The organism is Pseudomonas sp. KnCO4 (genome assembly GCF_045344305.1).
GTDB lineage: Bacteria > Pseudomonadota > Gammaproteobacteria > Pseudomonadales > Pseudomonadaceae > Aquipseudomonas > Aquipseudomonas anuradhapurensis.
The window spans coordinates 3,217,723-3,272,866 of record NZ_CP174199.1 but is presented as its reverse complement, the minus strand read 5'-3'; the positions used below and the strand labels follow the sequence as shown (position 1 = coordinate 3,272,866).

General features: G+C 63.0%; 52 protein-coding genes and 3 pseudogenes (1 of these 55 cut by a window edge). 23 read left to right on the top strand and 32 right to left on the bottom strand.

What is annotated here, in order from left to right; genetic code table 11:
• From ACJA3S_RS15320 to ACJA3S_RS15300, 5 genes and pseudogenes are all read right to left on the bottom strand, one after another.
• Positions 1-83, bottom strand: a pseudogene (locus tag ACJA3S_RS15320) (PAAR domain-containing protein) (its annotated part extends 61 nt beyond the left edge of the window); the annotation flags it as partial.
• On the bottom strand, positions 80-895 hold the full coding sequence (locus ACJA3S_RS15315) for a DUF6708 domain-containing protein (RefSeq protein WP_406819145.1): 816 nt from the start codon (positions 893-895) through the stop codon (positions 80-82). The gene ACJA3S_RS15315 and the pseudogene ACJA3S_RS15320, both read right to left, overlap by 4 nt.
• Entirely contained in the window at positions 892-4,119 is a 3,228-nt protein-coding gene (locus ACJA3S_RS15310; protein WP_406819144.1) for a T6SS effector BTH_I2691 family protein, read from the bottom strand. The genes ACJA3S_RS15315 and ACJA3S_RS15310 overlap by 4 nt, the downstream gene beginning before the upstream one ends.
• Positions 4,120-4,263: 144 nt before the next feature.
• Positions 4,264-5,028 (bottom strand): hypothetical protein, encoded by a 765-nt coding sequence (locus ACJA3S_RS15305; protein ID WP_406819143.1) that lies wholly within the window; start codon positions 5,026-5,028, stop codon positions 4,264-4,266.
• 64 nt (positions 5,029-5,092) lie between these two features.
• On the bottom strand, positions 5,093-6,370 hold the full coding sequence (locus tag ACJA3S_RS15300; protein ID WP_406819142.1) for a bifunctional O-acetylhomoserine aminocarboxypropyltransferase/cysteine synthase: 1,278 nt from the start codon (positions 6,368-6,370) through the stop codon (positions 5,093-5,095).
• A gap of 303 nt (positions 6,371-6,673) precedes the next feature.
• Here ACJA3S_RS15300 and ACJA3S_RS15295 point away from each other — a divergent pair, with 303 nt between their 5' ends.
• Positions 6,674-7,435: an SDR family NAD(P)-dependent oxidoreductase gene (locus tag ACJA3S_RS15295; protein WP_406819141.1), complete on the top strand. Its 762-nt coding sequence runs from the start codon at positions 6,674-6,676 to the stop codon at positions 7,433-7,435.
• Positions 7,436-7,471: 36 nt separating this feature from the next.
• Here ACJA3S_RS15295 and ACJA3S_RS15290 read toward each other — a convergent pair whose 3' ends face one another.
• The 3 genes from ACJA3S_RS15290 to ACJA3S_RS15280 all read right to left on the bottom strand — a co-directional run bounded on the left by ACJA3S_RS15290 (position 7,472) and on the right by ACJA3S_RS15280 (position 10,298).
• On the bottom strand, positions 7,472-8,371 hold the full coding sequence (locus ACJA3S_RS15290) for a helix-turn-helix domain-containing protein (protein ID WP_406819140.1): 900 nt from the start codon (positions 8,369-8,371) through the stop codon (positions 7,472-7,474).
• 123 nt (positions 8,372-8,494) lie between these two features.
• Positions 8,495-9,232 carry an SDR family oxidoreductase gene (locus ACJA3S_RS15285; RefSeq protein ID WP_289132888.1) on the bottom strand — a complete coding sequence of 246 codons (738 nt, stop codon included), beginning with the start codon at positions 9,230-9,232 and terminating at the stop codon, positions 8,495-8,497.
• Between the two features lie 142 nt (positions 9,233-9,374).
• Positions 9,375-10,298, bottom strand: a complete 924-nt coding sequence (locus ACJA3S_RS15280; RefSeq protein ID WP_406819139.1) for a DMT family transporter — start codon at positions 10,296-10,298, stop codon at positions 9,375-9,377.
• A gap of 74 nt (positions 10,299-10,372) precedes the next feature.
• Between ACJA3S_RS15280 and ACJA3S_RS15275 the strand changes: the two genes are divergently transcribed.
• Positions 10,373-11,227 (top strand): LysR family transcriptional regulator, encoded by an 855-nt coding sequence (locus tag ACJA3S_RS15275; protein WP_406819138.1) that lies wholly within the window; start codon positions 10,373-10,375, stop codon positions 11,225-11,227.
• A gap of 97 nt (positions 11,228-11,324) precedes the next feature.
• Here ACJA3S_RS15275 and ACJA3S_RS15270 read toward each other — a convergent pair whose 3' ends face one another.
• Positions 11,325-11,684: a hypothetical protein gene (locus ACJA3S_RS15270; protein WP_406819137.1), complete on the bottom strand. Its 360-nt coding sequence runs from the start codon at positions 11,682-11,684 to the stop codon at positions 11,325-11,327.
• A 203-nt stretch (positions 11,685-11,887) separates the two neighbouring features.
• Positions 11,888-12,415 carry a GNAT family N-acetyltransferase gene (locus tag ACJA3S_RS15265; protein ID WP_406819136.1) on the bottom strand — a complete coding sequence of 176 codons (528 nt, stop codon included), beginning with the start codon at positions 12,413-12,415 and terminating at the stop codon, positions 11,888-11,890.
• Positions 12,416-12,837: 422 nt separating this feature from the next.
• Between ACJA3S_RS15265 and ACJA3S_RS15260 the strand changes: the two genes are divergently transcribed.
• Together ACJA3S_RS15260 and ACJA3S_RS15255 are read left to right on the top strand one after the other, a co-directional pair.
• Positions 12,838-13,038 carry a DUF3606 domain-containing protein gene (locus tag ACJA3S_RS15260; RefSeq protein WP_406819135.1) on the top strand — a complete coding sequence of 67 codons (201 nt, stop codon included), beginning with the start codon at positions 12,838-12,840 and terminating at the stop codon, positions 13,036-13,038.
• A gap of 122 nt (positions 13,039-13,160) precedes the next feature.
• On the top strand, positions 13,161-13,301 hold the full coding sequence (locus ACJA3S_RS15255) for a hypothetical protein (protein WP_406819134.1): 141 nt from the start codon (positions 13,161-13,163) through the stop codon (positions 13,299-13,301).
• 304 nt (positions 13,302-13,605) lie between these two features.
• Here the strand turns inward: ACJA3S_RS15255 and ACJA3S_RS15250 are convergent, their stop codons facing one another.
• The 3 genes and pseudogenes from ACJA3S_RS15250 to ACJA3S_RS15240 all read right to left on the bottom strand — a co-directional run bounded on the left by ACJA3S_RS15250 (position 13,606) and on the right by ACJA3S_RS15240 (position 15,250).
• Positions 13,606-14,052: a GNAT family N-acetyltransferase gene (locus ACJA3S_RS15250; protein ID WP_406819133.1), complete on the bottom strand. Its 447-nt coding sequence runs from the start codon at positions 14,050-14,052 to the stop codon at positions 13,606-13,608.
• Positions 14,053-14,062: 10 nt separating this feature from the next.
• Positions 14,063-14,227: pseudogene (locus tag ACJA3S_RS15245) on the bottom strand (transposase domain-containing protein); the annotation flags it as partial.
• A 114-nt stretch (positions 14,228-14,341) separates the two neighbouring features.
• Positions 14,342-15,250, bottom strand: a complete 909-nt coding sequence (locus ACJA3S_RS15240; protein WP_406819132.1) for a LysR family transcriptional regulator — start codon at positions 15,248-15,250, stop codon at positions 14,342-14,344.
• Positions 15,251-15,528: 278 nt separating this feature from the next.
• Between ACJA3S_RS15240 and ACJA3S_RS15235 the strand changes: the two genes are divergently transcribed.
• From ACJA3S_RS15235 to ACJA3S_RS15225, 3 genes are all read left to right on the top strand, one after another.
• Complete coding sequence (locus tag ACJA3S_RS15235) at positions 15,529-16,515, top strand: aldo/keto reductase (protein ID WP_406819131.1); 987 nt, start codon at positions 15,529-15,531, stop codon at positions 16,513-16,515.
• Between the two features lie 226 nt (positions 16,516-16,741).
• Entirely contained in the window at positions 16,742-17,728 is a 987-nt protein-coding gene (locus ACJA3S_RS15230) for an aldo/keto reductase (RefSeq protein ID WP_406822258.1), read from the top strand.
• Positions 17,729-17,765: 37 nt separating this feature from the next.
• Complete coding sequence (locus ACJA3S_RS15225) at positions 17,766-18,566, top strand: carboxymuconolactone decarboxylase family protein (protein ID WP_406822257.1); 801 nt, start codon at positions 17,766-17,768, stop codon at positions 18,564-18,566.
• Positions 18,567-18,848: 282 nt separating this feature from the next.
• On the opposite strand, the gene ACJA3S_RS15220 is transcribed toward ACJA3S_RS15225, so the two are convergent.
• The 3 genes from ACJA3S_RS15220 to ACJA3S_RS15210 form a co-directional block, all read right to left on the bottom strand.
• Entirely contained in the window at positions 18,849-19,865 is a 1,017-nt protein-coding gene (locus tag ACJA3S_RS15220) for an alpha/beta hydrolase (protein WP_406819130.1), read from the bottom strand.
• A gap of 31 nt (positions 19,866-19,896) precedes the next feature.
• Positions 19,897-20,142 carry a DUF2790 domain-containing protein gene (locus ACJA3S_RS15215; protein ID WP_170030361.1) on the bottom strand — a complete coding sequence of 82 codons (246 nt, stop codon included), beginning with the start codon at positions 20,140-20,142 and terminating at the stop codon, positions 19,897-19,899.
• Between the two features lie 168 nt (positions 20,143-20,310).
• Positions 20,311-20,829, bottom strand: a complete 519-nt coding sequence (locus ACJA3S_RS15210) for a carboxymuconolactone decarboxylase family protein (protein WP_406819129.1) — start codon at positions 20,827-20,829, stop codon at positions 20,311-20,313.
• A gap of 128 nt (positions 20,830-20,957) precedes the next feature.
• Between ACJA3S_RS15210 and ACJA3S_RS15205 the strand changes: the two genes are divergently transcribed.
• The gene (locus ACJA3S_RS15205) at positions 20,958-21,782 is read left to right on the top strand and encodes a cupin domain-containing protein (protein WP_406819128.1); all 825 of its coding nucleotides are present in this window, start codon (positions 20,958-20,960) and stop codon (positions 21,780-21,782) included.
• A gap of 12 nt (positions 21,783-21,794) precedes the next feature.
• Here ACJA3S_RS15205 and ACJA3S_RS15200 read toward each other — a convergent pair.
• A pseudogene (locus ACJA3S_RS15200) lies at positions 21,795-22,100 on the bottom strand (LysR substrate-binding domain-containing protein); the annotation flags it as partial.
• Between the two features lie 81 nt (positions 22,101-22,181).
• Between ACJA3S_RS15200 and ACJA3S_RS15195 the strand changes: the two are divergent.
• A complete protein-coding gene (locus ACJA3S_RS15195; RefSeq protein ID WP_406819127.1) occupies positions 22,182-23,147 on the top strand; it encodes a LysR family transcriptional regulator in 966 nt (321 codons plus the stop codon).
• Between the two features lie 16 nt (positions 23,148-23,163).
• Here ACJA3S_RS15195 and ACJA3S_RS15190 read toward each other — a convergent pair whose 3' ends face one another.
• Complete coding sequence (locus ACJA3S_RS15190; protein ID WP_406819126.1) at positions 23,164-23,631, bottom strand: RidA family protein; 468 nt, start codon at positions 23,629-23,631, stop codon at positions 23,164-23,166.
• Between the two features lie 229 nt (positions 23,632-23,860).
• On the opposite strand from ACJA3S_RS15190, the gene ACJA3S_RS15185 reads away from it, so the two are divergent.
• The 4 genes from ACJA3S_RS15185 (at position 23,861) to ACJA3S_RS15170 (ending at position 28,499) form a co-directional block, all read left to right on the top strand.
• The gene (locus tag ACJA3S_RS15185; protein WP_170030355.1) at positions 23,861-24,547 is read left to right on the top strand and encodes a hydrolase; all 687 of its coding nucleotides are present in this window, start codon (positions 23,861-23,863) and stop codon (positions 24,545-24,547) included.
• Positions 24,548-24,707: 160 nt separating this feature from the next.
• Complete coding sequence (locus tag ACJA3S_RS15180) at positions 24,708-25,025, top strand: helix-turn-helix domain-containing protein (RefSeq protein ID WP_406819125.1); 318 nt, start codon at positions 24,708-24,710, stop codon at positions 25,023-25,025.
• A gap of 216 nt (positions 25,026-25,241) precedes the next feature.
• Positions 25,242-27,953, top strand: a complete 2,712-nt coding sequence (locus ACJA3S_RS15175; RefSeq protein WP_406819124.1) for an AAA domain-containing protein — start codon at positions 25,242-25,244, stop codon at positions 27,951-27,953.
• 153 nt (positions 27,954-28,106) lie between these two features.
• Positions 28,107-28,499, top strand: a complete 393-nt coding sequence (locus ACJA3S_RS15170) for a YkvA family protein (protein WP_406819123.1) — start codon at positions 28,107-28,109, stop codon at positions 28,497-28,499.
• 98 nt (positions 28,500-28,597) lie between these two features.
• Here ACJA3S_RS15170 and ACJA3S_RS15165 read toward each other — a convergent pair whose 3' ends face one another.
• From ACJA3S_RS15165 to ACJA3S_RS15140, 6 genes are all read right to left on the bottom strand, one after another.
• Positions 28,598-29,812 (bottom strand): aldose 1-epimerase family protein, encoded by a 1,215-nt coding sequence (locus tag ACJA3S_RS15165; RefSeq protein ID WP_406819122.1) that lies wholly within the window; start codon positions 29,810-29,812, stop codon positions 28,598-28,600.
• Positions 29,813-29,918: 106 nt separating this feature from the next.
• Positions 29,919-30,299, bottom strand: coding sequence for an NUDIX domain-containing protein (locus ACJA3S_RS15160; protein ID WP_406819121.1), 381 nt, complete (start codon positions 30,297-30,299; stop codon positions 29,919-29,921).
• A gap of 101 nt (positions 30,300-30,400) precedes the next feature.
• Positions 30,401-32,155, bottom strand: a complete 1,755-nt coding sequence (locus ACJA3S_RS15155) for an OPT family oligopeptide transporter (protein ID WP_406819120.1) — start codon at positions 32,153-32,155, stop codon at positions 30,401-30,403.
• Positions 32,156-32,256: 101 nt separating this feature from the next.
• Complete coding sequence (locus tag ACJA3S_RS15150) at positions 32,257-33,027, bottom strand: SDR family NAD(P)-dependent oxidoreductase (protein ID WP_406819119.1); 771 nt, start codon at positions 33,025-33,027, stop codon at positions 32,257-32,259.
• A complete protein-coding gene (locus tag ACJA3S_RS15145; protein WP_406819118.1) occupies positions 33,024-33,989 on the bottom strand; it encodes a 5'-nucleotidase in 966 nt (321 codons plus the stop codon). The genes ACJA3S_RS15150 and ACJA3S_RS15145 overlap by 4 nt, the downstream gene beginning before the upstream one ends.
• Positions 33,990-34,082: 93 nt before the next feature.
• Positions 34,083-35,006, bottom strand: a complete 924-nt coding sequence (locus ACJA3S_RS15140; protein ID WP_406819117.1) for a LysR family transcriptional regulator — start codon at positions 35,004-35,006, stop codon at positions 34,083-34,085.
• A gap of 94 nt (positions 35,007-35,100) precedes the next feature.
• Between ACJA3S_RS15140 and ACJA3S_RS15135 the strand changes: the two genes are divergently transcribed.
• Entirely contained in the window at positions 35,101-36,276 is a 1,176-nt protein-coding gene (locus tag ACJA3S_RS15135; RefSeq protein ID WP_406819116.1) for an MFS transporter, read from the top strand.
• 48 nt (positions 36,277-36,324) lie between these two features.
• Here ACJA3S_RS15135 and ACJA3S_RS15130 read toward each other — a convergent pair whose 3' ends face one another.
• Positions 36,325-36,948 (bottom strand): glutathione S-transferase family protein, encoded by a 624-nt coding sequence (locus ACJA3S_RS15130; RefSeq protein WP_406819115.1) that lies wholly within the window; start codon positions 36,946-36,948, stop codon positions 36,325-36,327.
• Between the two features lie 158 nt (positions 36,949-37,106).
• Between ACJA3S_RS15130 and ACJA3S_RS15125 the strand changes: the two genes are divergently transcribed.
• Positions 37,107-37,844, top strand: a complete 738-nt coding sequence (locus tag ACJA3S_RS15125; protein WP_406819114.1) for a hypothetical protein — start codon at positions 37,107-37,109, stop codon at positions 37,842-37,844.
• A 176-nt stretch (positions 37,845-38,020) separates the two neighbouring features.
• Here ACJA3S_RS15125 and ACJA3S_RS15120 read toward each other — a convergent pair whose 3' ends face one another.
• From ACJA3S_RS15120 to ACJA3S_RS15110, 3 genes are all read right to left on the bottom strand, one after another.
• A complete protein-coding gene (locus ACJA3S_RS15120; RefSeq protein ID WP_406819113.1) occupies positions 38,021-38,563 on the bottom strand; it encodes a WYL domain-containing protein in 543 nt (180 codons plus the stop codon).
• Positions 38,564-38,737: 174 nt separating this feature from the next.
• On the bottom strand, positions 38,738-39,133 hold the full coding sequence (locus ACJA3S_RS15115) for a hypothetical protein (RefSeq protein ID WP_406819112.1): 396 nt from the start codon (positions 39,131-39,133) through the stop codon (positions 38,738-38,740).
• A gap of 396 nt (positions 39,134-39,529) precedes the next feature.
• Positions 39,530-40,954 (bottom strand): PLP-dependent aminotransferase family protein, encoded by a 1,425-nt coding sequence (locus ACJA3S_RS15110; RefSeq protein ID WP_406819111.1) that lies wholly within the window; start codon positions 40,952-40,954, stop codon positions 39,530-39,532.
• Positions 40,955-41,280: 326 nt separating this feature from the next.
• On the opposite strand from ACJA3S_RS15110, the gene ACJA3S_RS15105 reads away from it, so the two are divergent.
• Positions 41,281-42,690, top strand: coding sequence for an amino acid permease (locus ACJA3S_RS15105; RefSeq protein ID WP_406819110.1), 1,410 nt, complete (start codon positions 41,281-41,283; stop codon positions 42,688-42,690).
• A 3-nt stretch (positions 42,691-42,693) separates the two neighbouring features.
• Here ACJA3S_RS15105 and ACJA3S_RS15100 read toward each other — a convergent pair whose 3' ends face one another.
• Positions 42,694-42,867, bottom strand: coding sequence for a hypothetical protein (locus ACJA3S_RS15100; protein ID WP_170029427.1), 174 nt, complete (start codon positions 42,865-42,867; stop codon positions 42,694-42,696).
• A gap of 90 nt (positions 42,868-42,957) precedes the next feature.
• Between ACJA3S_RS15100 and tam the strand changes: the two genes are divergently transcribed.
• The gene (tam, locus tag ACJA3S_RS15095) at positions 42,958-43,734 is read left to right on the top strand and encodes a trans-aconitate 2-methyltransferase (protein ID WP_406819109.1); all 777 of its coding nucleotides are present in this window, start codon (positions 42,958-42,960) and stop codon (positions 43,732-43,734) included.
• On the opposite strand, the gene ACJA3S_RS15090 is transcribed toward tam, so the two are convergent.
• Together ACJA3S_RS15090 and ACJA3S_RS15085 are read right to left on the bottom strand one after the other, a co-directional pair.
• Complete coding sequence (locus ACJA3S_RS15090) at positions 43,724-44,095, bottom strand: DUF2784 domain-containing protein (protein ID WP_406819108.1); 372 nt, start codon at positions 44,093-44,095, stop codon at positions 43,724-43,726. The two genes, tam and ACJA3S_RS15090, sit on opposite strands and share 11 nt — an antisense overlap.
• A gap of 94 nt (positions 44,096-44,189) precedes the next feature.
• The gene (locus ACJA3S_RS15085; protein ID WP_406819107.1) at positions 44,190-45,059 is read right to left on the bottom strand and encodes a LysR substrate-binding domain-containing protein; all 870 of its coding nucleotides are present in this window, start codon (positions 45,057-45,059) and stop codon (positions 44,190-44,192) included.
• Between the two features lie 245 nt (positions 45,060-45,304).
• Here ACJA3S_RS15085 and ACJA3S_RS15080 point away from each other — a divergent pair, with 245 nt between their 5' ends.
• From ACJA3S_RS15080 to ACJA3S_RS15060, 5 genes are all read left to right on the top strand, one after another.
• Positions 45,305-46,621: an MFS transporter gene (locus ACJA3S_RS15080; protein ID WP_406819106.1), complete on the top strand. Its 1,317-nt coding sequence runs from the start codon at positions 45,305-45,307 to the stop codon at positions 46,619-46,621.
• A 15-nt stretch (positions 46,622-46,636) separates the two neighbouring features.
• The gene (locus tag ACJA3S_RS15075) at positions 46,637-48,028 is read left to right on the top strand and encodes an FAD-dependent oxidoreductase (RefSeq protein ID WP_406819105.1); all 1,392 of its coding nucleotides are present in this window, start codon (positions 46,637-46,639) and stop codon (positions 48,026-48,028) included.
• 97 nt (positions 48,029-48,125) lie between these two features.
• Positions 48,126-48,836, top strand: coding sequence for a YebC/PmpR family DNA-binding transcriptional regulator (locus ACJA3S_RS15070; RefSeq protein ID WP_170029433.1), 711 nt, complete (start codon positions 48,126-48,128; stop codon positions 48,834-48,836).
• A 153-nt stretch (positions 48,837-48,989) separates the two neighbouring features.
• Positions 48,990-49,934 carry a LysR family transcriptional regulator gene (locus tag ACJA3S_RS15065; RefSeq protein ID WP_406819104.1) on the top strand — a complete coding sequence of 315 codons (945 nt, stop codon included), beginning with the start codon at positions 48,990-48,992 and terminating at the stop codon, positions 49,932-49,934.
• A 138-nt stretch (positions 49,935-50,072) separates the two neighbouring features.
• Positions 50,073-51,485: a DOPA decarboxylase gene (locus ACJA3S_RS15060; protein ID WP_406819103.1), complete on the top strand. Its 1,413-nt coding sequence runs from the start codon at positions 50,073-50,075 to the stop codon at positions 51,483-51,485.
• Positions 51,486-51,520: 35 nt separating this feature from the next.
• Here ACJA3S_RS15060 and ACJA3S_RS15055 read toward each other — a convergent pair whose 3' ends face one another.
• Positions 51,521-52,894, bottom strand: a complete 1,374-nt coding sequence (locus ACJA3S_RS15055) for an MFS transporter (RefSeq protein WP_406819102.1) — start codon at positions 52,892-52,894, stop codon at positions 51,521-51,523.
• A 288-nt stretch (positions 52,895-53,182) separates the two neighbouring features.
• Between ACJA3S_RS15055 and quiC the strand changes: the two genes are divergently transcribed.
• A complete protein-coding gene (quiC, locus tag ACJA3S_RS15050; RefSeq protein ID WP_406819101.1) occupies positions 53,183-55,090 on the top strand; it encodes a 3-dehydroshikimate dehydratase QuiC in 1,908 nt (635 codons plus the stop codon).
• The last annotated feature ends 54 nt before the right edge of the window (positions 55,091-55,144 follow it).

The following is a 55,144-nucleotide window of genomic DNA, read 5'->3' as shown; positions in this document are numbered from 1 at the left end:
TACACGGAACTGCCGCTTTCTACCGGGTTGGTGCCATGCAGCGGGCAGACATGCCGACGGCCTACGAGTATCACGGGTTTCATCGGGCCTCACCTTCAGACGGGGCAGTACGGGATTCACGGTCAATGGCTTCCGGCCAAAGTACCTTTGGCGCTAGACAGTGCATGTGGCTCAAGCCATCGTCGTCATTCCAGTCGCGGGGGGGGTGGACGAACTTCGGCAGGGCTTCAGGCCCCTGCTGCATGAACAGCCGGGCGATGGCCCAGTAGGCTTCGCCGCGGCGGAGGTCGTGGGTGAAGAACACGCGGTCGATGACTTCGTTGGTTTCCGGATTGCGGACTGACAGCATGACGTTTTCGATCAGGCCTCCGTGGCCGGGGGCGTAGACTCGGTAGACTTCGGCGGTTACGTCGTCCCAGTTGTAGGCGACCGGTTTTACGCCCCAGTGTTTGCGGCTGAACAGATAGATGTAGTGGAATCTGAATTGATAGAGATAGATTTTGCGTCGTAAGCGGTTGAAGCGGATGGGTTCGTCCCGCGGGAGCAAGAGATCCATCTTTACATATGTCGCAATGGCCCACATGCCTACCGGAGGCATTAGAATCGCAATAAGACCAACATCCCAGTCGAGCGACCAGCTAAAATCAAGCATTAGTGAATATAAATAGACCAGGCCGCCTGAAGAAAAGAGCAAAAATGGAATGCCCAGCAAAGTTGCGACACCACGCAAGCTGACAGTAGAGCGCGAAAGCTCAAGGTAGACTTCGTCAAAATAGTTTGGTGACGGGTCGATGTCTTCAAAGCTTAACTGAGGAGTTGTCTGCGAACTGACATCAGGCAGGTCATAGCTCCAACCTAAAGCGCGTTCGCAAAGGATCCTGGATTTAGGTTTCAATCATTGCTCTCCTTGACGCAGACCTCAATATAAGCGCTGGGCATGCTCCTATCTGGCCAGTACATCACCAATAGCGTCGCTGCACGAATAGTATGCGACCCAATAGCTGTCATTAGTTCTACTGTTCCAGTGATCTCCAGCCAGCTTGTTGCGAGGTCACCTGAACCTGACGTCTGTCGATTCCTACTCAACGAAAACTCACCTCTATAATCAGGCAGGCTTGGCTTAGAAAAATCAGAGAATTCTGACGATGGAGCGAGCGCTTCAACCGAGACGGCTTGATGTTCATCTACCAACAGGGTCTCTCCACCGATAAAATCGGGGAAGGTTCCGTCACCTTGACGATGCACTATTACAACCCAACGAAAAGCCGAGTGCTCGTGACTATATTTAGGCAATACAATTTGGAGTTTAAGTTTGTGTTCTAACTCCACATTGACTAGGCCGCCTATCCTAGAGCCCGCTGGGTCGTTCGAGCGTTTGGATTCAAAATGGATCCCTGCACGTACACCGAGCGTAGCCGCATTGAGCTCTGCAAATGCAATATCTGCATATTCAGGAGAAGCCCAATGGATAGTAGGCTTCTCGTCAGCTTTTCCAAAATAGCAGCGACGCGCCCACCGTTCGAGGGCAGTAGATTCGTTTCCACTAGCCCGCTTTGTAAGTGCGTAGGCACCGAGCGCAAACAGCATAGCCAAACCCAGGGGCCCTAGGAGGAAGGACTTAAAAACGCCGTAGACAAATAACCCAGTTGAAATTCCATACAAGAAACCCGCGCCAACATAAAGCATGCTAGCCACGTCATTCCCTGCTGCTCGTGCGCGCTTAGCAGCAGAAAAAGCTTGCACGGTGTCGAAAACCCCGGCTATTGCACTTATCATGGCACCGAATTTTATCAGCGACACTCCAGTACCTGACGCACTTTTAGCCCACGGTTTGCCAATGTGCTGGGTACTTGACCTCAAAATGAGCCCCACCAGCTCAATCTGCCCACCCAACACGCCCAACTGAGATCCTTGCAACGCCAACTTGGCCTCCTGCGCCTTGGGCCCAATTTCCTCTTCCGCCTTCTCCTGATTCCGGCCCAGGCTGTCCTGCTGCAGATACAACCCACCTATCGCCAACAGCACTTCCCAACTCCCAGCCACCCCGCGCAACCCGGAAAACCCGGTCCTTACCAATCGCGCCGCCTGCTGCGAGGTGATCTTCATCCCGTGCAACAACCTGCGCGCATCGCTTTCCAACATCCCCGCCGCCACCGAGATATCCACCAGGGCAAGCTGCGCCAAGCTGCTCGCCTGGTTCACGCCCATGCTGGCTTCCTTGAACAACCGCCCATGCACCTCCTCGGCCGTGCCCTCGACCCACACTGTCACGCTGATCATCGTGTGGGTGAAGCGCGGGTCGAGCACGGCCAGGCTCATCAGCCCGTGCTGGATGATCGGCCGCACCTTGCGCATCGACTTCATCGAGCCAAACTCGAAATCGTCTATGTTGCGCTGCATCCGGTCCCGCGCCGCGGCGATGGAGGCATTGGCCTTGTGCTGCATTTCCCGTAGGTGCTGGCTCTGCAGGGCGTAGTACTCGCCCAGCTTCATCTTCACTTCCAGCTCGATCAGCTGCACGCCGTTGTAGAGATACTGCGTGACGCTGTTCAGGTGCCGCACGGCTTTCTGGATGCCAGGCGACAGGCAGGGCGCCAGCCGCTGACTGGCTGCGTTGAGCGCGCTTTGCGTTTCGGCGATGGCCTGCTTGAGGGTATTGCGCAGGCGCAAGCCGGCATCGTCGCTGGCAATGATCTTGCTCAACATCGCGTAGAGTTTGTCGCTGTCATTCCAGTTGATGCCGTCACCCGCGGCGAAGCTCGGCAGCAGCCCAGCCAGCAACGCCCGGTCGCGCATCAGCAAGGCGCGGTAGGGTGGGCTGTCAGGGTCCTGCAGCCATTTCAGCCAGAGGGCCTCGCTGGTTCCGGCTGCAGGAATACGTGGTTCGGTGGCCGGCACCATGGCTTCGGTAACGCCTCCGCCCAGGCACAGCGCCAGGGTCTTGGCATACGCCACGCCGGACTCACGGTCGTTACCGTCGTAGTCGTATGCCTCGATCACCTGGAACATCGGCGTATCGAACAAGGCAACGTACGCCTGCGCGTCCTGGTCGATGTAACGCTGAAACTCGCTTTCCTGCTGGTCGTAAGCCGCCTGGAACGCGGCGCGCTGCGGTTCGTGGTAGCGTTGTTCAAGCCGCTCGTCACTCTCCTGCTGCGCACGCTCGACCAGCGGTTGTCGCTGAATCGCCGGGTCGGTGAACACCGGCGGGGCATCACCGGTCAGCGGTTCCAGCGACGGTACTTTCTGCGCGGCCCGTTCCCTGTTGGTGGCACGAATGATCTGCAGGATCTGCGAGGTCTGCAGCTGGTAGGCTCGCATCGGCTCTTCACGCCAGGCCTGGCGCTTCACGACCCAGTTCAGGCGTTGGTGGTTGTATTCCTGGATCAGCCCGACGGTGTCGTCGAGCACCACGGCCAGCACGCCGTTTTCCAGTTGGTGGCGGTTCATCGCATTGATCAGATAGCCACGCAGGGCGAACCGGCGCAGCCAGCGGCTATGGAAACCGTGCGCACTGTCGAACGGTGAACATGCCTGCTGGGCGTACTCGAACACCTGCTTGTCGACCTGCAAGTTGTCCGGCGTCATGGCGATGCCCAGCAGTTCGGGATGCTTACGCGCCTGGGTCAGGTCCAGCCCTTCGAAGCGCTGCGCCGGAGCCTGGCCCCGCTTGTAGGCGTTCAGCACACTGACCGGCCAGGCATCACTGGAAAAGGCCAGCCAGGCGCTGCTGTATCGCTCGGTGTCGAGGTTGAGAAAGGCCGAGGGAATGTCGTGGTCTTCATGCACGCACTTTTCCGGCAGTGGCCTTGGCGGGCCATCCGGTGGCTCGTACGGGTTGAAGCGGCGCAGGTGGCCCTGGGCGCTGACGGCGTAGGCCTGCCAGACCTGCTGGTCGAGCAGCACGTACAGGTAGCCCATGCGCAAGGTGCGCAAGCCGATCCTGGTCGAGATATGCAGGTTATCCGCCACGGTGACGACACACTCGGGGCGGGTGTCTGGCACCAGCGCGCGGCGCAGCGGCAGGATCGGCAGGCCCTGGCGCTCACAGGACATGCACTGGTCGTGCGGCAGGCCGGCTTCGGCTGCGGCGATGGCGATGCGTTGACTGATGCTCATGGGCGATCCTCGTGTTGGCCAGGGCCTTGTCGACCTCTGAACACTAACGGGGAATCGCTTTCCAGAGAGGCTTTGGCCTTCCTAAAAGCTTGTAGGAAACTTCTCTGAGTGATGGATGCCGCTCGGGCAGGCGCGGCGGATGGCTCAGTGCCGTCGCAACGCAGCCGCCAACCCGATGGTCAGCCCCACGGCACAAACCATGGCCAGGCTGATGGCAATGGCAACCCCCCAGGCCTCCAACAGCCCCGCGATCACCAGATAAAACGCAATCACGCCCACCGCACCAATCGCATTGCCGCGTACCATCGCCGCCATCCCGGCACGGCCATGCTGCACATGGGCGAACACTACCAATGGCCAGGCAATGACCGGGATCGGCGCCAGCATCCCGCTGGTCGCCGGCCCCAGCCAGCTGGCCAGGCGGGTGGTGAGCATCAGCAGCGCGGTTGCCGACACCATGCGCAGGGGGATCTCCCAGTAGCGATGTCGGGGGCGGGCCAGGGTGTCCGGTTTCGGCTCGCGGCCGCTGACGCGTATCAATACGCCGATCAGCAGCAGCGCCACGCCAATCGACAAGTACAGGCTGCCCCAGTGGGTAAACGCGTAGGCAGCCAGGCCGTAGAACAGGATCGCCAGCGACACGGCCGCGGCTATGCCGAGCCGGCGCGTGGCGAACAGGTAGAACGTGTAGGTGGCCTGCACCGCGGCCAGGCCGCCCAGCGCGCCGGGCACCGCGCCCAGGGCAAAGGCCGTGCCTTGTTCCAGGCACAGGAAGGTTATCACCAGCGCCGAGGTCACCGGCAGGCCGGATAGCAACCCGCCCAGCAGGCCACCCCAGCGCCGCGAGGCGAGGGAAATGGCCCACATCAGCAGCGGGGTAACCATCAGTTTCAGGTAGAACAGGGTCATTGCAGGGGAATCCGCTTTTGCACGAGGTGCGCCCGCCGTCGGTATTGGGTGGGGCGCGGAAAGGTCAACCGCGGCTGGCCTCCAGGGCCTGGGCCAGGTCGGCGATGATATCGTCGCTGTGCTCGATGCCGATCGACAGGCGCACCATGTCGCGCGGCACGCCGGCCTTTTCCAGCTCTTCGTCGTTGAGCTGGCGGTGGGTGGTGGAGGCGGGGTGGCAGGCCAGTGACTTGGCATCGCCAATGTTCACCAGGCGCACCACCAGTTGCAGCGCATCGATGAAGCGCGCCCCGGCCGCCTGGCCGCCCTTGATGCCGAACGACAGGATCGATGCCGGCTTGCCGCCGGTGTAGCGCTGCGCCAAGGCGTGCTCGGGGTGGTCGGGCAGGCCGGCGTACTTCACCCAGGCGACCTGCTCGTGGGCCTGCAGGTAGCGGGCGACCTTGAGCGCGTTCTCGGTGTGGCGCTCCATGCGCAGGGCCAGGGTTTCCAGGCCTTGCAGGATCAGGAAGGCGTTGAACGGCGACAGCGCGGCGCCGGTGTTGCGCAGCGGCACCACGCGGCAGCGGCCAATGAACGCGGCCGGGCCGAAGGCTTCGGTGTAGGTGACGCCGTGGTAGGACGGGTCGGGGGTGTTGAGCAGGGCGAAGCGCGCCTTGTGTTCGGCCCAGGGGAACTTGCCCGAGTCGATGACGATACCGCCGATGCTGGTGCCGTGGCCGCCGATGTACTTGGTCAGCGAGTGCACGACAATGTCCGCCCCATGCTCGAACGGCCGGCACAGTACCGGGGTGGCCACGGTGTTGTCGACGATCAGCGGCACGCCATGGCGGTGGGCGGCTTCGGCCAGCGCGGCGATGTCGACGATGTTGCCGGCGGGGTTGCCGATGGACTCGCAGAACACCGCCTTGGTGCGCTCATCGATCAGCGCTTCCAGGGCGGCGATGTCGTCATGCGCGGCAAAGCGGGTGTGGATGCCCATGCGTGGCAGGGTGTGCGCCAGCAGGTTGTAGGTGCCGCCGTACAGCTTGGCCACCGAGACGATATTGTCGCCCGCCTCGGCGACGGTCTGGATGGCGTAGGTGATGGCTGCCATGCCCGAGGCCACCGCCAGCGCACCGACCCCGCCCTCAAGCGCCGCCATGCGCTGTTCGAGCACGTCGTTGGTAGGGTTCATGATGCGCGAGTAGATGTTGCCGGCGACCTTCAGGTCGAACAGGTCGGCGCCGTGCTGGGTGTCGTCGAAGGCGAACGAGGTGGTCTGGTAGATCGGCACGGCCACGGCCCGGGTGGCCGGGTCGTGGCTGAAGCCTGCGTGGAGGGCGAGGGTTTCCAGCTTCATGCAATCGTTCCTTGAGCGTGGGTGGAGTGGCCGAGCATGTGGCGCCGGGAGGGTATGGGTCAAGGGTGAGAAGGTAGTTGCCGCGGCGCTGGGCCCAGGCAGTCGCCGATGACGCAGCAGCCTCCCAGTGGGGCTTCTACTATCGCGACCCACACGCCGCCTGGCCGGCGGGGCGACTGTTCATCAATCGAAACAAGCAAAACTCCGACAGCCAGAGCAAGGTCGCCAGGGCGGCCTACGTCGAAAAGGGAGAAATTGGCTCCGTCGAAAGCGACAACCCATTCCTGACTTGGAGACGAGAAAATGACCGACTTCACCCCAACCCCAAACGAAGTGGCCGGCAAAGTCGTGCTGGTCACCGGCGCGGCCAGCGGCATCGGCAAGGCCACCGCCGAACTCCTTCACGCTCGCGGTGCGAAGGTGATCGCCGAGGACATCGACCCCGCAGTCAACGCACTTGAGCGTGCTGGCCTTGTTCCGTTTGTTGCTGACATCACGGTCGACGGTGCAGCCGAGCAGGCAGTGGCGCTGGCGGTCGAGCACTTTGGCAAGCTGGACGTGCTGGTCAACAACGCCGGTCGCATTCTGTACAAGCCGCTGCTCGAGATGACCCGCGAAGACTGGGAATGGCAGATGCAAACCAACGTGACGGGGGCGTTCCTGCATTCCCGGGAAGCGATGAAGGAAATGATCAAGCACAAGAGCGGGGCGATCGTGAATATTGCCTCCTACGCCTCCTATTTTGCCTTCCCCGGTATCGCGGCCTACACCGCGTCCAAGGGCGCACTGGCGCAATTGACCCGTACCCAGGCGCTGGAGGCGATCGAACATGGCATCCGGGTCAACGCCATTGGCGTCGGTGACGTGGTGACCAACCTCTTGAACCATTTCATGGAGGATGGTCGCGGCTTCTTGCAGGAGCACGGCAAGTCTGCGCCTATCGGCCGGGCGGCAGCACCGCAGGAAATCGCCGAAATCGTCGCCTTCCTGGCATCGGAGCGCGCCAGCTTCATTGTCGGTTCGGTGGTGATGGCCGACGGCGGCATGAGCGTCGCGGTGGGGTGATGTGCGCCGGAACCCGTGAATGGCGTTGCCCACTCGCTACTTGCGGTATTGAGTGGGCGTAACGCCAACTTCACGTTTGAACACCTGGGAAAAATGGCTGGGGCTGCTGTAGCCAACCTCAAGCCCTATATCAATGACGCTCCGCTCCGTTTCCACAAGCAGTTGCCGCGCCCTTGCCATTCTCAGCCGGATAAAGAACTGTGACGGCGAGTAGCCCGCGGCCTTCTTGAACAGCCGGCTGAAGTGGTACTCGCTCATTCCGGCTATCTCGGCCAGTTGCCCGAGCTGGAATTCCCCGGCCAGGTTGGCTTCCATCGCCGACAACACGCGGCGTAGCTTGTAAGCGGGCAGGGCATTGCGGCGCACGATATCGTCTGCTGCGCTGTCCAGGTAGTTGCGCGCAAGGTGAACGGCGATGCACTGGGCCAACCCTTGCAGATAAAGCGGGCTGGGCCGTTGCCCGGTCAGTTCCCGCTGCACTTGTTGCAGCAGAACGGACAAGCCTTCATCGCGCCCGCCCGAGACTTCACGCAGGCGAAGCGCTTGCACAACGCCGCCCAACACCTCGTGTATGGCTTTCTCCAGCAGCGGGATGCCGAGGTAGATGTGCATCACTTCGAAGGGGTCTGCGCCGTCCACTTTCCAGCGCATTTCGTAAGGTTGTGCCGAGGTCGTCAGGAAGAAATCCCCCCTGGCCACCCGGCTGCTTTGCCACTCGCCGCCAAGCTCGCGTTCCTCCACGGTAGCGTCTCCAGAGATGATCCATACCAGCAGGGGCTCGGCAACTGCGGGGACGATGAAGCTACTTTGTTCGCGCTCACGGTTGAAGATCTGCACCAGCATGTCGCGATCGGCCAGGACATCCGAGGCGGCAAGCCGCTGCCCACGGATATAGGCCTCCAGACCATGGGCAGAAGTCCGCTCGATGACGTTCATGGGTAGCATCGCCTCTCTTGCTGGCCGCCTGGAAAAACCATTCCAGGGACATCGACCGCAAAAAAGCCGGAATGTCTCCATTCCGGCCTGCTTCATCTGCTTTCCTCATTGTCGTCCAGTCACTCAGAATGGACTCGCGGTCGGGCGCACGATCAGTTCGCTGACATCGACATCCGCAGGCTGTTCCACGGCGTAGGCGATCGCCCGGGCAATCGCCGAGGCTGGAATCGCGATCTTGCGGAACTCGCGCATCTCGGCACGCCCGCCTTCATCGGAAATGCTGTCGGCCAGTTCGGACTCGGTGACGCCCGGGGCAATCACGGTGACCCGGATGTCACCGCCCACCTCCTGGCGCAAGCCTTCGGAAATAGCCCGTACGGCATATTTGGTGGCGCAGTACACCGCAGCGGTAGGGCTCACGGCGTAGGCACCAATGGAGGCAATGTTGATGATCTGCCCGGCACGCTGTTGTTGCATGAGCGGCAGCGTTGCGGCAATGCCGTGCAGGACGCCGCGAATGTTGACGTCGATCATCCGGTTCCACTCATCGACCTTGAGCGCTTCGAGCTTGGAAAGCGGCATGACGCCGGCGTTGTTGATCAGCACATCGACGCGGCCATGCAGTTCGACGGCGAAGTCGATGAACGACTGCATGTCATCCAGGCGGGTGACATCCAGCGCCAGGGCATCAGCAATACCGCCTGCTGAACGAATCTCCCTGGCCAGTGCTTCCAGGCGATCGGTGCGGCGGGCGCCTAGCACCACACGTGCGCCTTGGCTGGCGAGCAAGCGCGCGGTTGCTTCGCCGATCCCGCTACTGGCGCCGGTGATCACGATGACTTTTTGTTCAATGCCGTGCATTTTTCTCACTCCTGTTCGTGGCTGAAGAAGCCCCTGTCGATAAGCAGGTGGTGACGCAAGAGTAAAAAGCCTGGGCTGGGTCAGGTTATGCCAATCCTGCGAATGGCCTGCACGATCCTGCATGGGTTGCCCAACCGGGATCTCATCTGCGGGCCTCGGCGCGTACCACCAGGCAGATGCCGACCGCCGATAGCGCCATCCCCGCTGCCATCGGCCAGGACAACGGCTCATCGAACATCGCCCAGGCCCAGAGCAGGGTGATCGGCGGGCTGAGGTACAGCACGCTGGCGACACGGGTGGCCGAGGACCTGCGCAGGCAGGCCCAGTACAACCCATAGCCGCCCAGCGTCGACAGGACTGCGGTCCACGACACGCTCAATGCAAAGCCTGCGCTGGCAACCGGTGCCAGGCTGCGTTGGCTGCCTTCGATGGCGGCGAAGGCGAAACTGGAGACGAAACACTGCAGCCAGAGGTTGGGCAACAAGCCCATGGCCTGCACCGTGCTGCGTTTTTGCCACAAGGTGGCGACCGCCAGCGAGCACATGCCGGCCACGGGCAGGCCATAGGCCCACAGCGGTGCAGTGCCCAGCATCAGCGCATCGTGGGTCACCCACAGCACCCCCAGCAGCCCGACGATCAGGCCGACCCACACCTGCAGCGGCAGGCGCTCGCCCAGTACCAGCGCTGCGAGCAGCGCCATGCCCAGCGGCAACAGGTCGGCGCATAACGCGGCGAGGCCGGCGGGCACACCCAGGGCAATGCCCTGCGTCACGCCGGTCAGGTAGCCCGCCATGGCCAGCAGGCCGATGCCCGCGTGGCTCAGCAACACGGCAAACGGCGTCTGGCGCAGGACGCGCCAGACGAACGGGAACAACAGCAGGCTCACCACGAGGCAGCGCCAGAACACCACCAGCAGGGCGGGGGCATGATCGATGGAGAAGCGTGCACCGATGAACCCGGAACTCCAGGTCAGCAGCAGCCCGGCTTCAAGCAAGGGTAGCGGCAAGGCCCGCTGCCAGGGGCGACGGGTCGGCGTGGGGGGCGGGGTCGGCAGGTGCTGGTTCATACCCCGACACTACGAAATCGGGCTAATCTGATAAATCAAAAATATGTGCAGCAGTTCTTTACGGATATTGAATCATGGCGACCACGCTCGATATCGACCTCCTGCGTACCTTCCATGCCGTGGTGCGCATCGGCAAGTTCAGCGCTGCGGCCGAGCAGCTGCATAAAAGCCCGGCGGCGGTCAGCGTTCACATTCAACGCCTGGAGACCGTCGCCGGCGGCAGGTTGCTCAATCGCGACAACCAGTCCATATCGTTGACGGCCCTGGGCCGGCGGCTACTGAATTCGACCGCCGAGCTGTTACGCACCCACGATCAGGTGCTGGCAGAGCTGCACGGGCCGGATCTGGCCGGGCGTATCACGCTCGGTGTCCCTGACGAATACGCGGCCCATGTGATTGGCGATATCTTGCCGATGTTCAGCGCTGCCTGGCCGAATGTGGTGCTCGAACTCAGGACCGGGCCGAGCCATGCCCTGAGGGAGCTGGTCCGGCGCGGCAAATTGCAGGCAGCGGTCATCGCCCAGGCCGAAGGCACGCTCGGGCCCGATGCCGAGCGACTGCTGTCGACCACGCCGGTCTGGGTCGGGCCGATGAACGCGGCAGCGGTACTTCACGACCCGCTGCCGCTGGCTGCCCATGCCTTGCAATGCCCCTATCGTGAGGCCATGGTCGAATCACTCAAGGCCTCGGGACGCCGCTCGCGCATCATCCTTGAAAGCCACTCCAACCAGGCCGTCAAAGCCTGTGTGGAGGCCGGCTTGGCCATCAGTGTGATCGACCGGGCCAAGGTCACCGAGCGCATGCAGATCCTCGAGGGGCTGCCGGCCATTCCCGACCACGACATCCTGTTCGTGCGCAGCCCGGCATCGGGCGGGGACGCCGCCGTGGCTTTGCTGGCGCGGGCGATGCGGCAATCGTTTCGGTTGTAGGCAAGGGGCGCGTGTTCAACCCCCTGGCTTTCCCACGGGTGTTCAATCGCCTTACAGGGGGCGCGCGAGCAAGGCCGATGGGCTGACCGATCGATCCTCAGGACGCACTGGGTTTTTTCTCGAATGCGGCCTCCAGTGCCTGCTCGATCTCGGCAAGCCTGTGTTCGACGGCTGCCCCCACGGCCGCAGTCTGATTGGCGCAATTCACCAAGAGCTCCAGTGTCGCCGGGAGGTGATCGCCCGGAAATTTCCGGAGCATGAAATGAACCGTCGCATCACTGCGCCAGGTGGCTTGATCCATGGACCAATGCGGGTTGGTGAATGCAAAAATGACCGCCTGGGTGTGCGTATCAAAGAGGGAGGGCACATACACCCATTGGCTGTTGCGCGCTTCCCAGGCGGCGACCCTGACTTCGAATCTGCCGCCTGGAGCGACGATTTTTTCCATTTCTTCCATTTACCACAGCTCCTGGGGCGGATGTTCAGCAATCTGGAGGTAGGCTGCAGCAATTAGTCGGCAATGGATAGCGAAGCCGTAAAATCGCTGGCCGTTTCTTTGCGACTGGCCGCTTTCGACCCTAAGCGGCCGTTCATGAAAGTTTGGTGGCAATTCCAAGCCTAGGCTCCGAATTCCGTTTAATCTTAGAATCACAATATCGTTCAATTATTTAATTTTAGTTCGAGAATGTCATCTCCAGAGTCATCTCTTTCCCCTGTTGGGCTCCATCCCAGATGTCGGTAAAAACCATAAGACCTGACATCCGGATTGCTGGAGCAAGCCAAGAACACGCGAGGAAGCCCTCGATTTTTAAGTTGTTCCACCATCATCGCAAGCAGCGATTTTCCGATTCCCAGGCCCTCGTAAGATGGAAGAAGGGCTAGAACAACAATCTCGCCGGTATCCCGATCTCCAAAGCAGTAGCCAATCATCTGGCCATCTTCACACGCTACGAAACCTGGGCAACTGCCGTCCCGGATGCCTGTGCTCCAAGATTCGGTGGTAATGCCAAGCGCATGCAGTTCCTCTGATGAGAATGCATTTTCTCGCGTCAACCCTCGGATTTTGATACACAGGGAGGCGTCATCCGGATGGGCAGGCCGATATGTTATGTTAGTCATGAATTTATCACTGTATTGACGAACTTCTAGTTCAAGGAATATAAAATACCTGCATTGGCTGATATCCAATCAAACACAACATTCGATCAACCGTCTCGTTATGTCAAACGAATCGATGTTTTAAAATGTAATTACGCTCAGATACTCCCAATGTCCGTTTTGGATCGAAAGCGGCTGTTCGCAGAGGCCAATCGAGCCGCCCAACAGGTGCAGCCCAGGCGTAGGTTCTGCTCAACGGTTTTCAAGACCGTGGTACGAGCGCCATATTCATGCCGCCCGCAACGCAAAATCGATTCCAAAACAACGGTGAAACGGCACGGCTACAGGCCGCATATTGCAAGGGTCGCCATTTTCAGTTTTGGAATCGTTTTTCGCTCGCCTCAGGCTTTCTGCCGACCAATTACCCTCAAAAAAAATAAACCTGCCCCTCTACCCTAGGTCCAGATGTTCAGCGGCCTGGTTTGACCAAGTCTCCTCAAAGGAGCCTAGAAATGGCTGATAATCTTTTGAACCGCGGCACACATGATCGGGCTCGCATCAATCTCAGCGAAGACTGGAAGGTCCATTACGGGTCACAAAAATTCGGCGTCACCGAGCAACAGCTCCGGGAAGCTGTGAAGGCCGTAGGCAATAGCACAGAAAACGTTCGGAAGAGCTTGGTAAATAACATGTCCAGGAGGCACCGTGTATGAGGTTGCGGTGGACGGTGAAGCCAGCGTGTTGCAGTGTAACTGATCTGGTGGAGGAGCAGCTTCGGCCTGGCGCCTGATCGAGCGATTGGGACGCTCAAGGCTACCGGGAGCTGGAGTTTCGCGTGCTATCCGGCCAGTGGCTGGATCCAGACGGTGGCCCACATGACTTGGGCCGGAATGGCTGCGCCGAGATGGCCGACCGTTATGCCGAGTTCATCGAAGAGGAACTATGGCACCAGATCGACGCCGAGCGGGCCGCCTGAATGGTCATGCTCGTGCGCCCATAACCAGACTGCCTCCGCCAGTATCAGCATGTCCACCAGATCACCTTCGTCGATTTCCCGCCGTCGGCGCGCGGCATAGCCCAGCTCGCTCAGGCTGCTGCGCACCCATCAGGATCAGCCACTAGGGCAACCTGGTTGTTCAGCTCAGAGAAACAGACTCATGTGGCGAGAACATCATCCTATCTGCACCGTCCGCTTTCGACGCATTGCGGACTGTAAGCGACCGGCCCATCCCCCTCATGCAGAAGCATCATCTGGGCCGGCCTGTAGAGGCCGCGTCCGGTTATGTAAGGTCTTTTTCGAAGTAAACGCGATCGAAGCCATCCTCCGTGCGCTCCGCTACTTTTACATAACCAAGCCTGGAATATACCGAAAGGTTGTCTGTCATCTTTGCATTGGTATACAGACGAACGGCGCTCACACCATGATGTCGGGCGGCATTTTCACAGAAACTAATTAGCTTCTTTCCAACCCCGCATCCGGCTGCGCTCGGGAGGACTGCTACATTTTCCAACAGGAAATATCCATCCTTGTCATAAAACACAATAAAGCCCTGAAACCCGGTTTGGCCGTCCGTCGCAACATAGACCACTCCTGCCGCTATCTGCGCGACGTAATCGGCGATCATCGGGGCTGGCTTGCGCCCAATCACTGGCACATAACGAGCATAGGCTTGTTCAGCGCAGTTTCTAACATCGGGCTCATCACTTACGTCGGCTAGCCGGATCACATTGCTTTCCTCAACGACTTCTATACTGCCAAGCTGCCGCCCACTGATGCGGCAGCAGCTGCTCAACTTCACTGGCCCGCTGAGTCGGCAGCCGCATCAGCACGACCTTGAAATAGGCATAAGGATCATGCCCGTTCATGCGGGCCGACTGGATCAAACTAATGATAGCCGCACCGGCCGGTTGCGCATGACCGCTTTCGACCCAAAGCAGACGTTGCTGGACGACTGCTCTCGGCCACAAGCGGACGTCTATCCCTGTACAACGGAAATGACGCGTGCAGACGCGCGTTTAGTAACCAAGTGGTTTGATTTCTCGGATGTACTCAATCAGAAGCTTCAGCCCCGTCGGCAGTTGCCGGCGACTTGAGTAATAGATGTGGAATCCTTCTTCTAGCGGGGCCCATTCATTCAGCACCAGGCGAAGCCGCCCAGCGTTCACATAAGGCGCAACCAGAGGCTCCGGGAAATACATCAAGCCTGCCCCTCCCAGCACGGCGACCAAACCGGTCTCCGCGTGATCGACCGTCACGGAGGTCGGCACGGCAATCTGCAGCGCCTCTCCATCGCGTTCCAACTCCCATCGATAGACCCGGTCGTCGCCCAGACGGTTGCTGATGCAGCGATGGTTAAGCAGGTCGTCCGGGTGTTCAGGGGTGCCATTGCGCTCCAGATATTCAGGAGACGCCGCAATCACCCAACGGATATCGGCCGACAGCCGCCGCGCTACCATATCCTCAGGCACCGTGCCGCCATAACGAATGCCGGCATCAAAACCCGCGTCGGTCACGTCAACCAGGCGATTGCTGGCCACGATATCGAGTTCGACGTCGGGATAGCGGTCCATGAAGCCGGGCAGGACCGGCGCAAGGAGCAGATTGGCCGCCTCGACAGCTGCATTGACTCGAATCCGTCCGCTAGGGGTGTCGCGAAACCGGTTGAGCGTTTCCAACGCCTCATCGATAGCTTCGAGCGGCTGACCGATCGCTTCGATGAGCGCCTCCCCTGCCGTTGTCAGCGTAACGCTCTTGGTCGTCCGGTTGAGCAGTCGGACCCCAAGCCTGCTTTCCAGCCCCTTCAGCGCGTGGCTCAGTGCCGATGCGCTAACGCCAATCTCGGTAGCCGCGCGGCTGAAGCTGCGATGGCGGGCAATGGCCCGAAAGTAGATCAGATCGGCAACATCAGCACGATGGCTTTGCATAAAGGCCTTCCAAATCGAGGGGGCTAGCTTGGCGCTCCAATCAGGATATCGCTGTGACAATTTCCCGGAGACCGACGCGATAGCGGTCCAGCAAGCCAAAGCCCGTGAATCGGTGAACTATTAAACCGCCTCATTTCAACTTCTGCTCATGAGAATTCCTCACAAGTCCATGAAAGGACAACCCGCTAATTCAGTCCCCTGACGCGCGCTATCGTTGCTCACCTGCGCCGACCGGAGCAATCCGCCCGACAGGCGCCATCACGTCACGGAGCATGTGCATGGACTACACGCATCTCGGCCGAACAGGTCTCAAGGTCAGCCGCCTGTGCCTGGGCACCATGAATTTCGGCGACGTCTCCAACGAGACGACGAGTCATCGCATCCTCGACGAAGCGGTCGAGGCAGGCATCAACTTCATTGATACGGCCGACGTCTATGGGACGGAACAATCACCGAACATCCCGCAAGGCTCTGGCCTGTCCGAGAAAATCATCGGCCGGTGGCTTGAACAGGGAGGCCGCCGTGATCGCATCGTCCTGGCCACCAAGCTCTATCAACCCATGGGACCGGGTCCGAACGATCGGCGGTTGTCGGCCTACCACATCCGCAAAGCATGTGAGGACAGCCTGCGTCGGCTGAAGACGGACCACATCGATGTTTACCAGATGCACCACATCGACCGTCACACGCCCTGGGAGGAGATCTGGCAAGCCATGGAAATTCTCGTCCAGCAGGGCAAGGTCCTCTATATCGGCAGCAGCAATTTTGCTGGCTGGGATATTGCTACAGCGCAGTCGATGGCCAGTGCCCGCAACTTCCTTGGGCTGGTGGCAGAGCAAAGCCTTTACAACCTGGCAGCCCGGACGGTGGAGCTGGAGGTGATTCCCGCCTGCAGACATTTCGGGCTCGGTCTCATTCCATGGAGTCCTCTAGCCGGCGGCCTGCTGGGCGGTGTTCTGAAAAAGGCCACCAGCGGCCGGCGCGCAAGACCCGCGTTCACGAGCCTCATCGAACAACATCGGGAGCAGTTGGAAGCATTCGAAAGCCTCTGTGAGGACCTGGGCGAGGCTCCCGCGGATATCGCGCTGGCCTGGCTGCTGCGCAACCCCGTCGTCACCGCCCCGCTGATTGGCCCCCGCACTGTGGAGCAACTCCAGGACGCGCTGCGTGCGACGACGATCACGCTGTCAGAAGACACCGTGCGTTGCCTGGAAGAAATTTGGCCGGGCCCCGGCGGAGAAGCGCCTCAGGCCTACGCCTGGTAGCCCTTCTTCCATACCACATGCCACGGGGACCCTTCAGCTTATGAGTAAGAACATTTCCGGCACGTACTCCTCTGACGATTCGGTGTCCATGGATCGTCGCCATTTCATCGTTACTGGATCCAGCTTGCTGCTGGCGGCAAGCGCGCTCTGGAGGCCTGAAAATGCCTTGGCACAAACGATAAGTACCGGGAGCGGCAGCGCTGGAGTTCCCGTTGAGGGGCAGATCATGGGCATGCGTAGACTCGGCTCGCTGGAAGTCTCCTGCATGGGGCTTGGATGCTTGCCGATGGTGGGCTATTACGGCGGAGGTCCGCGCGACCGCAAAGCTATGGTTTCGCTCATCCGCGCCGCTTTCGAACAGGGAGTCACGTTCTTCGATACCGCCGAGGTCTACGGCCCCTACTTCAGTGAAGAGTTCGTCGGCGAAGCCTTGGGCCCCATCCGCGACCAGGTGGTGATCGCTAGCAAGTTCGGCTTCGGCGTCGAGGAAGGCCGACCCACAGCGCTCAATAGCCGCCCTGACCATATCCGCCGGGCCGTAGACGGTTCGTTGAAACGCCTGAAGACGGACCGAATCGATCTTCTATACCAGCATCGCCCCGATCCCAGCGTGCCGATCGAGGAGGTAGCGGGTACGGTGAAGGAGCTGATCCAGGCGGGCAAGGTTACGCACTGGGGTCTTTCAGAGGCCAGTGCGACTACCATCCGCCGAGCCCACGCAGTGCTCCCTGTCACTGCCGTTCAGAGCGAATACGCCATGTGGTGGCGGGAGCCGGAAAGCCGGATATTTCCGACGCTGGAGGAGCTGGGAATTGGCTTTGTTCCCTACTGCCCAACTGCTCGGAGCTTTCTTGCCGGTGCAGTCAACCCAAGCCAGCGTTTCGACAAGACCGATCGCCGCCATAACCTGCCGCGTTTCCAGCCCGAAGCCCTGGCAGCCAACATGCCGCTTCTAGATTTCGCACGGGACTGGGCTCGGCGCAAGAACACTACTTCCGCTCAGTTCGCCCTCGCCTGGGTCATGGCGCAGCGACCGTGGATCGTACCGATCCCTGGCACCACGCAATATCCGCACCTGGTCGAAAACGTCGGGGCAGCAAGTGTCCAACTGACCGCCGACGAGTTGCAGGAGATCGATGCGGGTCTGTCTCGGATCGCCCTGCATGGCGGCCGCGCCGACCCGTTCACCGAAAGCCAGTTTGATCGCAGCTAGGCGTTGAAAGAATCTGGAACGGATGGAGAAGGTCACGATGAGCAGTAATACGACGCTGAGCAGGCTGACTAATCTGCGCGGGACTGTCCGCATTCTTGGGATTGCTCTGGGCCTGACTGCCGCTCTGGACGCCACGACACCGACATTAGCAGTACAGGAGAACCATTACATGGCTGAACACGACCAACCAACCCTCCCTGGCGAGACGCTCGACAATCGCCAGCAAAGCATTGTCCCCATAGCAGCCCTCGCGGCAGCGGGCGATATCCCAAGTCTGAACGGTGCGATTAATCGGGGACTGGATGCCGGACTGACCATCAGCGAAGCACGCGAGGTACTGGTGCAGTTGTACGCCTACGCGGGTTTCCCCCGCAGTCTGAATGCCCTGGGCGAGTTGATGAAGGTGGTGCAGGCTCGCAAACAACAAGGAATCGTGGACCAACCGGGGCGCGAACCCAGCAAATCGATTCCCAAAGGGGATGAGTTGCTGGCGGCGGGCATTGCAAACCAAACCAGATTGTCCGGTGGACCTGTCGAAGGTGCGTTATTCGACTTTGCTCCGGTTGCCAATGAATACCTGCGCGCTCACCTCTTTGGCGACATATTCGAACGCGACAATCTGGATTGGCAAAGCCGGGAAATCGCCACCGTCGCGATGCTTTCTGCGCTGGAAGGCGTGACGCCGCAACTGCAGGCTCATATACGCATCGCGATGAACATGGGGGTTACGCCTCAGCAACTTCGCCAACTGAGCCAACTGCTGGGCGAACACGTCAGCGCCGACGTTTCGCGGCGTGCAAGCGATGCACTGGAGCTGCATATGGCAGCAGGGCAATAGCTGCGCCCACGTCGTACCAAGCCGAGAAGATGAGTGGAGTCTTCGCTCCGTTCACTTCTGACCTGGGGCTGTCGTCTGCGACGGGCCGCTATGGGTCGATAGCTGCCGCTCGTGGAATAACCGCTTTCCACCCCAAGCAGACACTTCCAAACCAGCGCCGCTTCGCGGCCCATCGCCGGTAAGCGCGACTCCGACACGAATACCACCAGCCTTCAGACCTCGGTTGTACTTGTGGCAGCCGCGCGACCGGCCCGAGAAGATGTCAGCAAGCCGCAACCACGATCACTGCAGGTGCTGCCTGATCGCCTGGGCCGCCTGGTCCATCGCACTGCGGGTAGCGGGCACCTGGCCGAGCACGTTGAGCAGGCCGAAGTCGTGGATCATGCCGTTGTAGCGCACGGCGGTCACCGGGACACCGGCAGCACCCAGCTTGCGCGCATAGGCTTCGCCTTCGTCGCGCAGCACATCCATCTCGGCGGTCTGTACCAACGCGGGTGGCAGGCCTTTCAACTGCTCCAGGCTGGCGCGCAGCGGCGAGGCATGGATGTCGTCACGCTGCCTGGGGTCGCTGGTATAGCTGTCCCAGAACCACTGCATCATGTTGCGGGTCAGAAAATGGCCCTCGGCGAACTGGTTGTACGAGCCGTTGTTGAAGTTGGCGTCGGTCACCGGCCACAGCAGGGCCTGGAAGCGCAGCTTCGGCGTGCCGGCCTCCTTGGCCTTGAGCGCGACAACCGCTGCCATGTTGCCACCAACGCTGTTGCCTACCACCGCCAGACGGCTGCCATCGACGCCAATCTGCTTGCCGTTTTCGGCAACCCAACGGGTGGCGGCGTAGGCCTGGTTGATGGCGGTGGGGAACTTAGCTTCCGGCGACGGGGTGTAGTCGACGTACACCGCCGCCGCACCGGAGCCGAGCACCAGGTCGTGGATCAGGCGTTCATGGGTCGGATAGTCACCCAGCACCCAGCCACCGCCATGGAAGAACATGAACACCGGCAACTCGCCTTGCGCCCCCTGTGGGCGTACCACGCGGATCTCCAGGGCCTGGCCGTCGACCGCAATAGTGCGGCGCTCGACCTGGGTGCCGGCAACGTCGACCTTCACGCTGGCCTGGGCGCCAGTGAGCACGGCACGCGCGTCTTTCGGCGCCAGGGTTTCCAGCGGTTTGCCGCCACCAGCTTCAAGGGCCTGAAGGAAAGCCTGGGTAGTGCTTTCCACACCGGGGCTACCGGCGGCGAAGGCACTGTTGACGGCGAGCGCAAGCAGGCCGGCGGCGAGGGGGCGGGAGAGTTTCATGGTCAAGCTCCTGGGGCGCTAGTTAGGGTGTTCAGTTCTGGTTGGCGGAAGTGGTCGGGCGCAGGTAGCTGACCTTCTGCACCTTGCCGTCGCTGTCGCGGTAGGTCAGGGTGGCGGTGCTGGTGTGCCCGCTGGCGTTGGCCGGGGCATCTATGGCGATGACTTGAGCGATGTCCAGGTGCGTGCCGTACTGGTACGGCGAGGCGGTCTGGGCGAAGGCACCGAAGCTGGCGCCGAAGGTCAAGGTGGCGATGGCGATTGCTTTGCTGAAGTTCATGGTCATGCTCCGTTAGCTGGGATAGTGGGATCAGCATGTGCTTGCTGGTTGACTGGTATGTTGCGCGATAATAGTTAGCGTACAAAATATATTTGCGTAATGGTGCTGATTGAGGCGGTGCATCAGCCCCGGCCATCGCCGCTGAGCGGCGATGGCCGGATGGTTTGGCTAGCGTGCTGCCGGCGGGAAGTCGATATCGGTAATGGCGATGTTGTTCAGGTAGTTGGTCAGGGTTAACAGCGTCACCTGCGCCACCACCTCGACGATCTTGCCATCGTCGATACCCGACTCACGGGCTGCTGCAATCTGCTGGTCGCTCAGCTGACCGCGGCTTTCGGTGACCTGGCGCGCCAGTGCGGCAACGGCGCTGAGCGTGCCACTGCGGGCCTGGCTGATTGCCTCTTCGCTCAGGCCCGCTTTGCCTGCGAAGAAAGCGTGCGCGGCCAGGCAGTAGTCGCAACCGTTCACCTGCGAAGCGGCGAGGGCGACCACTTCACGTTCAGCGGCGCTCAGCGAGGTTTTGCCCAGGGCTTGGGCAAGGCCCATGTAACCGTTCAATACAGCAGGGGAGTGGGCCAGGGTGCGGAAGGCGTTGGGGATGAAGCCGAGGCCTTTCTGGATACCTTCCAGCGCGGTGCGCGAGCCAGCAGGTGCCTGGTCCAGCGAGAGGGCAGCGATACGAGTCATGGTCATTCTCCAAGGGTTGATTAACGGGCTTGTCGATCAAGCTTGGAGTCAATGTTAGGTAGCCGGGCTTTCCTTTCGGCTGCAGATCATCGAAATTATGCAACAGATCGTCTAAACCCGAGTGTGCCATGGACCGATTGTCGACGTTGCTCAAACACTTCAACCTGCATGCCGCCACCTTTCACCAGGGCGGCTTCTGCGGCACTACCGACCTTGATGGGCAACAGCGGGTGGGGTACGCGCACCTGCTGCGTTCCGGCCGCCTGGCCTTCAGGGACAAGCACGGGCAGCTGTTGGAATTGAACGAACCGAGCCTGATCCTGGCGGTGCGCCCGCAGGCACACCGGTTGGTGGCGACCCAAGCCGATGAGGCGGAGCTGGTCTGCGCCACCTTGCAGTTCGAGGGCGGTGCCAACAACCCGCTGACCTTGGCCTTGCCGGATTTCATCATCAAGCCACTGCGCGAACTGCCAATGCTGACCGGTACCCTCGACTGGCTGTTTGCCGAAGCCTCCGGCGACGAATGTGGCCGCGATGTCATGCTCAATCGCCTGTTCGAGCTGATGGTAGTCCAGCTGCTTCGCCATCTCATCGCCAACCGCAGCATTACCTCGGGGATGATGGCCGGGCTGGCCGACGCCCAGCTCTCGCGCGCACTGGTCGCCATCCACAGCGAACCACAGCACAACTGGTCGGTGGCGCAGATGGCTGATCGTTCAGGCATGTCGCGGGCCAGCTTTGCCGCGCATTTTCGCCACACCGTGGGCATGACCCCGGCCGACTACCTGGCCAACTGGCGCATCAGCCTGGCCCAGAAGCGTCTGCGCGAGGGGCGCCCGATTGCGCTGATTGCCGATGAGGTCGGCTATGAAAGCCCGTCGGCCTTGGCCCGGACTTTCCGGCGCAAGGTTGGCGCTAGCCCGAAGGCCTGGCTGAAGCAGGGTTCGGCATAGCGCCCGGGGCGCCTACAGGTGCGCCCGGAGAAAATCGATGAACGCCTTCGTACGGGCGGAGCGCCGTCGCTCGGGGCTGAACACGGCGCTGACAGGCAGTGCGGTGGCCTGGTAATCGTCAAGTACGCTACGCACGCGGCCGTGCGCGACATCGGCTGCGAACAGCCATTCGGGCGACAGGGAAAGGCCCAGGCTGCCGAGCACCATTTCGCGGATGGCCTCGCTGCTGTTGCTGGTGACATTGCCTTTGATGGCAACCTCGAGCGCTTGCTCGCCGTGGGTGAACTGCCAGTTGTCATAGTGCGTCAGCAGGGTGAAACCACCGCGACACGGCAGACGACTTGGTTCAACCCGGTCGCTTCTCGTATCATCGGCGCATTCGCCTGTGGATCGGAACCTGTGCAATCACTCACTGGAAAACTTCAGCCTGCTTCGGCAACCCCTGCGAAGTGGGACGCAGGCGAGGCTGTCAGCCAGCTGTCGTGGGACGACCTGCGCATCATCAAGACCCTCAGTGAGTGTGGCAATCGTGCCGCCACGGCCAAGAAGCTCGGGGTGAACGTGTCCACCGTTTCGCGGCGCATTGCCCAGGTCGAGCGCACCCTGGGCATCGCCCTGTTCGACCATCGCAAGTCGGGCTACCTGCTCACGGCCGAAGGTGCCGAGCTGCGCGCGCTGGCCGAGCGCGTGGAGCTGGACATCGTCAGCGTCACGCGGCGTGTTTCCCGTGCTGGCCAGGGCCCCCTCGGCAAGCTGCGGATCACCACCAGCGACTCGCTGCTGCTGTACTTCCTCACCCCGATCATCGCCGAGTTCAAGGCGCTGAATGAGGGCATCACCCTGGAAGTACTGGTCGGCAACCAGACCTTGAGCCTGGCCCGGGACGAGTCGGATATCGCCATCCGGGCGACGCGCAAACCTGCCGACAGCCTGGTCGGCCGCAAACTGGCCAACATCGCCTGGGCGCCGTACTGCTGTGCCGGCCAGGCAGGCGCTGCCGCCCTTTTCGAAGGGGAGCAGCCATGGGTCTCGTATGCTGGCGCGCTGTGCGGTTTGCGGGCGACAAGTTACGTCGAGAACCGGGTCGCCCCCGAGCGCATCGTGTACCGCACCGATTCCGTCGCCGCTGCGAGCGCGGCCATCGCGGCAGGGCTCGGGTTTGGTTTTCTCCCGTGCATGCTGGGCGACATCACCCCGGGGTTGGTGCGTGCCGGCCCGGTGGTGCCCGAGCTGCAGGATGAACTGTGGCTATTGACCCACCAGGACATTCGCAAGTCGTGGCGAGTCAAAGCCTTCATGACCTTCTGTGCCGCCGCCGTGGCCGAGCAGAAGCCCTTGGTCGAAGGGCACCTCCCAGCCAGCTGAGGCCAGCCCCGGCCAGCTAGCGCCCGGATGCGCCGGCGCCAATCACGGCCTTGCAGGCGATCTCGATCAACTGCGGGCGCTGGGCCAGCCTGGAGACACCAATGATGTTGCTTGCGCACTGAGGCCGCTCAGTGCCGTATGCCGCCTTGCGCACCTTGCCGACGACGGCGAAGGCCGCGTCCATGTCCAGCACGTAGAGCGTCTCCTCGACCACATCCTGCAGGGTTGCGCCATACAGCGCGAGCAGCTTGGCAATGTTGGCGTAGGCGACCCGCATCTGCTCGCCCATCGAGGAAAAGTCACTGGGCTTGCCGTCGGCATCCAGCGGCGCCGGGGCGACCAGGTTGCCATCCTCGTCATGGTTGAACTGGCCCGACACATGGATCTCGTTGCCGACCCGGCGTGCCTGCGGATAGCCATAGGCATCCTCCCAGGGAACGCCCCAGTAGGCGGTGTCTTTGTTGAGTGGTTGTGAAGCTGCCATGTGCATTCCCCTGCAGATGAGCGGGCCGGATTGACCCGCATGGACAGGCGAATGCTAGCAGCGCATCGCCACGCCTGATGGCGCAAAAAAGAGCTTCTGTGAGCGCAAAAGTGCGCCACCGATGCCTGCCGGGTTTCGCTATCTTGTGTTCCACCTCAAGCGGCGACGACGCCGAGGCATGCACCACGAACGGTGCGACTGACCATCATCCAGCGGAGAGGAAGCAACCATGCGCAACCCTAAAACCGAAGTTCTGACCCCCCTCAACAGTCAGCTGATCTTCATCGACCAGCAGCCGCAGATGGCCTTCGGTGTGCAGAGCATCGACCGCCAGACGCTGAAGAACAACACCGTGGCCCTGGCCAAGGCGGCGAAGATCTTCGACGTGCCCACCACCATCACCACGGTCGAGACCGAAAGCTTCTCGGGGCACACCTACCCGGAGCTGCTCGCGGTGTTCCCGGACGCTCCGCTGCTGGAGCGCACCTCGATGAACTCCTGGGATGACCAGAAGGTGCGTGACGCGCTCAAGCACAACGGCCGCAACAAGGTGATCGTTTCCGGCCTGTGGACCGAAGTGTGCAACACCACCTTCGCCCTGTCGGCCATGCACGACGCCGGTTATGAGATCTACATGGTGGCGGACGCCTCCGGCGGCACCAGCAAGGAAGCCCACGACTACGCCATGCAGCGCATGATCCAGGCCGGCGTGGTGCCGGTGACCTGGCAACAGGTGCTGCTGGAATGGCAGCGCGACTGGAAGAACCGGGCCACCTACGACGCCGTGATGGCGCTGGTGAAAGAACATTCCGGCGCCTACGGCATGGGCGTCGATTACGCCTACACCATGGTGCACAAGGCGCCTGAGCGTGTTCAGCATGGCCCGACCCTGGCACCGGTGGCGGCAGCTGTCTGAACGTCACCCGTAGCCCCTGAACGGGGCTGGTGATTGATTGCAAGGGTGCGCTGCAGGCCGAGCCACCTGGGCCTGGTCTTCCCCTGGGAAGCCTGGTGCCTGGCTTGTGACCGCGGGCAGGCGCGCACCCGGTTACCTGGATGTGTGAACGGGTGAGAACATGGAACAATTCACCGTGCCGGCGTCAGTGCCGGCGGCAACGGCGCCGCTCGGTGCCTGGCAGATAGAAGCCGCCAAACAACTCATGCTGGAAAAGCTGGACAGCGGCATTTCGGTTGCCGAAGTCGCTCAAGCGTGCGCATTGTCACGCAGCCACTTCTCGCGCATGTTCAAGCAGAGTACCCGTATGCCCCCGCAGCAATGGCTGCGCGAACAGCGGGTGCTGAAGAGCAAAACGCTGCTGGAAACTTCCACCATGCTGCTTGTGGACATCGCACTGACGTGCGGTTTCTACGATCAATCCCACTTTCAGGACTGAAGGCATGACCCCGCAGAGGTGGCAGCAGCAGGTGTTCGGCGGTCATCGTCGGCGAGCACGGCGCGTGCAGTGATAACGAAAGCAGTGGCATCTTGATACAGGGAGAGGCGCAACCAGCTATCGACCCTGCGCACAATAGTGGCACTATGGCGTTTCACAGTAAGGGAAACATCCGGTACGGATATCCGGGTGTCATGCGCACAGGACCAAGGGAACATGGTTTCGATTCAGGTGGATGGTGAGGACAAGACCGCAAACATAAGCGACTGGTCTATTCGTTGGAGCGACAAGTTCGAAGCCCTGGCACTGACCTGTCATTTTCCATCTGGAAAAAAATACATTCGCCCGCTCAGTAACTGCAGGGTGTCACCCTCTCGCGAACTGAGCAATGTGCTGCTGATCAGACCCGGCAGCACGATCGTCAAGCCCATCGAAAAAGCGGTCATCTACGGCGAGCGATACGCCGTGGTGCATTATCCGGGTACCGACAAGCCCTATATTCACAAGATGGACGGCATTGTCTTCAGCGCGCCTACCGCGATCAGCGATACGCCGGTCTTCGCTTATTTCAAGGCTGTTGCCAGTGCTCGCCAGGCTCAAGCGCAGTCAGAGTCCGATCGTAAGATAGCCAGCAATGTCGTGGCTCAACTGGGGAACCTGCCTGCCAGCGCCAGCACGGCCTTGCAGGCCTATTGCACCGGGCGCAACGGCACGCTGGCGCCAGGCCTGGGGCTCATCTATCCGTTCGGGCTGAACGAAAGCCAGTACCAGGCCGTCGAGCGGGCGTTCAGCGCGCAGATCAGCGTGATCGAAGGCCCACCGGGCACCGGCAAGACCCAGACTATCCTCAACATCCTCGCCAATATCCTGTTGCGCGGGCAGACGGTGGCGGTGCTGTCCAACAACAATGCGGCTGTGGCAAACGTCTACGAGAAGTTGGAAAAGTGCGGCCTGGGCTACCTGGTAGCCAAGCTTGGTAAAAAGGAAAACCGCGAGGCCTTTTTTGCCAACCTGCCGGCGTGGCCCTCCAGCGCGCCCGGGCCGGCACCGTCCCTGGAAGAAATACAGGCCTTGCTGGCGCGCTTGAAGCAGCACCTGCAAGACCACAACCGGGCGGCACAACTGCAAATCGAACTGGACGAGCTGGTTATCGAGCGGCGCTACCTGCAGCAGTGGCAGGCAGAAAACGGTGTGCAGGCTACGGGCTCGTTGGACAAATACGGGCTGACCCCGCGCAAGACGGCCGACCTCATGGCCTACCTGGCGCACCTTGGCGAGCAGCGCGTGCAGCTCAAGGACCGCATCGAGCTGCTGTTCAAATTCAGAATCTTTCGCACCACACCGTTCGCCGCGGGCGAGGCGCGCATGGCCGCGTTCCATGCCCTGCAGATGCATTACTACGACAAGTCGCAACAGGCCAAGGAAGCCGAGCTGCGGGCGTGCCGTGAGTCGTTGGCGCGGGCCAACTTCACGGCGCTGCTGGAAGCGCTGACAACAGCATCGATGCAGCATCTGAAGCAGCATCTGCAAAGCCGTGCAGCGCCGCGAGGCAGCTTCGATGGCAAAACCTACCGCAGCGATTTCGATGCCTTCGTGCAGCGTTTCCCTATTCTAGGCAGCGGCACGCATTCCATCGTCAACTCGATCGCGGCGGGGGCGATCCTCGACTACGTGATCATCGACGAAGCGTCTTTGCAGGATATCGTGCCGGGCATCCTGCCACTGGGCTGCGCCAACAACCTGATCGTTGTCGGTGATAACCGCCAGTTGCCCTACATCCCGGTGAAACTGGGGCTTCAAGCGCCGGCCGAGGCCTACGATTGCGAGCGCTACAGCCTGCTGGATTCGTGCATTGCCGTGTTCCGGGAGGCACTGCCAAGGACATTGCTGAAGGAGCATTACCGATGCCACCCGAGGATCATCCAGTTCTGCAACCAGCAGTTCTACGACAATGCGCTGGTGCCCATGACCGTGGATAACGGCGAACAGCCCCTGCGCCTGGTGGTCACCGCCAAGGGCAACCACGCACGCAAGAACACCAACCTGCGCGAGCTGGAGTCGTTGCTGAAGGTGCTCGAGGACGAAGGGCCGCCTGTCGTCGTGGACGCTGGAGGCCGAGGTTGTATCGCCCCGTTCCGGGCCCAGGTCAGTCTTTCCGACAAGCACCTGCCGCCGGACTTCGTCAATGACACTGTGCACAAGTTCCAGGGCCGCGAGTGCGACGAAATCGTCTTCTCGACCGTGCTGGACAAGAAGCGCTACAACCAGGCGCAAGGACGCCTGGACTTCGTCGACGACCCTTGCATGATCAACGTGGCAGTGTCGCGGGCCAAGCATCGCTTCACCCTGGTGACCGGTGATGATGTATTCACCAGCAATAATGGCCACCTCGCCGCCTTGATCCGCTACATCAGCTATTACGCGCAGGATGAGCAGATCGTCCGTGCGCCGGTGGTGTCGGCATTCGACTTGTTGTACCGCGAGTACGACCAGTCCCTGGCACGCCTGAACGCTCGTCTGCGGCCGGAGGATTCACGCTACAAGTCCGAGCAGATCGTGGCACAGTTGCTCCGCGAGGCGCTGTTGGCCCCGGCGTGCCAGGCGCTGAAGTACCACACGCAGATCCGCCTGGATAAGCTCGCATCGCCGAGTAATCCCGCCTGGACGGCAGCCCAGCGGGCGTTCATGAGGCGCGCCAGTTGCGATTTCGTGATCTATTACAAAGTGGGCAAGACACCGGTAGGGGTGATCGAGGTCGATGGCGGCTACCACGACCACCCCGTGCAGGCGGCGCGGGATGCCATGAAGAACGAAATCCTGGCTGCAAGTGGTATTCCCATTTTACGGCTGCGGACGGTTGAGAGTGATCTCGAGCGCAGAGTAGGCGAATTCCTTGGGCAATGGGCCAGGCCGGTTGCGGACGCCTGAGCAGCTGGGGCTGAGGCCGGCACTGAACAAATGCCACGCGTTTATCCGCCCAGAAGCATGGATAATGCGCTGGATTGACCATCGCCGAGCAGCGTTTGCCAGGCGGTTGGCTGAGAAAGGCACCTATCAACCAATTGCGAGGACTTTGGCTACATGAAAGCTTTGCTGGACCGTGCACGCCAATGGGCCAAGTCGCTCAAGCGGCAGACCATGGTGCTCTGGTTCTGTTACCAGCACCCCGATACGCCGTGGCTGCCCAAATGGATAGCGGTATTCGTGGTGGCCTACGCGCTGAGCCCGATCGATCTCATTCCCGACTTCATACCCGTGCTGGGCTATCTGGACGATGTGATCATCTTGCCCCTTGGCATCCTGTTGGCAATTCGCCTGATGCCGCCGGCCGTGCTCGCGCAGTGCCAGGACAAAGCCCTGGCGTGGGAACAGAGCCAGGTGAAGCGACCGGTCAGCGTTACCGCAGCGGTGTTCATCGTACTGATCTGGATAGCCGTGCTAACGGGGGCGTTACTGGCATTCGCGCATTACTGAGCGCTTGCCCGAGCCTTGCGAATACCTCCGCCTGATGGCAACTCACCTGCGCACAAATGGGTTGAGGCCAGCCATCGGCTGGCTGGCCTCAACCGACGTCAGCCCTTGCTCAAATCAACCAATGGCGTCTGCCGCACCTCGGTTTTGCGCCCGCCCTGGATCTCGTCCACCTGCTGCAAGGCCTTGTCCACCGCTGCCTTGTCCGCCAACAAGCTGTAGCGGATATGGAACTGCCGGTGTTCCTTGGGGCCGATGGTCGGCACCAGGTTCAGTGGCCGCTGGTAACGGCGGTTGTAGGAAAAACTCGTCCCCGGCTCCAGACCCGTGACATAGCCCTGGCCTTGGGTGTCGGTATTCTTCCACAGCGAGAACACCGGCAGCGTGCCGGTATTGAAACCGACCGCAACGCCCAGGTTGCCAGCCTTGTTGTGCAGCACGGTCAAGGTATCGCCCTTGGCATCGGCATACGGCACCACGTTGTAGACCGTCTCGTCATAGTCCCGGGTCGGCGCACGGTAGGTCTGCCAGTCGGGCAGGTCGCCCTTGGCCTTGTCGTTGAACGGCGACACCTGTTTCACCGGCGCGGCGAAGCGCGCGCCTTGCTCGAGGAATGGCGTGCTGAAGTTGCTGTGGTACAACGCCTGGTACTCCTTCGCATAGTCGCCATTGTTGGTCAGCGTGTCGTTGACGGTGAACGCCACGCTGCCGGGTTCGGTGACCAGTTCGGTGGCGACGGCGAAGTCGACCTTCTTGAACGCCTGTTCTTTCAGTTCGCCACGCAAGCTGATGGCGTACGGTGGTTTCTCGTCGATGTGCAGGGTGACTCTGCTTGCAGGAATGTTGGCGGCGCGGCCATGCAGGGTCAGCAGCTCGCCATTGTCGATGCCGGGGTGGCCGACCCATTCGTAACCGCAGCGGGTGACCAGCTCGTTGAAGCCTTCCAGCCAGCCCAGGCCATTGCGCCCGTTGAGTTCGATGAAGGACGGGTTGACCACCTCCTTGACCGGTGAATCCCAGCCCAGCCGCACCGTGCCGACCGAGGCCTGCAGAATGTTCATGCCGCGTGTCGGCACGACCGACAGTTTCATCGTGCCGTTATCGATGTCGATGATGCTGACACCTTCCTGCCGGCCCCCGTGCAAGGTGCGCAGGCTCACGCTGAACGGCTTGTCGGTGTTCAGGCCCAGTTGCTGGCTGGTGATCTGCCAGTCCTGGGCGGCCTTGTCGGTGTCGAGCAGGACGTAATCCCAGGCCATGGCGTGGGAGGTCGCGCACAGGGCGCTAAGCGCAACGAAGCGTTTGAGGCGAAACATGGGCAACATGCCTTTCTTGGAATTGTGCCCAATTTATAGACCTGAAAAAACGTTTCAGCAAGCGCGCCAGACGGCATTTTCGGCGAAGCGCTCGGCCTGAGTGCCTTCACGCTCTGCTACCGACGCAGCCCTCGCGCCTGAGCAATTCGAGGTCCTTCGGCTTCACTGTCACCTGGTTGAGCTCATCGCCGCTGAACCAGCGGCATTCCACGATCTCGTGTGCGGGAGAAGGCGTCATCCCGGGTGGCACGGCCATTCGATAGAGCCAGTGTTCCTCGGCATCGAATACGTGATGGCCGAGGAACTGGGCGTCGCGCATTTCCAGGCTTGTCTCTTCGTGCAATTCCCGCCGCGCCGCTTCGAGCTGGGTTTCCCCGGGGTCGATCTTGCCCCCAGGCAATGACCATGCGCCGGTCGCCTTGCGCACCAGCAGCACCTTGCCAGCTTGCAGGCAAATGAGGGTCGAGTGTCGTTCCTTGCTGGTCATGTGCAGTACCTCCTGCAGAGGAGGCCGCAAATGCGCGGGCAAAGTTCAAACGCAACGCCAGAAGGGCACAGGGGCGCAGCATGGCCGCAGCATGCCAACCGCTACAGCGCCCGTACCATCTCCCAGAACGATGCGCCTACCCCGGTGATGCTTTCCCCGGCAATCAGCCCGGCTGCGGCGGTGATCGCAAACCGCTCGGTAACGCTCGGCCACCGGCAACCGACCAGCCAGGTGAGCAGCGCGCCGAGCCCCATCATCATGCTGATCGACGCCGGCAGTATGAACGCCAGCCCCAGCGCGGCGGTACTCGGCAGCCAGCGCGCCGCCCGGTGCGGCAGCAGGCTGTCGAGGGCACCCAGCAGCACGCCCGCCGCGCTACCCGCGACGATCGCCCAACGCAGCGCCGGCGACAGCGCGCCCAGCCCCTGCGTCAAGGTCTGGGCCACGGCCTTCCAGGTTGCCACGGCGGGTGCAGGCCATTGCTCGCTGAGCAGTTGCGCCTGCGGGTCGGGAATCAGCATCCGATACACCAGCACGGCCACCACGCTGCCGATAAAGATGCCGATGCATTGTGCAATCAGCTGCCGATGCGGCGTTGCACCGATCGCCTGGCCAACCTTGAAATCGTTCATCAGGTCGGTGGATTGCCCGGCCGCGCCACCGGCCGTATTCGCGCTCATCAGGTTGATCGCCACCTGGCCCGGGGCGACCAGGCCGAAGCCGAGCTGCGACAGCTTGCCGATGGCACCGATCGGCGCAATGCCAGTGGCACCGACCACGCGCGCGGCGACCACGGCAAGACACACTGCCAGGGGGATGCTCAGCAGCGCCATCCACCAGTCGATGCCAAACAGCAACGCTTGTAGCGCTACCACCAGGACAATGGACAACAGCAGCCCGGCAGCCGGCGTCAGGGGAAACCCCGTTTGCGTGCGCGATGCCCGGGCCAGCCGGTCGGCGGGCCTTTGCCGGGGCATTTGCAACAGGCGAACCGCCAACGATGTCAGGGTCGCGCACACCATCAGGCTGACCCCCGGCCACAGCAGCCATTCCACCAGCGCCGCGAACTGCGGGCCGCTGGCGTTCGGCGCCAGCACCACCAGCGCATGCTCGATCAGCCACGGTGCCAGCCCGCCCCAGGCCAGTGCGGCACCGAGCAGCAGCGTCAGGCCCACGCGGATGCCGATGATGCCACCGAAACCGACCAGCATCAGCGAAGGGTCGAGGGTGAAGGTCAGGCGCTCGAGCACTGGCGTGGGGGCCCAGCGCGGTATCGTCCAGACGAAGCCGTCGATCCACTTCACCAGCCCCGACAGCAACGCGGCACTGCAGAGTACCTTGATCCGCAGCATGGCTTCGTGGCCTTGCTGGTAGATCTGTTGCAGGGTCTCCAACGTCGCCATGCCCTCCGGGAATTTCAGGCCATGGTCAGCGAGCAGGGTGGGGCGCAGGTACCAGGCGATCCAGATGCCGAGGAAACTTACCGAGAACACCCAGGCCATCATCGGCAGTGGGTCCAACTGGTGACCGGTGAGCAGGGTATAGGCAGGGATCGGCGCCACCAGCCCGCCGGAAACGATGGATGCGGCGGCCGAGGCCACGGTCTGGTTGATGTTGCTTTCGTGCAGCGTCCACGCCGGCCGGCCCTTGCCGCGCCCTGGCAGGCTCTGCCACACGGCGAAGCCGACCAGCAAGGCGATGATCGACATGTTGAATGACCAGCCGATCCGCAGGCCCGCGTACACATTCGAGGGTGTGAGCAGGATGCCCAGCGCGATGCCGGTGAGTACCGCGCGCAGGCTCAGTTCACGCTCGACGCGCGCCAGGGGCAGGGCAGTGGAGGGGGCATGGCCCATGGCAATCCTTTGTCGGTGAGGCGAGCGCGCTTTGCACAACTGAGCCGCGCTTGCCGCAAAGGTTCACTGGCGCTTGCGGTTGCCCCAGCGCCAGCCTTCGCTCACCACTCGATGCGCTGGCCATCCCAGCCCCAGAAACTACCACTCTCGGCCGGCCCCAGCCGCCCCACCAGCGCGATCAGGCACTGTGCGGCAAACGCCGGGGTAAACAGTTTGCCCGCCGGCACGTTGCCTTGAAACGGCCGCGACAGCCGGGTATCGGTGGTGCCCGGATGCACGGCCAGTACGGTAGCGGCCGGGTTCAGGCGTTTCAGCTCGATGCTGGCCGTGTGCAGCAGCTGGTTCAATGCCGCCTTGCTGGCGCGGTAGCTGTACCAGCCGCCCAGGCGGTTGTCGCTGATCGAGCCGACCCGGGCCGACAGTGCCGCGAACGTGGCGGGCTGCCGGCGCAGCAGCGGCAGCAGGTGCTTGAGCAGCAGCACCGGCGCGAACGCGTTGGTGGCGAAGCTGGCCTGCAGGCCGGCCAGGTCCAGTTGCGCCAGCGACTTTTCTGCCTTGCTGCCTTCCTGATGGAGAATGCCCAGGGTACTGATCACCAGGTGCAGGTGCTCGCAGCCGTGGCCCACCTGGCGTGCCAGGGCCGCAAGCGCCTGCTCGTCGCGGGCATCGCAATCCACCAGCGCCACTCGCCCAGCATGCTGCCTGGCCAGGGCCAGCAGCGCATCATTGCTGCTGGCCTGACGCGACACGGCCCAGACCTGGCGCACATCGTCGCGCGCCAGCAACGCCGTGCACAGGGCCAGGCCGATGCCTTGGCTAGCGCCGCACAGCAGTACATTGGCCTGGCCCGCCAGCCCGGGGATAAGCTTCATGCAACACCTTCCGGCGGCGCGACCGGCGCGGAAAGTATCTTGTTCGCCACGCCGAACGGCACATGCACCATCGGCAGGTTGCCTGCCGACGACTGCAAATGGCTGCGCTGGTCATCGAAGAACACATGCGGCTTGAGGATCGACAACACCCGGGGTTTCTCCATTCCGCCGAGGAAGAAGCATTCATCCGGCGATACGCCCCAGTTCTTCAAGGTGGTCACCACCCGCTCATGCGAAGGTGCGTTGCGTGCCGTGACGATGGCAATGCGCAAGATCCGTTTGTAGCTTGGGTCTTCGGCCAGTTTCCGTTCCTCCAGCATGCGTATCAGCGAAAGCTTGCGGTACAGGTCGGCCAGCGGCCCCGGCGCGTGCGGGGTGGCCATGTGCATGCGCTCATGCTGCTGGAAGTCGTCCAGGCTGTTGTCGCGCTTGTATACGCTCTCCGCTTCATCGTCGGCGATCACCCCGTCGAAGTCGAAGGCCACCCGCAACTCGGTGTCGATCTCGTCATCGTAGATGCGCGTCGGCAGCACCCGCCCGGCGGGGTAGTTGGCGTCGATCGCCTTCTGCACGTCTTCCTCGTTGGCGCTGAGAAACAGTGAGGCATTGAACGCCGGAATGTATTCGTAAGGCGAGCGGCCAGACATGAACGCCGCGCGGGTGATGTCCAGCTGGTAGTGGTCGATCGAGCGAAACACCCGCAGGCCGGTTTCCGGTGAATTGCGCGACAGCAGCACCACTTCCACCGGCAACTGCTCGGGGAACGCCTGGTTGATGCTGAGGAAGCGGCGGATGAACGGGAACGCCACGCCCTTGGGCAAGGGCTCGTCCAGGTTCTGCTGCTGGTGCTGGCGGTAAGCCTCGACGCCCTGGGCCTGGTAGATGTCGTCCGAGACGCTGAGGTCGAACAGCGCACTCGAAGCCACGCCGATGACCAGCTTCTGTTCGATGGGGTAGGGCATGAAGCGACTCCTGAGCCTGTGCTGAAGGCAAGTGTACCCTGTGGGCGCGGATTCACCCGCCAAGGATCCTTTTGCGAGGTGCGCGCGAGGCTGCTAGCCAAGCCTGGCGATGTCGGCAGGCCCAGTGTCGTGAAGCTGTTCGACCAGAAAGTCGACGAACACCCGCACCCGCGCCGGCATTGCCGGGCCACCGACGAATACGGCATGGATCGGCTCGCGGTCACCCGGATTGTAGGCTTCCAGCAACGGTACCAGGCGCCCGCTGGCGAGGTCGTCGGCGACGGTGAAGGTACCGATGCGGGCAACCCCGGCGCCGAGCGTGGCCAATTGCGCCAGGGCTTCGCCACTGCTGCATTCGAGGTTGCCGCTGACCTTCAGTGCAAAGACCTGGCCGTCGCGCTGGAACGGCCAGTCCGGCGCGGCACGGCGGAAGTTGAAGCGCAGGCAGTTGTGCCGGGCCAGGTCCTCCGGCACCAGGGGCGTGCCACAGCGTTGCAGGTAGTCAGGGGAGGCCACGATGACCTGGCCGGTTTCGCCGATGGCACGGGCGCTCAACGAGCTGTCCGGCAGCGCGCCGAAGCGTAGCGCCACGTCGGCTTGGCCGCCGGAAATGTCGGCGATTTCGTCGCTGAGGGTAAGGTCGACCAGCACCTGCGGGTAGCGCGCGCTGAACGCCGCCAGCAGCGGCACCACGGTCAGCCGGCCATGGCCCAGCGCTGCACTGACCCGCAAGCGCCCGCGTGGCACGCCCTGGTCGGTAATGGCTTGTTCCACTTCGTCCAGGTCGGCCAGCACCCGCCGTGCGCCACGCAGGTACGCCTCGCCTTCAGGGGTAAGGGTGATCGCCCGGGTGGTGCGCAGCAGCAGGCGGGTGCCCAGGCGCTGTTCGGTACGGGCCAGGATACGGCTCACCGCCGAAGGCGTCAGGCCCAGCGCCCGCGCTGCGGCGGACAGGCTGCCCGCTTGCGCCACCTTGGCGAATATTTCCATCTCTCCGGATCGCCCGCTGAAATCCATTTGTGCCTCGTCAGCAAAGGTGGTTCGCAAAAATGCAGTCTAGTGCAGCCAGCTGGTGGATCGTAGCATTTGCGGCACAGATAAGGAGTTTGCCATGCGTATCAATCCCCCGCTTGTCGCACTCGCCATCGGTGCCTTTGGCATTGGTGTCACCGAGTTCGCCCCCATGGGCATGTTGCCCAGTATCGCCACCGACCTTGGCGTCTCGATCCCGGCTGCGGGGTTGCTGGTCAGCGCCTACGCCATCGGTGTACTGGTCGGCGCACCGCTGATGACCCTGGCCACGGTGAAAGTCCAGCGGCGTTACCTGCTGATCGGGCTGATGGCCATTTTCACCCTCGGCAACCTGCTGTCAGCCCTGGCCGACGACTACGCCAGCCTGCTGGTCGCGCGCGTGGTGACCTCGCTCAACCACGGCGCCTTCTTTGGCATCGGCTCGATCGTCGCGGCCAGCGTGGTGCCGCCCGACAAGCGCGCCGGGGCGGTGGCGGCAATGTTCATGGGCCTGACCCTGGCCACCATCGGTGGCGTGCCGCTGGCGACCTGGTTCGGTGAACTGCTTGGCTGGCGCACCGCATTCTGGGGCATCGCCGGGCTCGGCCTGGTTGCCATGACCAGCCTCTGGTACGCACTGCCCAATGTGCCCTCGCCCAAGGGGGACGGGGCCATGGCCGAGCTGCGCGTACTCGCGCGCCGGCCGGTGCTGGCGGCGTTGCTGCTGACCGTGGTGGGCTCCAGTGCGATGTTCACGGTATTCACCTACATCGCGCCGATCCTGCAGCGCGAGGCGGCCGCGTCCACCACGTTCGTGACCGCCATGCTGGTGCTGTTCGGCGTCGGCCTGACCTTGGGCAACGTGTGGGGCGGCAAGGCGGCGGACCGTTCGGTCGATCGCACCTTGATCGTGTCACTGGCCACCCTGATCGCGGTACTGCTGGTGTTTCCGCTGCTGCTGGGCTGGTCGCTGCCGACGGCATTGGCGATCCTGGTCTGGGGCGCTGCCAGCTTCGCCCTGGTGCCCCCGCTGCAGATGCGCGTGATGGAAGCGGCCAAGGATGCGCCTAACCTGGCCTCGGCGGTGAACATTGGTGCGTTCAACCTGGGCAATGCGATTGGCGCGGCGCTGGGTGGCGCGGTCATCAATGCCGGGCTGGGTTATCCGGCGATTGCCTTGGCGGGGGCTGCGACGGCAGCGCTTGGGTTGTTGATGGTGCTGATGTTTGCCTGGCGTGGGCGTGGCCAGGCGCTGACGGGGCGGGCAGCTGCGTAAGGCATCGGGGCCGCTTGGCGGCCCGTCGCGGGTATCAATCGGTGTTTGTCACGGCGTACCGTTGCGGCCATGCAGGTGATAGGCCGGGCGCTCGCTCAGGCGCTCGTAGTAATCGCGCACGGCCGGTAGCTGCGGGTGCTCCAGTGGCGTTTCGAACCAGCGGTTCACCGACAGGCCGATGGGGATGTCGGCCAGCGTGAACTGGCTGCCGGCCACATAGGCACCGGTGCTTGCCAGCTGGCCCTCGAGGATGCGCATGTAGCGCGCCCAGTCCGCGCAACCGGCGGCCAGGGCCTGCGAGTCCTGGTGGGCCGGCGAGTGCCTGACCAGCGACATGAACGCGTAGCTCCAGGACCGGTTGAGGTCCGAGGCCTGCCAGTCGATCCACTGGTCGATCCTGGCTCGGGCCTGCGCCTCGCTGGGGTAGAACGCCGTAGCGCCGTAGCGGGTGGCCAGGTAGCGGATGATGCTGTTCGATTCCCACAGGGTGAAGTCGCCATCCTGGATCACCGGGACCATGGCGTTGGGGTTCAGCGCGAGGAACTCGGCGCTGTCCGTGGGCTGGAAGCCGGTGCCCCAGTCTTCGCGCTCGTACGCCACCTCGAACTCGGCGCACGCCCACAGGACTTTTCGTACATTGATCGATGAGGCTCTGCCCAATATCCGCAACATGCTTTTCGTCCTTGTGTGGGGGAAGTTGATCGTCCGCCACTGCCGTGGCCTGGTCAAGCGGCAGCTGCAGGCTACCGGGTCAGGCTTGCCTGAGGGGCGCGAACTTGGCACCCTTGGCCGGTTTGCATCGTTGGCATCACCACAGAAGGAAGTATGCATTGAGCTGGGACAAGGTGGGGAAGCTCCTCGTGGCCGTGCTGATCGGCCTGATGGTCCTGTTGGCCGCTTATGGGTTGCTCCGCGGCAGCCCGCGCCTGGAGGCCTCGCTGAGCTACGCCTACCTGACTTATCCCAGCCAGTTCAGCGAGCGCATCAGCAAGGCCAGCGAGCAGCTCAAGTACGAACAATTGCAGGGCCGTATCAACACCATCAGCGAAGGCGGGCTGAGCCACGACCAGGTCGAGCGGCTGATCGAGATGGCCCAGGCACCCTATACCCAGCTGTTCGCCAAACCGTTCGAGGCCGGGCTGGTCGACCACCGTACCGGCTTGCTCATCGAGCTGCGCAACAGCGGTGACGCGCCGGTGCGCCAGGTGAAAATTCGTCTGCCGGCCAAGGGCCTGGTGCAGGTGCGCGACGCGGCTGGCAACGACACCATCGTCGAGGCCGCTACCGCACAGGTGGAAATCCCGGCCATAGAGCCTGCTGGCGCGTGCAAGGTATGGGTGTATTTCGATGCGGACTACACGCAGATCCGCCAGGGCGGGATCAGCATCAGCCATGCCGACGGCGAGGCTGACGTGCAGGTCTATCGTGAAGTCATCGGCTTCCCGGCCTGGGTGGCGCGCTACAGCCGCGAACTGATGGCGCTGCTGGGCGTATTGGTTTGCAGTGTGCTGGGCCTGGGGTATGCCTGCCTGGCGCGTCGAAACCTGCGCCAGGCACAGCCTCTCTAGGCTCTGTATGAAAAGTCTTGAGACGCAGGTCAGGCAAGGCGAAAACAGCCGAGGAAGCGGAGTGTACTGAAGTACATGAGCATTCCGAGGTTGTTTTCAACGCAGCATGAACAAGTATCAAGGCTTTTCGTACAGAGCCTAGGCCCTGGTGGTGGGCTGATGGCGCTTGCTCGCCGTCAGCAACCGCCGTCGTGCAGCACCAGGCTTTGCCGCAACTGTTCGAGCATGGCCTGGCGCAGAGCCTGCGGCGCCTGTACGCGGATCGAGCCCGCCTGGGACAGCAGCCAGCCCATCAGCACACGGTTGTCGTCGACCGTGGCCACCAGCGTAGCGCCGCCGTCCGCGAGCGCGGTCAATTGCATGTCCGTGGCCAGTGGCTGTGCTTGCAGGCGCCGGGCCAGCCCGTCGTCGACCCAGGCATGCAGTTCGATCTGTTCCGGGGGCGCCAGCACGTCAGGTTGCAGTTGCTGTGCTTCGCCCAGGCTCAGGCCGGGTTGCCAATACCAGCCGTACGGCATGCCTTTGCTGTTGCAGCGCAGCGGGAACAGCGCCGCAAGCTCGACCAGGTCGCGCTCGACGGTGCGTTTGCTGGTGCTATAGCCCAGGGTCTTCAAGGCGGCCTGCAACTGGGTGGAACTCATCCCTGGGTGGCGGCCGGGTAGCAGCTTGAGCAGCTGCCACTGGCGGGCGATGGTGTGGCGGGTAGGGTGGCTGGGCAAAAGGTTCGTCCTTGAAAGCAGATTTGCAGCTTGCCAGGGTGGTGGCGTTTAGCTATCGCCAGCATACCTTTTAAGAGGATGGGATCCAAGTTTTCGCGCGTCAGGCGGTGGTAGGTCATCACCTGGGGGCCTTGCATGCGCGCGCCAAGCGGCGGTTGATTTGCGCGTCCGTTGCTAATCCACCAAGAGCAACGCGTTGGCGTATTTTTCCAGATCCGGTGTAAAGGTGGTCAGCATTCCGGTATGACGGCAGGTGAGGGTCATCTCGGTTCGCGTATCGATGTAAAGGTCTTCGCCACGAAGGCCCTGCCATTGCGCCAGGTATTTGAAAGAGCCATATTTCATCGGCTTTTTCAGCACCCGATCATGCCCACCTTTCCAGCCAAGCACCGGCAGTGCGCCATCGGCACAGCGCCGGGCAAGCTCTGGCTGATTCACAGCCCGCTCACGGCCAATTTCCCAACAGCGGATCAAGCCTTCGTCGGGGCCTTTCCAGGCTTCTTCCCAGGTAATCGAAGGGCGGATGGGATGGTCTATCGGGCGCTGAATGACGCCGGTGGTGCAATCCATGGCATGAGGTGTCCGTGATGTCCATTTGGTCTGGATGCTACTAATTGGCCATTATTGTGTCCAGTGCCAGCCCACCCTGCTGCAGCGCGGCCGTCGCTTTTTGTCATGACTTGATTTTTGCGGTGACGGTGAGATCGAGCGCCGTCCGCGCGGCGCATCGCGAGCTCCTACGTTGTTTCGGGCCAATTATTCCAGGGGGATTTGCACCCGAATGCCTTGGCGCATGACGGGATATCGCGTCGTACCAACCCGGCGGTCGCGCGCGTCTGTTACAGGCGTTACTGGCCTGAAACAAACGTAGGAGCGAGCGCAGCTCGCGATGCGTCGCGCGGGCGGCGCTCGATCTGACAGGCGCTGCAAATGTGCCGGCAACCCCCGTCAACAACGTCTCGTCCCCTACATCCCACCCCGCCGCACATGCTTCACCAACACCTTCTCCAGCAACTCCCACATCGCGGGCTCGGTACTGAACGCCACGTTGAAGCGCATCCACCCGGTGGCCTTGGCATCGACCATGAACAGCTGCCCGGGCCCGAGCATGATGCCTTTCTCCAGCGCGTCATCGAGCAACGCCGCACTGTCCGGAATCGCCGGGTGCCGGGTCCAGATGTACATGCCCTCGTCCGATTCGATGAACAACTCGAAGCCCAACCGGTGCAGATGCCGGCCAACTTCCTGGTGCGCCTCGGCCAGGCGCTGGCGCAGGCGCTTGAGGTGCTTGCGCCAGCGGCCATCGATGATCGCGGCGTACACCACGCGCTCCATCACCTGCGAGGTGGTCAGGCCCGAGCGCATCTTCAGGTGCAGCAGCTTCTGCATCAGTTCGGGGTTGGCCAGCAGGTAGCCGACCCGCACATTCGGCGAAATGCTCTTCGAGTAGCTGCCCACGTACACCACTTGCTGCAGGTGATCGAGGCTGGCCAGGCACGGCTGCGGTTCGGCGATCATGTCGGCGTACAGGTTGTTTTCCACCAGGCGGAAGCCATGCTGGCTGGCCAGTTGCAGCAGGCGGTGCAGCTGCGGCAGCGGGGTGCGTGAGCAGGTTGGGCTGTGCAGGTGTGGCTGGGTGAAGAAGGCCGTCGGGCGGTGGTGGGTGAGCAACTGCTCCAGCTGGTTCAGGTCGTAGCCGGCCGGGGTGCGGGGCACGCCGATCAGGGTCGCACCCTGGGTGCGCAGGATACTCATCAGGTTGGGGTAGCCAGGGTCGTCCACCAGCACCACATCGCCCGGGCGCACCAGCGTGCGCGCTGCCAGGTCCAGGGCCTGGCTGGCGCCGTGGGTGAGCATCAGTTGCGCCGGGTTGGCGACGATCGACAGTTCCTGCTGCAGGTTCTGCGCGGTCAGTGCGCGCAGTTCCAGCAGGCCCATGGGGTCGCCATAGCCCGACAGCTCCAGCGGGCTGCCGGCCACCTGGCGCAGGCCGCGGCGCAGGCCGTCTTCGTACATCCAGTCGTTGGGCAACCAGCCGCACCCCGGCTTGTACGGCAACTGGCGGATTTCGAAGATCTGCTGCAGGTACCACTCGGAGTTGAACGTTGGTCGACTGGTGTCGGCCTCGGCGTTGTGCGGGTCCAGCAGCTCGCCCGCCGCGCGGTTGACGAAAAACCCGGCATTGCCCCGGCTCACCAGCAGGCCCTGGGCGACCAGGCGGTCGTAGGCTTCGACCACGGTGAAGGTGCTGACCGAGTAGGTCGCGGCAAAGGCGCGAATGGACGGGACCTTGGCGCCTGGCTTGAGGGTCTGGTTGTCGATCAACTCGCGCAGCCCGTCGATGATCTGGTTGACCAGCGGCGTGGAGGAGTCTGGATGTAATTGCAGCATTCGGGACCTTCAGGGTGTGAAACGCCAGGCGCTTGCGCGGTGTACTGCATTGGCGGCCTGTACAGTGCAGTGCGAGTTTCATGCCACTGTGCATGGTTCTCTGCGCCGGACATTTTTACATTAGGTGTCAGATATCGCCACATAAAGCATGTTCAGTTCGCCCCAGGCGCCAGCCCTGGGGCGCGTCAGCAGGCCGCCATGGAAGGCCTGCGTGTGTTCGTCGCACACCATCCTGCCCGCATTAGCACTGATGTACAGGTGAAACCGCCAGCCATCGGGGTTTCACAGTTTTCCTTGGATAAAAAGAAGCACGGGGTACACAACTGATGGACGCAACATCTACAACCACCACCGCGAAAAGCGGGCACGAGAGCAAACTCAGTGCCTCGCTCAAGTCGCGCCACCTGACGATGATGTCGATCGCCGGGGTTATCGGCGGCGCCTTGTTCGTCGGCTCCGGCAGCGTGATCCACAGCGCCGGCCCAGCCGCTGTCCTGGCCTACCTGGCAGGCGGCATCCTGGTGGTACTGATCATGCGCATGCTGGGTGAAATGGCCACGTCCTCGCCGGACACCGGTTCGTTCTCCACCTACGCCGACCGCGCCATTGGCCGTTGGGCCGGTTTCACCATCGGCTGGCTGTACTGGTGGTACTGGGTCATCCTCATGGCCTGGGAAGCCTATGTGGCGGGCAAGATCCTGCACGGTTTCTTCCCCGACGTCAGCGTCAACGTATTCGTGCTGGCCACGACCCTGTTGCTGATCACCGTCAACTTCTTCAACGTCAAGCACTACGGTGAATTCGAGTTCTGGTTCGCCCTGATCAAGGTGATCGCGATCGTCTGCTTCCTGATCGTGTGTACCGCGGCGGTGCTGAACATCTGGCAGTTCGGTGAAGTGCGCGGCATCAGCCACCTCACTGCCGAAGGCTTCATGCCCAATGGCATCACCACCGTGATCGGTGCCTTGCTCGGGGTGATGTTCGCCTTCCTCGGCGCGGAAATCGTCACCATCGCCGCAGCCGAAGCCAAGGACCCGGCCACGCAGATCGTCAAGGCGACCAACTCGGTGGTCTGGCGGGTGTGCCTGTTCTATGTCGGCTCGATCTTCCTGATCGTCTGCCTGGTACCGTGGAACGACCCGCAGCTGGGCGTTTCCGGTTATGGCGCGTATCGCCGCACCCTGGAACTGCTGGGCGTGCCATATGCCGAGCTGCTGATGAACTTCGTCGTGCTGACCTCGGTGAGCAGCTGCCTGATCTCCGGCCACTACACCGCTTCGCGCATGCTGTTCTCCCTGGCCCAGCGTGGCGACGCACCATCGTTGTTCAAGATCACCCGCGCCGGTACCGGTGTACCGGTGTACGCGATCATGGGTTCGTGCGCGGTGGCCATCGTCTGCGCGCTGATCAACTTCAGCGAGACCCTGCGCCCGAAGGACGTACTGGAAACCCTGATGAACACCACCGGCATGATCGCCCTGCTGGTGTACCTGGTGATCGCCTTCTCGCAGCTGCGCATGCGCCGCAAGCTGATCGCCGAAGGCAAGGAAGTACGCCTGAAGATGTGGCTGTTCCCATGGCTGACCTACCTGGTGATTGCCTTCATCGTCGCCGCCCTGGTGACCATGGCCTTCATGCCTGATTACCAGATCCTGGTCATCTCCACCGGCATCGCTGCGGCGATCGTGGTGGCGATGGGCGTGGTGCACCAGCTTCGTTCTGGCAAACAGCACTAAGCGTCATTCGTTGCGCGAAACGGCCGGCTCCCTTGGGGACCCGGCCGTTTCGCGTTGTTGGGCAGGGTGTTTTTCCGCTGGCATGTGAAAACGCTGGTTCATCCAGGGCGAGCCGAGCAGGGCGGCGGTGGCGATCAGGGCCAGGATGGCAAGGGCCAGATAAGTCTTCATGCGCATGCAAGGAATGACCTGCAAGCGCGCCAGCCAGTTCCGCTCGCCCGCAGATCGCAATATGCTGCCCCTATCACTCGCCAGAAGGAGTTGCCCATGGCCTGGTCTGCCAACCAGTATTCGCTGTTCGAAGACGAGCGCACCCGCGCCGTGCGCGACCTGCTCGGTGCCGTGCCGCCACGCCCGGTGCGCCACGCTACCGACCTGGGCTGCGGCCCTGGCAATTCCACCGAGGTGCTGCTGCAACGTTGCCCGGACGCCCAGGTAACCGCGCTGGACAGCGACCCGGACATGATCGACAAGGCTCGTGAGCGCAAGCGGCTGTGCATCCCCCGGGTGCGCACGCTGGTTGCCGACATCGCCGGCTGGTCCGCCGCCGAACCGCAGGACCTGATCCTGGCCAATGCTTCGCTGCAATGGCTCCCGGACCATGCCTCACTGTACCCGCACCTGGTGCGCCAACTGAGCGAAGGTGCCAGCCTGGCGGTGCAGACCCCGGACAACCTGGACGAACCGGCGCACCGGCAACTGCGCGAGATCGCCAGCCAAGGCCCGTGGGCAGCCAAATTTGCCGATTTCCAGCTGCCGCCGCGGCACAACGCGGCGTTCTACTACGACCTGCTCAGCCCGTTGTGCGCGCGCGTGGATGTGTGGCGCACCACCTATCATCATCCGTTGATGGGCGGCGCCGAAGCGGTGGTGGAATGGTTCAAGGGCTCGGCGCTCAGGCCTTATCTGGCCAAGCTCGATGAACAGGAGCAGGCCGACTTCCTGCAGATGTACTTGCAGGCCATGCAGCGCGACTACCCGCCGGCCAGCGACGGCAAGGTGCTGTTGCCGTTTCCGCGCCTGTTCGTGGTGGCTACCCGCTAGGGCGGCGCCAGCGCCAGGCCACGCAGGCGTAGACGGCGAGGTTGAGCAGCAGCGCGACACTGCCCAGCACCAGCTGGACGGTTGGCGTCAGGCCGGCGGGATAGATCAACGGCCAGAGGTAATGCTCGATGAAGCCGCCCGGATAACCTGCGTCACCGGCGGCATTGCGCAGCTGGTTTTCCCAGGCGGTCAACGGGCAGCCCAGGTGCAGGAATTCCACCGCCAGGCCCCAGGCCAGGGCTGGCAGGTGCAGCAGCAGGGCTGGGCGCCAGCGCAGCACCAGCAGGCCGCCGAACAGCACCAGCAGGATGAAGGCCAGGTGCAGCAGCACCAAGGTGTCGGCGGCGAGGCGCAAGAGCATGGGGTGAGTGCCGGAGGAGGGGGTTATCCCAGCATAGTCGGGTTGCCTGTTGTGGCCTCTTCGCCGGATTACCCGCGCAGAGGCCAGTACAGGTTTACAGCGCTTCCTCGATCATCTGCAGGAAGGTCGCCACCACCCGCCGCGTGCGTTGCTCGCTCAGGCACACCAAGGTCTCGGTCAGGTGCCGCTGGCAATCGACGATCGGCAGCGCGCATACCCGCGCATCCGCGCCAAACTCCGCTGCCGACACCACCCCCACGCCAATCCCCACCACCACCGCTTCACGGGCGGCTTCACGGCCCTCCACCTGGATCGCCGGGCGAATCCGCAAGCCGGCCCGCTGCATCTCTTCTTCCAGTGTCTGCCGCGTCACCGAGCCGGGTTCGCGCAGTACCAGCGGCATATCGTCCAGGTCCGCCAGCCTGATCGAGCCACGGCTGGCCCACGGGTGCTGGTGCGAGACGAACGCCACCATCGGGTCACGGCGCAGCGGCAGGCAATGCAGGCGCTCGTCGTCGACATCCCGGCCCAGCAGGGCCAGGTCGGCCTGGTAGCTGAACAGCCGGGCCAGCGATTCATCGGTGTTGCCGGTCTCGATCTTCACCTGGATGCCCGGGTAGCGCTGGCAGAAGCGGGCGATCTGCGGCAGCACGTGCACTGGCGCATCCACCGCCAGCACCAGGCTGCCGGTGTGCAGGGCGCGTGAGTCGTGCAGCAGTTCATGGGCCTCGGCCTCGCAGGCGAACAGGCGCTGGCTGATGCCCAGCAAGCGCTCACCGAGGTCGGTGAGCTGCACCGAGCGCTTGTTGCGGTGGAACAGCAGTACGCCAAAGCGCTCCTCCAGCTTGCGTACCTGGTCCGATACCGCCGGCTGGGTAAGAAACAACTTGGCTGCCGCGCGGGTGAAGCTGCCGTGAACGGCCACGGCATGGAAGGCCTTGAGTTGGGCGTGGGAAACCGACATGAACACCTCAGTAACAAGTCTGGCTTATGTGTGAAATACGATAAATCGATTTTATTTATCAGTCAGCAGCTGTTTCCATAGCGTTCAGCCCGACGCTGGCACCACAAGTGCCGCCAGGGCCATGGCCCCCCACACGGTGCCATCTGACCCGATGACAGCCCTCGTCATCGCTGTGCGCAACACAACAACAAGACAGGCGTTTCTTCACATTCTGCCGGCACACTTGAGCAAGAGGTCAGACTTAAATGAACCAATCCCTAGCCACGTTGAAACGCTGGCGCATCCAGATCTTCGCCATCACCTGGCTGGCCTACGCCGCCTTCTACTTCACCCGCAAAGCCTTCTCGGTGGCCAAGCTGGGCATCGCCGAAGACCCGAATTTCCTGCTCGACAAGGCCGCCATGGCCAACCTCGACGCGATCTACCTGGGCGCCTATGCCGTGGGCCAGTTCACCTGGGGCATGCTGGCCGACCGCTTCGGCCCGCGCGTGGTGGTACTCGGTGGCCTGCTGATTTCTGCAGGCGCTGCCGTGGTGATGGGCAGTTACGCCACCTTCCCGATCTTTGCCACCTGCATGCTGGTGCAAGGCCTGGCGCAATCCACCGGCTGGGCCGGGTTGTGCAAGAACATCGGCAGTTTCTTCCCCGCGGTGCAGCGCGGGCGGGTGCTGGGCTTGTGGAGTTCCTGCTATGCCTTCGGCGGCCTGGTGGCCTCGCCGTTCGCCGGTTGGTGGGCCTACACCCTGGTCGGCAGCTGGCACGCGGCGTTCTTCTCCAGCGCCGCCGTGGTGGCGCTGGTGGCGCTGCTGTTTTTCTTCCTGCAGCGCAACAAGCCTGAAGACGTCGGCCTGCCGGCGGTCGAACCGGAACCGCAGAGCATGGCCCCGGGCGGCAACCTGTGCAGCCTGTGGGCACCGCTGAAGGAAATCCTGCGCAACCGTACGGTGCTGACCCTGGGGCTGGCCTACTTCCTGTTGAAACCGGCGCGCTACGCCATCCTGCTGTGGGGGCCGGTGATCGTCTTCGAGCAGATGCCCTCGGTGGGCAAGGTGGGCGCGGCGATCATCCCCACGGCCTTCGAGCTGGCCGGGCTGCTCGGGCCGATCCTGATCGGCCTGGCATCGGACAGACTGTTCAGTGCCCGGCGCATGCCGGCCTGCGTGATCAGCCTGGTGCTGCTGACCGTGACCCTGGCGGCGTTCATGGCGGCCATGCACACCGGCAGCGTGGTGCTGGTGGTGGCCCTGCTGTTCGTCATGGGCCTGACCCTGTACGGGCCAGACTCGATGATCAGTGGCGCGGCAGCGATCGACTTCGGCACCGCCAAGGCCGGTGCCACCGCGGCGGGCTTCGTCAACGGCTGTGGTTCGGTGGGGGCGGTGCTGGGCGGGCTGCTACCGGGCTACTTCGACGGCGTCACGGTGTTCATCGTGTTCGCCGGCTGTGCACTGTTCTCGGCACTGGTACTGCTGCCGCACTGGAACAGCCGCCCGGCCAGCGCCGCGCAGAGCGCCGACCTGGCACCGAACACCAGCATGGCAATCAATCCATTGCGTACCTGAAAGGAAAGCGAGCGAATGAGACCCTTCTGGCTGCAACAGGCCCTGGATTCGGCGCAAGAGGCGGTGTGCCCGCCATTGCCTGGCGATGCCCGTTGCGATGTGTGCATCGTTGGTGGCGGCTACACCGGGCTGTGGACTGCGCTGATGCTCAAGGAGGCGCAGCCGGCCCTGGACATCGTGCTGATCGAGGCCGATATCTGCGGTGCCGGCGCCAGTGGGCGCAATGGTGGTTGCGCGTTGTCCTGGTCGGCCAAGTACTTCACCCTGGAGCGCCTGTTCGGCGTGGCCGAGGCGGTGCGCCTGGTGCGCGAGTCGGAGCGCAGCATCGGTGAAATCGGTGCGTTCTGTGCAGCCAATGGCATCGACTGTGACTACCGTCTGGACGGCACGCTGTACACCGCCACCAACGCGGCCCAGGTGGGTGCTACTGACGCAGTGATCGCCGCGCTGCAGCGCCAGGGCATCAACTCGTTCCGCCGCCTGCCGCTGGACCAGGTGCAGCGCCTGGCAGGTTCCGCGCGGCATCTGGAAGGCTGGTTCTCGCCGGCCGCCGCCACGGTGCAACCGGGCAAGCTGGTGCGCGGCCTGCGCCGGGTGGCCTTGCAGCGCGGCGTGCGCATTCATGAAGGCACGGCCATGACCGGCCTGGAGCATGGCGCCCCGGTGCAGGTGCGCACCGCCCATGGCACGCTGCGCGCCGAGCGCGTGGTGCTCGGCCTGAATGCCTGGATGGCGCGGGCCTTCCCGCAGTTCGAGCGCAGCGTGGCGATTGTGTCCAGCGACATGGTCATCACCGAACCGTGCCCCGACCTGCTGCGCCAGGTCGGCCTGGACAGTGGTATCAGCGTGCTCGACTCGCGCATCTTCGTGCATTACTACCACAACACCTCCGATGGCCGGCTGATGCTCGGCAAGGGCGGCAACACCTTTGCCTATGGCGGGCGCATGTTGCCGGTGTTCGACCAGCCGTCGCCATACCGGCCATTGCTGCGCGAAAGCCTGGGCAGGTTTTTCCCGGCACTGGCCGAGGTGCCGCTGGCGGCCAGCTGGAACGGGCCATCGGACCGTTCGGTAACCGGTTTGCCGTTCTTTGGCCGGCTGGACGGGCAGGGCAACGTGTTCTACGGCTTTGGCTACTCGGGCAGCGGGGTCGGCCCGTGCCACATGGGCGGGCAGATCCTCTCGTCGCTGGCCCTGGGGCTGGACAACCCATGGACCCGCTCGCCGCTGGTCAAGGGGCCGCTGGGGTGGTTCCCGCCTGAGCCGATCCGCTACCTGGGATCGCTGCTGGTGCGCAATGCCATCCGCCGCAAGGAGCGCGCCGAAGACCACGGTTTGCGCCCGCGTCGGCTGGACGTACGCCTGGCACGCTTTGCCGCGGCAGCGGGCAAGGCCGATAAAGGCTGACGAGATTTCTTGTCGATCGCATGCCTGAGGGCGTATAAACTGCACCCACTTTTGGCCGGTCGCTTCCTGAACCGGCCGCTGAAACAAGAGAGTCGACATGGGCGCACAGTGGAAAGCCAAACATAAAGAAGCCGCGGCCAACGCCAAAGGCAAGATCATGGGCAAGCTGTCCAAAGAGATCCAGATCGCCGCCAAGTCCGGCGCCGACCCTGACATGAACCCGCGCCTGCGCCTGGCCATCGAGCAGGCCAAGAAGGCCTCGATGACCCGCGAAACCCTGGAACGCGCGATCCGCAAGGGCGCGGGCCTGGACGGCGATGCCGTGCAGTACTCGGCGGTCAGCTACGAAGGCTTCGCCCCGCACCAGGTGCCGCTGATCGTCGAGTGCCTGACCGACAACGTCAACCGCACCGTCGCGCAGATCCGCGTGCTGTTCCGCAAGGGCCAGCTGGGTGCCAGCGGCTCGGTGGCCTGGGACTTCAACCACGTCGGCCTGATCGAAGCCACCGCCAACGGCGACGCCGACCCGGAGATGGCCGCCATCGAAGCCGGTGCCCAGGACTTCGAAGAAGGTGACGAAGAGGGTTCGACCCTGTTCATCACCGACACCACCGACCTGGATGCCGTGCAGAAGGCCCTGCCGGAACATGGCTTCACCGTGACCTCGGCGAAGATCGGCTACACCCCGAAGAACCCGGTGAGTGCCGCCAGCCTGAGTGCCGAGGCGCTGGCCGAGGTGGAAGCGTTCCTCGAGGCGATCGACGAGAACGATGATGTGCAGAACGTGTATGTCGGCTTGACTGACTGATCTGTGTAATCGGGGCCGCTTTGCGGCCCATCGCGACGCAAGGCCGCTCCTACGGGTTTCGCGCATCACTGAATGGCGGTGATCCCTGTAGGAGCGGCCTTGTGTCGCGAAACGAGGGCAAAGCCCTCGCCAGCAGTCTGGAGCCGAACCCCGATGAACCCCACCTTCGCCTCCCTCAGCCTCGCCCACCTGCGTACCCTCGACCACCTGCTGCAGCTGAAGAACCTCAGCCACGCCGCCGAGCGCCTGGGCGTCAGCCAGTCTGCCCTGAGCCGCCAGCTGGCCCACCTGCGCGAAGCCTTCGACGACCCGCTACTGGTGCGCCAGGGCCGGGGTTATGTGCTCAGCGAACACGCCGAAGCGCTGGTCGAACCGCTGCGCCAGGTACTCGAAGAGCTGCATGCCCTGCGCCAACCTGCAGTGTTCGACCCGGCACGTTGCGAGCGGCGTTTCTGCCTGGCCGCTTCGGACTACGTGGCCGAGCACATGCTGCCGCTGCTGGTGGCGGCGCTGGAGCGCGAAGCACCGGGGGTAGCGCTGGAGTATCGCACCTGGCAGGCCGGCCAGTACGCCTTGCTGGCCAGTGGCGAGATCGACCTGGCCACCACCTTGTTCGACGAGTCGCCGCCCAACCTGCATGGCCGCCTGCTGGGTGAGGACCGCGCGGTGTGCCTGATGCGCCACGACCACCCGCTGGCCGCCTACGGCGCACTCAGCCAGGCCGACTACCTGGCGCACAAGCATGTGCGGATTTCCGGCGGCGGCGACAAGGACAGCTTCATCGACCGCCATCTGCGTGCCCAGGGGCTGCAGCGGCGGGTCAGCCTGGAAGTGCCGTTCTTCTCCGCCACCGTGCAGGTGATCGCCAACAGCCAGGCGCTGGCCACTGTGCCCGAGCACATCGCCCGCCAATTGTGCCGCCTGCATCAGCTGGCCTGGCGGCCGTTGGGCTTCATCGACCACAGCCAGCGTTACTGGGTGGTGTGGCACCAGCGCCTGCAGGCTTCGGCCGAGCACCGCTGGTTGCGCAACCGGGTGTTCGAGTTGTGGCGTCAGTCGCAGTTCGGTGTGCAGGGCGGACATGCGGGTTCGCCATAGCAGCTATGCGCAAGGCGGGGTTATTCGCCGTGCAATAGGTGCCTAGACTTGGGGGCATCGTGTTGCCTGTACCGGCCCTTCGCCGGCAGGCCGGCGACAGGGCCGGTACAGGCAGTAGATAAATCACAGGAGCCCCACGTGACCCCCGAACAATTCCGCCAATACGGCCACCAGCTGATCGACCTTATCGCCGACTACCGCCAGAGCGTCGGCGAACGCCCGGTCATGGCCCAGGTCGAGCCCGGCTACCTGAAGGCCGCCTTGCCCGGCAGCGCCCCCCGGCAAGGCGAACCCTTCGCCGCGATCATCGACGACGTCAACCAGTTGGTCATGCCCGGCCTGTCCCACTGGCAACACCCGGATTTCTACGGCTACTTTCCCTCCAACGGCACCCTGTCATCGGTGCTTGGCGACTTCCTCAGCACCGGCCTCGGCGTACTCGGCCTGTCGTGGCAATCCAGCCCGGCGCTGAGCGAGCTGGAGGAAACCACCCTCGATTGGCTGCGCCAGCTGCTCGGTCTGTCCGATCAGTGGAGCGGGGTAATCCAGGACACCGCCTCGACCAGCACCCTGGTGGCGCTGATCTGTGCCCGCGAACGCGCCAGCGACTACGCCCTGGTGCGCGGTGGCCTGCAAGCCCAGGGCAAGCCGTTGATCGTCTACGTCAGCGCCCATGCCCACAGCTCAGTGGACAAGGCGGCGCTGCTGGCCGGTTTCGGCCGCGACAACATCCGCCTGATCCCGACCGACGAACACTACGCCCTGCGCCCGGAGGCGTTGCAGGCCGCCATCAAGCAGGACTTGGCCGCCGGCCATCAGCCCTGCGCCGTGGTCGCCACCACCGGCACCACGGCCACCACGGCGCTCGACCCGCTGCGCCCGATCGGCGAAATCGCCCAGGCCCATGGCCTGTGGCTACATGTGGATTCGGCCATGGCCGGCTCGGCGATGATCCTGCCGGAGTGCCGCTGGATGTGGGACGGCATCGAGCTGGCGGACTCGGTGGTGGTCAATGCGCACAAGTGGTTGGGCGTCGCTTTCGATTGCTCGATCTACTACGTGCGCGACCCGCAGCACCTGATCCGGGTGATGAGCACCAACCCCAGCTACCTGCAGTCGGCGGTGGATGGCGAGGTGAAGAACCTGCGTGACTGGGGCATCCCGCTGGGCCGGCGGTTCCGCGCGTTGAAGCTGTGGTTCATGTTGCGTAGCGAAGGTGTTGATGCGTTGCAGGCGCGCTTGCGGCGTGACCTGGACAATGCCCAGTGGCTGGCCGCGCAGGTCGATGCGGCGGCGGATTGGGAAGTGCTGGCGCCAGTGCCGTTGCAGACCTTGTGTGTTCGCCACCGGCCGGCGGGGCTGGAAGGGGACGCGCTGGATGCACATACCAAGGGTTGGGCCGAGCGGCTGAATGCGTCGGGTGAAGCTTACGTGACGCCGGCGACGCTGGATGGGCGGTGGATGGTGCGGCTGTCGATCGGGGCACTGCCGACCGAGCGTGGGAATGTCGAGCGGTTGTGGCAGCGGTTGCAGGCGGTGGTCAGGGGTTGAGATTACCGGGGGCGCAAGGCGCCCCCGGCCATCCATCAGTGGCTCACTGCCTGCAAGCTGCCTTTGCGGCTGGCTTCATACGCTGCTTTCTCCATCGGCTTGGCCTGCGGGTTACCCAGGTCTTCCATCGCCAGGCGATGGGTTTCCGGGGCAATGTAGGCCGCCAGGGCGCACAGGCAGGTAATGAAGAACGCCAGGCCACCGATCACCAGCGGGATGTTGTCCGAGCCGGGCGGGGCGACCAGGGCGAACAGCGCCGGCAGCATGGCGGTCAGCATGGTGCCGATGTTCTGCGCGATGGCCATGGCCGAGACGCGGTAGCGGGTGTGGAACAGCTCCGGGTAGAAGCTTGGGAACACCGCGTTGTAACCCTGGTAGACCATGCCCCACATGACGATCGAGGTGGCGAACGCCAGCGGTACGTTGTGGATGCTGATCGCATACAGGTAGACGAAGGCCAGCAGGCCCGAACCGAGGCAGCCCGCGATCATGGTCGGGCGGCGGCCGATCTTGTCGGAGAGGTTGCCGACGAACGGAATCACCAGCACCGCGACGATGTTGCCGACCACCGGGATCCACAAATACACGCTCTTGTCGAAGCCGATGCCATAGGCCGGCTGCACCGCGTAGGCGGCACCGAAGATGGTGGCCACCACCGGGATCACGTTCATCAGGGCCATGAACATCACCAGCACCATGTGTTTCCAGCTGTGGCGGAAGGCTTCGCGGATCGGCGACTTGGCGACCTTGTCCTGTTTCTCTTCCTTCACGAACGCCGGGGTTTCGTGCACTTCCTTGCGGATGATGAAGCCGGCCACCAGCACCAACGCGCTCATCAGGAACGGGATGCGCCAGCCCCATTCAGTGAAGGCTTCACTCGGCATGAAGTAGGCCAGTGGCAGGAATACCGCTGCCGCCAGCACCTGGCCGGCCTGTACCCCTTGCAGGGTGAAACTGGCGTAATAGCCTCTTCGCCCGAACGGCGCATGCTCCATGATCATGGAGCTGGCGCCGGAAATTTCGCCGGCCACGGCAAAGCCCTGGATCAGGCGCAGTACCACCAGCAAGGCCGGAGCGAGGTAGCCGATGTCGTGGTAGGTGGGCAGCAGGCCCACGGCCATGGTCGACAGGCCCATCAGGAACATGCACAGCAGCAGGACGTTCTTACGCCCACGGGTGTCACCCCAGTGGCCCAGCACGAAGGCGCCGACCGGGCGCGCCAGGTAGCCCACGCCGTAGGTGGCCAGCGAAGCGATGATGGCCATCTTCGGGTCGGTGTTGGGGAAGAATATCTGCGGGAAAATCAGCGCCGCGGCCTGGGCGTAGATGAAAAAGTCGTAGTACTCGAGTGCCGAGCCTATCCATCCACTGGCGGTCGCTTTCTTGGCTTGCGAGCTGGAGTGAGCCATCGTTGTCTCCGTTGTTATTGTTGTTTGCGCAGGGTCGGCCATCGCTTTCGCAAGGGCAGGGGGGCAGCGGTCGGTGGGCCTGCGTTGTGGTTCATGTTGACCACGGGCCAGCGGTCTAGCAATTCGTCAAAACGGGTTTTGTGCGGTAATCGAACGCAAAACTAACCATTCCGTACAAAGATATTGAAGCGTCGACTTTACCTGCGAATAATCGATCGTGCCAGAAACGGTGACCGGTGTTTGCCTGCGCCTGGTGCCGTCAGCCTCTAACAACAAGGAACTCCCGCCATGCAGCGTTCGATCGCCACTGTGTCCTTGAGCGGTACCCTGCCGGAAAAGCTCGAAGCCATCGCCGCCGCCGGTTTTGACGGCGTCGAGATCTTCGAGAACGACCTGCTTTATTACGCCGGCAGCCCGCGCCAGGTACGCCAGATGTGTGCCGATGCAGGGCTTGCCATCACCCTGTTCCAGCCATTTCGCGACTTTGAAGGCTGCCGCCGCGAACGCCTGCAGAAAAACCTCGATCGCGCCGAGCGCAAGTTCGACCTGATGCAGGAATTGGGCACCGACCTGGTGCTGGTGTGCAGCAACGTCCAGGCCGATGCCCTGGGCGACGAGCAACTGCTGGTCGACGACCTGCGCCTGCTGGCCGAGCATGCCGGCAAACGCGGCCTGCGCATTGGCTACGAAGCCCTGGCCTGGGGCCGCCACGTCAATACCTACCAGCAAGCCTGGAACCTGGTGCGCCAGGCCGACCACCCGGCGCTTGGGGTGATCCTCGACAGCTTCCACACGCTGTCACTGAAAGGCGACCCGCAGGCGATCCGCGAAATTCCCGGCGACAAGATTTTCTTCGTGCAGATGGCCGACGCGCCGATCCTGGCCATGGACGTGCTGGAGTGGAGCCGCCACTTCCGCTGTTTCCCGGGGCAGGGCGAGATGGACATGGCCGGGTTCCTCGCGCCGATCCTTGCCACCGGCTACCGCGGCCCGCTGTCGCTGGAAATATTCAACGACGGCTTCCGTGCCGCTCCGCCGCGGCAGAATGCCGCCGACGGCCTGCGTTCGTTGCTGTACCTTGAAGAACAGACGCGCCTGCGCCTGGAGCAGGAGGGCACGCCGATCGAGCCTGGCGTGCTGTTCACCCCACCGGCGGCCAGCAGCTATGACGGTGTCGAATTCCTCGAATTCGCGGTGGACGAAGCCGTTGGCGCGCGCCTGGGCAGCTGGCTGAAGCGCCTGGGCTTTGCCGAAGCCGGCAAGCACCGCAGCAAGGAGGTGCAACTGCTGCGCCAGGGCGATATCAATATTGTCCTGAACGCCGAACCCTATTCCTTCGGCCATAACTTCTTCGAGGCCCACGGCCCGTCGCTGTGCGCCACTGCGCTGCGGGTCAAGGACCAGCAAGCGGCGCTGAAGCGGGCCACTGCCTTCCGCGGCCAACCGTTCCGTGGCCTGGTCGGCCCCAACGAGTGCGAGGTGCCGGCGGTACGTGCACCGGATGGCAGCCTGCTGTACCTGGTGGAGCAGGGCACGGCCGGGCAAACCCTGTATGACACCGACTTCAGCCTGGACAGGAACGCCACCGCCACCGGTGGCCTGCGCCGCATCGACCACATGGCGCTGGCCCTGCCGGCGGAATCGCTGGACAGCTGGGTGCTGTTCTACAAGACCCTGTTCGACTTCGCCGCCGACGATGAAGTGGTGTTGCCCGACCCTTACGGCCTGGTCAAGAGCCGCGCCCTGCGCAGCCAGTGCGGTACCTTGCGCCTGCCGCTGAACATCTCGGAAAACCGCAATACCGCCATTGCCCATGCGCTGTCCAGCTACCGCGGTTCAGGCGTGCACCACATTGCCTTCGACTGTGACGACATCTTCCGTGAAGTGGCGCGTGCCAAGCTGGCTGGGGTGCCGCTGCTGGAAATTCCGCTGAACTACTACGACGACCTGGCGGCGCGCTTCGATTTCGATGACGAATTCCTCAGCGAACTGGCGTACTACAACGTGCTGTACGACCGTGATGCGCAGGGCGGCGAGTTGTTCCACGTGTACACCGAACCGTTCGAGGAGCGCTTCTTCTTCGAGATCATCCAGCGCAAGGGCGGCTATGCCGGTTACGGTGCGGCCAACGTGGCGGTGCGCCTGGCGGCGATGGCCAAGGCACGGAGTGGCGTAGCGCGCAAGCCGGTGCTCTGAACGCTGTCCATGTTAGGAGCGGCCTTGCGTCGCGATGGGCCGCAAAGCGGCCCC

What these genes read in the sequence shown, in the direction of transcription:
- ACJA3S_RS15310 (WP_406819144.1), bottom strand. Translation starts at nt 4,119, where the DNA reads ATGAGCATCAGTCAACGCATCGCCATCGCCGCAGCCGAAGCCGGCCTG.
- ACJA3S_RS15305 (WP_406819143.1), bottom strand. Translation starts at nt 5,028, where the DNA reads ATGACCCTGTTCTACCTGAAACTGATGGTTACCCCGCTGCTGATGTGG.
- ACJA3S_RS15300 (WP_406819142.1), bottom strand. Translation starts at nt 6,370, where the DNA reads ATGAAGCTGGAAACCCTCGCCCTCCACGCAGGCTTCAGCCACGACCCG.
- ACJA3S_RS15295 (WP_406819141.1), top strand. Translation starts at nt 6,674, where the DNA reads ATGACCGACTTCACCCCAACCCCAAACGAAGTGGCCGGCAAAGTCGTG.
- ACJA3S_RS15290 (WP_406819140.1), bottom strand. Translation starts at nt 8,371, where the DNA reads ATGAACGTCATCGAGCGGACTTCTGCCCATGGTCTGGAGGCCTATATC.
- ACJA3S_RS15285 (WP_289132888.1), bottom strand. Translation starts at nt 9,232, where the DNA reads ATGCACGGCATTGAACAAAAAGTCATCGTGATCACCGGCGCCAGTAGC.
- ACJA3S_RS15280 (WP_406819139.1), bottom strand. Translation starts at nt 10,298, where the DNA reads ATGAACCAGCACCTGCCGACCCCGCCCCCCACGCCGACCCGTCGCCCC.
- ACJA3S_RS15275 (WP_406819138.1), top strand. Translation starts at nt 10,373, where the DNA reads ATGGCGACCACGCTCGATATCGACCTCCTGCGTACCTTCCATGCCGTG.
- ACJA3S_RS15270 (WP_406819137.1), bottom strand. Translation starts at nt 11,684, where the DNA reads ATGGAAGAAATGGAAAAAATCGTCGCTCCAGGCGGCAGATTCGAAGTC.
- ACJA3S_RS15260 (WP_406819135.1), top strand. Translation starts at nt 12,838, where the DNA reads ATGGCTGATAATCTTTTGAACCGCGGCACACATGATCGGGCTCGCATC.
- ACJA3S_RS15240 (WP_406819132.1), bottom strand. Translation starts at nt 15,250, where the DNA reads ATGCAAAGCCATCGTGCTGATGTTGCCGATCTGATCTACTTTCGGGCC.
- ACJA3S_RS15235 (WP_406819131.1), top strand. Translation starts at nt 15,529, where the DNA reads ATGGACTACACGCATCTCGGCCGAACAGGTCTCAAGGTCAGCCGCCTG.
- ACJA3S_RS15230 (WP_406822258.1), top strand. Translation starts at nt 16,742, where the DNA reads ATGGGCATGCGTAGACTCGGCTCGCTGGAAGTCTCCTGCATGGGGCTT.
- ACJA3S_RS15225 (WP_406822257.1), top strand. Translation starts at nt 17,766, where the DNA reads ATGAGCAGTAATACGACGCTGAGCAGGCTGACTAATCTGCGCGGGACT.
- ACJA3S_RS15220 (WP_406819130.1), bottom strand. Translation starts at nt 19,865, where the DNA reads ATGAAACTCTCCCGCCCCCTCGCCGCCGGCCTGCTTGCGCTCGCCGTC.
- ACJA3S_RS15215 (WP_170030361.1), bottom strand. Translation starts at nt 20,142, where the DNA reads ATGAACTTCAGCAAAGCAATCGCCATCGCCACCTTGACCTTCGGCGCC.
- ACJA3S_RS15210 (WP_406819129.1), bottom strand. Translation starts at nt 20,829, where the DNA reads ATGACTCGTATCGCTGCCCTCTCGCTGGACCAGGCACCTGCTGGCTCG.
- ACJA3S_RS15205 (WP_406819128.1), top strand. Translation starts at nt 20,958, where the DNA reads ATGGACCGATTGTCGACGTTGCTCAAACACTTCAACCTGCATGCCGCC.
- ACJA3S_RS15190 (WP_406819126.1), bottom strand. Translation starts at nt 23,631, where the DNA reads ATGGCAGCTTCACAACCACTCAACAAAGACACCGCCTACTGGGGCGTT.
- ACJA3S_RS15185 (WP_170030355.1), top strand. Translation starts at nt 23,861, where the DNA reads ATGCGCAACCCTAAAACCGAAGTTCTGACCCCCCTCAACAGTCAGCTG.
- ACJA3S_RS15180 (WP_406819125.1), top strand. Translation starts at nt 24,708, where the DNA reads ATGGAACAATTCACCGTGCCGGCGTCAGTGCCGGCGGCAACGGCGCCG.
- ACJA3S_RS15175 (WP_406819124.1), top strand. Translation starts at nt 25,242, where the DNA reads ATGGTTTCGATTCAGGTGGATGGTGAGGACAAGACCGCAAACATAAGC.
- ACJA3S_RS15170 (WP_406819123.1), top strand. Translation starts at nt 28,107, where the DNA reads ATGAAAGCTTTGCTGGACCGTGCACGCCAATGGGCCAAGTCGCTCAAG.
- ACJA3S_RS15165 (WP_406819122.1), bottom strand. Translation starts at nt 29,812, where the DNA reads ATGTTTCGCCTCAAACGCTTCGTTGCGCTTAGCGCCCTGTGCGCGACC.
- ACJA3S_RS15160 (WP_406819121.1), bottom strand. Translation starts at nt 30,299, where the DNA reads ATGACCAGCAAGGAACGACACTCGACCCTCATTTGCCTGCAAGCTGGC.
- ACJA3S_RS15155 (WP_406819120.1), bottom strand. Translation starts at nt 32,155, where the DNA reads ATGGGCCATGCCCCCTCCACTGCCCTGCCCCTGGCGCGCGTCGAGCGT.
- ACJA3S_RS15150 (WP_406819119.1), bottom strand. Translation starts at nt 33,027, where the DNA reads ATGAAGCTTATCCCCGGGCTGGCGGGCCAGGCCAATGTACTGCTGTGC.
- ACJA3S_RS15145 (WP_406819118.1), bottom strand. Translation starts at nt 33,989, where the DNA reads ATGCCCTACCCCATCGAACAGAAGCTGGTCATCGGCGTGGCTTCGAGT.
- ACJA3S_RS15140 (WP_406819117.1), bottom strand. Translation starts at nt 35,006, where the DNA reads ATGGATTTCAGCGGGCGATCCGGAGAGATGGAAATATTCGCCAAGGTG.
- ACJA3S_RS15135 (WP_406819116.1), top strand. Translation starts at nt 35,101, where the DNA reads ATGCGTATCAATCCCCCGCTTGTCGCACTCGCCATCGGTGCCTTTGGC.
- ACJA3S_RS15130 (WP_406819115.1), bottom strand. Translation starts at nt 36,948, where the DNA reads ATGTTGCGGATATTGGGCAGAGCCTCATCGATCAATGTACGAAAAGTC.
- ACJA3S_RS15115 (WP_406819112.1), bottom strand. Translation starts at nt 39,133, where the DNA reads ATGGATTGCACCACCGGCGTCATTCAGCGCCCGATAGACCATCCCATC.
- ACJA3S_RS15110 (WP_406819111.1), bottom strand. Translation starts at nt 40,954, where the DNA reads ATGCTGCAATTACATCCAGACTCCTCCACGCCGCTGGTCAACCAGATC.
- ACJA3S_RS15105 (WP_406819110.1), top strand. Translation starts at nt 41,281, where the DNA reads ATGGACGCAACATCTACAACCACCACCGCGAAAAGCGGGCACGAGAGC.
- ACJA3S_RS15100 (WP_170029427.1), bottom strand. Translation starts at nt 42,867, where the DNA reads ATGCGCATGAAGACTTATCTGGCCCTTGCCATCCTGGCCCTGATCGCC.
- tam (WP_406819109.1), top strand. Translation starts at nt 42,958, where the DNA reads ATGGCCTGGTCTGCCAACCAGTATTCGCTGTTCGAAGACGAGCGCACC.
- ACJA3S_RS15090 (WP_406819108.1), bottom strand. Translation starts at nt 44,095, where the DNA reads ATGCTCTTGCGCCTCGCCGCCGACACCTTGGTGCTGCTGCACCTGGCC.
- ACJA3S_RS15085 (WP_406819107.1), bottom strand. Translation starts at nt 45,059, where the DNA reads ATGTCGGTTTCCCACGCCCAACTCAAGGCCTTCCATGCCGTGGCCGTT.
- ACJA3S_RS15080 (WP_406819106.1), top strand. Translation starts at nt 45,305, where the DNA reads ATGAACCAATCCCTAGCCACGTTGAAACGCTGGCGCATCCAGATCTTC.
- ACJA3S_RS15075 (WP_406819105.1), top strand. Translation starts at nt 46,637, where the DNA reads ATGAGACCCTTCTGGCTGCAACAGGCCCTGGATTCGGCGCAAGAGGCG.
- ACJA3S_RS15070 (WP_170029433.1), top strand. Translation starts at nt 48,126, where the DNA reads ATGGGCGCACAGTGGAAAGCCAAACATAAAGAAGCCGCGGCCAACGCC.
- ACJA3S_RS15065 (WP_406819104.1), top strand. Translation starts at nt 48,990, where the DNA reads ATGAACCCCACCTTCGCCTCCCTCAGCCTCGCCCACCTGCGTACCCTC.
- ACJA3S_RS15055 (WP_406819102.1), bottom strand. Translation starts at nt 52,894, where the DNA reads ATGGCTCACTCCAGCTCGCAAGCCAAGAAAGCGACCGCCAGTGGATGG.
- quiC (WP_406819101.1), top strand. Translation starts at nt 53,183, where the DNA reads ATGCAGCGTTCGATCGCCACTGTGTCCTTGAGCGGTACCCTGCCGGAA.